Source organism: Salinisphaera sp. T5B8 (genome assembly GCF_040361255.1).
In the GTDB taxonomy this organism is placed as follows: Bacteria; Pseudomonadota; Gammaproteobacteria; order Nevskiales; family Salinisphaeraceae; genus Salinisphaera.
On the sequence record NZ_APNG01000002.1, the window covers coordinates 170,028 to 226,959 of the forward strand.

Consider the following 56,932-nt stretch of genomic DNA (forward strand, 5'->3'; position numbering starts at 1 on the left):
ATTACCCAGCGAGCCGGGATACACACCCAGCCGGTGCAGGTTCAGGCTGCCCATCTTGCGCGGGGCGGGGAAATCGCCGTCGTAGTCGAGCACGCCATAAGGCGCATGCATCGAAATAATGACATCCGGCTTGAACTGCTTGATCTGCTCGGCGAGCCACTTGTTCTCGGGCTCGCTGCCGGCGCTTTCACCCGGGAAACGGCGTTTTTCGAAGCCAACACGACGCCAGTAATCGCGCGATTCCTTGGCCCAGCCCGCAGTCGGCAGATTGCGGTTGAGATCCACGCCATTGGCATTGACACGGGTCGGCGGCTCGTGGAATAGACCATCCGGGTTGAGCACGGGCGCGACCTGCCATTCGTAGGGTGTGCCCTTGTCGGCGATGATGTTCATCCAGTCGAACACCGTGCCCACGGAACTGAGTTCGTCGCCGTGGGTCGCGGCAATCAGCAACACACGGCCCGAGCCGGCGGCGTTACGCGAAGGCTCGATACGGCGCACGATCAGCGGCCGGCCATTGACCGACTTGTGGCCGGAATCGGCGAATGCGCCGGACATGCAGTCCGACGGCTCGACTCCGCTGACGCGCTGGGCCAGATCGCGACACCAGCTGGCCACCGTCTCGCTGGGCGGCAGGTTTACGCCGGCAAGTTGGACGATCCCGCGCGGGCCGACGAGCTTGAGCCCGGGCATGAACGGCGGCTCGGCGGGTTCCGGCGCCGGTTCGGGTTCGTTCGCGGCGACCTGGGAATCGGGCGCGGCGCCTTCGTTTTCGATCTGCGTATCCGGCGAGGATTTCTCCACCGCGCGCTCGTCGCCGCTGCTCGCGACCTGGCTGCTATCGCCCGGCTGCGACTGATCGCCCTCTTCGGAGAACTGATAGGTCACGAACACGGTGATGAGCGCAACCAGCACCATGCTGCCGATCCAGCCGGCGACCAGCACCTTGGGATTCGGATTGGCGCCACCCTGGGCGCTGCCCTTCTTCTTGAACGATCCGTTAGCCATGACAGTCAGCCGTGCCGGCTTTGTGCGGTCACCGTGTCCTGCGCAAGCGCACCGGTGAGAAAATCAAATGCGTCATCGACCGAGTCTGCCCGATGGAACAGGTCGATGTCGCGCTCTCCTATCAGCCCCATTTCGACGAACACGTCGAAATTGATGAGTCGGTCCCAGAAGTTCTTACCATAAAGTACGACCGGAATGGGCGGCTGTTTGCCCGTTTGTATCAGCGTAAGCATCTCGAACAGTTCGTCCATGGTGCCAAAGCCGCCCGGGAAGATGATCAGCGCCTTCGCCACGTTCATGAACCAGAACTTGCGCATGAAGAAATACTTGAACTCGAAATTCAGCGCGTCGCTGATATACGCGTTCGCCCCCTGCTCATGCGGCAGTTCGATATTGTAGCCCATCGACAATTCGCGGTTGACGTCCGCAGCCCCGCGATTGGCGGCCTCCATAATGCCCGGACCGCCGCCCGTACACACATGGTAATGCGTATCGGCGTCGTGTGTCTCCATAGTCCAGCGCGTCATGCGGGCAGCCAGTTCCCGCGCCTCGGCATAGAAATCCACCGCATCATCGACCGGATCGGGGCCGATCGGCCGCAGACGCGCCGACCCCCAGAAAATCAAGGCACGATGCACGTTGAGTTTTTTCAACCGTTCTCTGGGTTCGAGATATTCGGACAACAGGCGCAGCGAACGCGCCTCGTCGCTGAGCATGAACTCAGCGTCTTCATAGGCCTTGGTCATTCAAACCCCGGTGAGATCAAATCGTCGTGTGCCTGATTCGGCGCTCGCGCGAGTATATCAGCGTCAAAACGGCTTACGACGATACACGCTGATACAGATCAAAACCCGATGTTTCAAACGATGGTTGAATTGTTCGCGACCGCACCTATTAACAGGACATAGCCTAGGCGCAGGCACCCGTAAGGCCGCGCCAGACCAGACGAAAGAGGGATATCGCAACATGCGGATGGACAAACTGACCAGCAAACTCCAGAGCGCGCTCGGCGAGGCCCAGAGCCTGGCCGTGGGCCGAGACCACAACGAAATCCAGCCGGTGCACGTGCTGCTGGCGCTACTCGATACCGAAGGCGGCACGGTACGCCCGTTGCTCGATGGCGCGGGCCTGGACGTGCGCGATCTGCGTAACCGCCTGCTCAAGGCGCTCGACAATCTGCCGACCGTCGGCCAGGCCACCGGCGACGTGGGGGCCAGCCAGGCGCTCGTGCGCGTACTCAACCTGTCCGACAAGCTCGCCCAGAAACGCGGCGACTCGTTCATCTCCAGCGAGCTGTTCGTACTCGCCGCGCTGGAAGACAAGTCCGAGGCCGGCACCATTCTCAAGAATGCCGGCGCAACCCGGGACAAACTCACAGCCCAGATCGACAAGATCCGGGGCGGCGAGAACGTCGACGATGCCAATGCCGAAGAACAGCGCGGCGCTCTCGACAAGTACACCATCGATCTGACCGAACGGGCCGAGCAAGGCAAGCTCGACCCGGTGATCGGTCGTGACGAAGAGATTCGTCGCGTGGTGCAGGTACTTTCGCGCCGAACCAAGAACAACCCCACCCTGGTGGGCGACCCGGGCGTGGGCAAGACCGCAATCGTGGAAGGTCTGGCCCAGCGCATCATCAACGGCGAGGTGCCGGAATCGCTGCGTGACAAGCGCGTACTGGTACTCGATCTCGGCGGCATGATCGCCGGCGCCAAATACCGCGGTGAGTTCGAAGATCGCCTCAAGGGTGTGCTCTCCGACCTGTCCAAGCAGGAAGGCCGCGTGATTCTGTTCATCGACGAGATTCATACGCTCGTCGGCGCCGGCAAGGCCGAAGGCTCGATGGACGCCGGCAACATGCTCAAGCCCGCCCTGGCCCGCGGCGAGCTGCACTGCATCGGCGCGACCACGCTCAACGAATACCGCGAGAACATCGAAAAGGATGCCGCGCTCGAGCGCCGGTTCCAGAAGGTGCTGGTCGACGAGCCGGACCTGGAAGACACCATCGCGATCCTGCGTGGCCTGAAAGAGCGCTACGAGGTCCACCACGGTGTGGATATCACGGATGGCGCGATCATCGCGGCCGCCAAGCTGTCCCAGCGCTATATCACCGACCGCAAACTGCCGGACAAGGCTATCGACCTGATCGACGAGGCCGCCTCCAAGATCCGTATCGAGATCGATTCCAAGCCGGAAGAGCTCGATCGCCTGGACCGGCGCCTGATTCAGCTCAAGATCGAGAAACAGGCGCTGTCCAAGGAGTCCGACGAAGGCTCGAAGGCGCGTCTGGACAAGCTCGACGAGGAAATCGCCGAACTCGAACGCGAGTATTCCGACCTGGAGGAAATCTGGAAGTCGGAGAAGGCGTCGGTGGCGGGTGCCGCCAACAAGCGCGAAGAGCTCGAACAGGCCAAAAAGGAACTGGAAGCCGCCCAGCGTGCCCGCGATTTCGACCGCATGTCGGAACTGCAGTACGGGCGTATTCCCCAGCTCGAGCGCGAACTCACCGAGGCCCAGGCAGCCGAGCAGAAACCGGCGGCCCTGAAGCTGCTGCGCAATAACGTCACCGACGAGGAAGTTGCCGAGATCGTATCGCGCTGGACCGGTATTCCAGTCTCGCGCATGCTTGAAGCCGAGCGCGACAAGCTGCTGCGCATGGAGGATTCACTCCACGAGCGCGTCATCGGCCAGGACGAAGCGGTTTCGGCGGTATCCGACGCCATCCGGCGTTCCCGCTCGGGCCTGTCGGACCCGAACCGGCCGATCGGCTCGTTCTTGTTCCTCGGCCCCACCGGTGTGGGCAAGACCGAGTTGTGCAAGTCGATTGCCACCTTCCTGTTCGACAGCGAATCGGCAATGGTGCGTATCGACATGTCCGAGTTCATGGAAAAACACTCGGTCGCACGTCTGATCGGCGCGCCGCCCGGCTATGTCGGCTATGAACAGGGCGGCTATCTCACCGAGGCGGTGCGCCGTAAGCCCTATTCCGTGATCCTGCTCGACGAAGTCGAAAAAGCCCATAACGATGTGTTCAACATCCTGTTGCAGGTGCTCGACGACGGACGGCTCACCGACGGTCAGGGCCGTACGGTGGACTTTCGCAATACCGTGATCGTGATGACCTCGAATCTGGGCAGTCAGCTCATCCAGGAGCTGTCCGATACCAGCTACGAGACCATGCGCGAATCGGTAATGGAAGTCGTCGCCCAGCATTTCCGGCCCGAGTTCATCAACCGTATCGACGAATCGGTGGTCTTCCATCCGCTGGGCCAGTCCCAGATCCGCGAGATTGCCCGGATTCAGATGCGCGAACTGCATCAGCGTCTGGCCGAACGCGAGCTTACGCTGGATATCAGCGATGCGGCGCTCGACAAGCTCGCCGAAGCCGGTTTCGATCCGGTCTATGGCGCGCGCCCGCTCAAGCGCTCGATCCAGACGCTGGTGGAAAACCCGCTCGCCAAACGGATCCTGTCCGGCGAGTTCGTGGCTGGCGATACGGTCAAGGTCGATCTCGGCGCGGATACCGAGCTGCATTTCGACAAGGCCGCCTAAGGCCTGCCCAGGGCGGCGCCACCCGGCGCCGCCTGCGGTTTCGTCGCAGAAATCTGTCGGTATCAGGCCGTCCGGCCCTCACCCACCCTCGTTTGTTAAAACCTTCGCAACCGGCCACCGGCGTCTTGACCACGTATGAAGCGCGGTTGGCTGCCCTCAGCCAGGTAGCTTGTCCGCGAAAAACGCAAAGACACGGTAATAAGGCGAAAGACAGATCGCGTAGCCCAGGTGGTCTGCTGGCGTGGTTGTGGGCATGTCGGCGAGCGCGTTTCGAAAAACGCCGCGTCTAGGCGATGGCCAACCCGCTCCGGGCAGTCACCGTTCGCACGATATGTCGCTCATGCGAGCCGCGTAACCGCCGCAGCGGGGCAGTAAGGTGTTCAATCCGCGAATGAACGCAAACGGCGCGAATCGCGAAACGCATTCGACAACTCGGCGACTACGGGCAACCACGGGCGACGGCCGGGCGGGTCGCGCAAGGCGCTGAACACGCACGCTTGCACCGATCTGCATGGCAGACAAAATGCGTGCTTACGCACAGCCGACAGAGTGCCGACCTACTAGGGTCAGTGTTTTGCAACAGCAGCGAAGGCTACGCGGTATCGCCCTGCTGACGGCGTGCCAATAACGCCGGCGCATCCTGCGCTAGCGTTCGCAGGCACGCGGCAACTGCTGCTCACAGCGCGCCAGCATCTGCTCGTTGAATGCTGTTTTATAGTCGAAATATGCGTCGATAAAGTCGCGCCAGGCCTGGCCGCTGTAGTGCGACTCGGCGTGCTCATCCTGCACGGCGTCCGGCGCCATCAATTGCATCAGCTCCACAGCCAACGGATCGGCCGCGATCTTGTCGGCGTTGCGTTCATGATCCACATCCGCCCAGCGATCGTGTGCCAGTCCCGGATAAACAACGCCACCCGGCGTCGACGGCAGCAGCACATGCACGCCGCGGTCTGCCAATTGGTTAGCGTCCGCTTTCGGTGCCCGGGCGCGGATGCGACGCGTGCGCTCAGCGTAAATCGGGGCGAAATGCGCGGCGAGTGCGCGCCTTTTCGCGCGCCGCTTCTCGTCGGTGTTGTTAATCCAATCGTAGGTTTCGACAAACGGAATGAGCGGCAGTGCAACCATCAAGGCAGAGACAGTCGCCAGGCCCGCCAGAGCGCCGCCGCCGCCATGCTCGACGTCTCTACTTTCGCGTGGTGCGTTCGAGGCACACGACACATGCCCAAACGTTGCGACCAGCAAACACAGGATTTGGGCTTTCTTCCCGGCGTTCATCCGCCACCTTGCGACTTGGGCGTGATTACGAACGATCCACACGAGGCTTGAACAAAGTTCGCGCGACCGACTTTCGCGCGTAAAGACACGGCCTGATCCGTATTTGCCGCGCCCCACGCCTGATCGCAACTTCGCGTATTCATCTTGGCTGGCGTTCGAGCCAGGCTGACGTAGATTTCATCAATAGCCGGTCATGTATTAACAATTGGGCCAACGCGATGCCTGCACTGAAGGAAATTCTTCCGTGCGATCCGAACGATCTGAATAAGCCTCGATTCATGGACAAATCACACTTTCCAACGTGACCGCGAATATCCAAACGACGCGGCTGCGATGATCTAGCCTATAAAAGACGAACGGCCTAACTATAGGTATTTAAATAACGAAAAAGAAGTAACGGCCATTCGCGATGCGATTGTACGCGCCTGTATAGCGCGCAACCGATTATCGAACCACTTTGAATCTTTGGTTAGCCTTGGCCCGCGCGATACAAACAGCCTTGTAACCGGCCATCTGCAAGCCGCATCGCATGGTCGGCAAGGCCATAGCTCATTTCAGCGTCGACAAAGGTATGCCATGAAACGAATCATCTTGCTCTCGGCCGCCGCCGCGGTTTTCTCGACCTCGGCGTGGTCCGCAGGACACGTCAAGCCGGGGGAATATACCGTCACATCGACGGCGTACAACGAGACCGAGCCCACAAAGGAATCAAGCTTTTGCTTTACGGCAGAAGAAGCCGAGGATTTGGAAAAGGCGCTGCGAGAACAACTCGACATCTGGCCCGAGAACGACAACGAAGCGCTGGACGTCAAGATCTACAACGACGAGCATTTTTCGACCGATATCACGTTCGCCGCCAACAGCCAGGAACCACTGACAATGATCTGGGAAGGCCGCTGGGTCGGCGAATGCCCGTCCTAGTATCGCCGCAGGCCCGTACTCGCCCCGTTACGGGATAGAGGCGCCCGCCCGGGCACGGCTGTGCCCATGCCATGCCTGCCGCGGCGATCGAGCGCGGCACGCCCGCCCCTTTTTACAGACTCTGCATGGTCTGTCGCATCCGTTTGCGCAACTCGGCGTCGGGCAGTTTGCCGTAGCCGGCGTGCATGTTGTCGCGCAAATGCTCCGGGTCGCTGGTTGCGGGAATGACGGCGGTGACGGTTTCGTTGGCCAGCACGTATTTGAGTGCGAACTGAGCCCAGGAAAAACAATCGAATTCGCGCGCATAGTCAGGCAGTTGCTTGCCCCGTGTTTCAGCGAAGATGCGACCGTCGTTAAAGGCGCGATTAACGAGCACGGCGATGCCGTGATCGGCGGCCAGCGGTAGTAGCCGTTTTTCGGCATCCGGGGTCATGATCGAGTAGTTGAACTGCACGAAATCCAGATCCTTGGTGGCCATCTGGTGTTCGAGCTCTTCGAAGGCACGGGTCAGATAATGGGTGATGCCGATATAGCGCACCCGCCCTTCGTCCTTGAGCTGTTTGAGCGTTGCCCACTGATTGTCGAGCCCGATGAAGTTGTGGATCTGAAGCAGATCGATTGGCTCGCCGAGTTCATCGATGGATGCACGAAACTGGTCCAGCGTCTGCTCGCGGCTGCGCTTGCGCACCTTGGTGGCCATGAACAACTGATCGCGCACGCCGGTATCGCGTGCAATGTTGCCGATATTGGTCTCGGCGTTGCCGTATGACGGGGAGGTATCCACGACCGTGCCGCCCAGCTCCACGAACGTCTTCATGACCGTGCGCAGATCAGCGAGCGTGGCTTCGTCACGGGTGGCAAAGGAGCCGGACGAGCCCATACCGATGACCGGAATCTGCTCGCCCGTGGCGGGAATGGCGCGTTTGCGCATCGCCTGTTCGGCCGCCCCCGCATCGATCTGCGCGGCCAGCGACAGCTGCCAGGGCAATGCGGCCAGCGTGGCGCCGGCCGCGCCGTAGCCCAGCACGCGGCGCCGCGTGTACGACTTGTCGAGTATCGAATCGTCTCGGCTCATAAACCACCTCGGAGCGTTGGTGATGTGGTGTCGTGATGATCGTGTTGTGCGCGTGCGTTTCGCGCCCGTCCGAGCAGGATGCCGCATACCGCCCAGAGCGTGGCAAGCGGCACGGCCGCAAAGGCCAGCGCCGCAAGCCCGAGCCCGAGCGCAGACAAGCCCGTGAACAACCAGCCGCTGGCGGCATCGCCGCCGCGATAGACCACGGTATCGATAAAGTTCTTGGCCTTGTATTTGTCTTCGGTACTGACCACGGAGAACAGCATCTCACGTGCGGGTTTGGTGATGGCGTAGTTACCGGCACGCCGTACCACCTGAAATACCACCAGCACCGCGAGCGTGGGGACGATGCCCAGCGCGCCGAAGCCAGCCGCCACGGCCAGAGGAATCATCGCCAGCGCGACCGGCAACCCGAGCCATGCGACCAGACGCGCGGTCGCAAAAAACTGCAACGCCAGCGTAAGGGTGTTGGTGGCCAGATCCATGGCCGCGAACACCTGGGTGCGCTGGGCGCTGTCGGAAAACGCGTTTTCGACGATGCGTGCCTGCTCGAAATACAGAAAGGTCGACAGCGCCGAATAGAACACGATGAATACACAAATGCCGAGCAGGTACGGCGAACGCGCGACATGCGTGGCCCCGGCCCAGACACTTTCGCGACGACCTCGCGCATCGGGCGACGCATGGCTCGGGTCATCAGCGCTCGGCATGACCTGCAACGCACACACGATCGCGGCCAATAGCAATACCGCCGATAGCGGCAGGAGGTTGACCGGCCGCAGATATTCGACCAGCAGCGTCGTCAGCCCGGGGCCCACGATCGCGCCAAGACTGCCGCCAGCGGCAATCAGCCCGAACAGTCGCAGCGCCTGCGCCTGATTGAACCGGTCGTTCATCACGCTCCAGAACAGCGATATGACGAACAGATTGAACACGCTCACCCAGACGAAAAACGCCCGAGCCGTCCAGGCGGGTGCGATACCAGCGCGCAGCAGCACGAAGAACACGAGCAGGTTGACGACGAAAAAGCCGTAACTGACCACCACGACACCTCGACGCGAGAAACGCGCCACCGCCCAGCCGAATGCCGGCACGACTGCCAGCATGAGGATGAACGTAGCCGAAAACACCCAGGCCAACGCATCCACCCCACCCTGGATACCCATTTCGTCGCGCAACGGGCGCAGGATGTAGTAGCCGCACAGCAAACAGAAGAAATACGCGAACGACCATGCCACCGGACCGAACTCGCCCGTTTGCAGCTTGAACAGGCCTGCCAGACGGCCGGTCATGTTTTTGCTCGTAGCGACAAGGTGTTGTGCATGCCGACCGTTTCGATTGAAAGCACGAGTAACAGACCTTACCTAAGGTGGCGACACGAAACAGGAGTCACGTATGCAATACATCAACGCAAACGGCGCAAAAATCCCGGCGATCGGGTTTGGCACGTTCGAACTCGAGCCGGCAGACGCCGAATCGATGGTCGCCCATGCCCTCGAGGTGGGGTACCGGCATATCGATACCGCGCAGATGTACAAAAACGAGGAAGCCGTCGGCCGCGGGCTCAAGCAGTCCGGTCTGGATCGCGAAGACATCTTCCTGACCACCAAGGTATGGACCGACCAGTTCGCCGATGGCGATCTGCAGGCCTCGGTACGCGAAAGCCTGCAAAAGCTGGATACCGACTATGTCGACCTGTTGCTATTGCACTGGCCGAACCCGGATATTTCGCTCAAGGAAACGCTGGGCGCGCTCAACGAGGTGCGTGAACAGGGTCTGGCCCGCAATATCGGGGTCAGCAACTTCACCACTACCCTCATCGAGGAAGCGGTCGGTCAATCCACCGCCCCGCTGGCGACCAATCAGGTCGAATTTCATCCCTACATCAGCCAGAAGCCGGTGCTGGACAAACTCGCCGAGCACGGCATGGCGCTGACCGCCTATTGCCCGCTCGCCCAGGGCCGTGTGTTCAAGGAACCCACGCTCGAGCGTATCGGCAAGGCCCACGGCAAGAATGGCGGCCAGGTGGCGCTGCGCTGGCTGATCCAGCATGGCGACGTCGTGGCCATCCCTCGCTCCTCGAACAAGGAACACGTGACCAACAACTTCGAGATCTTCGATTTCGAGCTCACCGAGGAAGAAATGCGTGAAATCGAAGCGCTGCATTCCGAGGACGGCCGTATCATCAATCCTTCCTTCGCCCCGGATTGGGATAACGCTGCCTGAGAATCGGCACAACATCGCCGATGACGACAAAGGCCGCGTCCGTATTCGGGCGCGGCCTTTGTCGTTCTAAGTGTCTGCGGTCGCGATAGCGGCGAGCGCTAGCGTGCGCCGGCCGCGATCCGGCGCTTGGCCATGTCCAGGGCAACCGCCTCCGGCGGACGCCGCTCGGCACGAGCCTGTTCGAAGATTTCGTCGAGCGTGGTTTCGATCGACGCCACACGAAAACGCACGCGCTCGGCGTTGTAGCCTTCGCTATCGAGCTCGTCGCTGACGTTGATCAGCCCGCCGGCATTGATGACATAGTCCGGCGCATAGACGATACCGCGCTCGGCCAGACGCATGCCGTCTTCCGGCGTGGCCAGCTGGTTGTTGGCGGCGCCGGCCACGATCGCGCACTGCAGCTCGGCGATCCGGGTTTCGTCGAGAATCGCGCCGACCCCGCTGGGCGCAAAGATATCTACGGCTTCGGCATGGATGCGATCGTTATCCACGATCGTCGCGCCGGCCTGGGCGGCACGTTCGCAGGCCTGGTCGTCGATATCGGAGGCGCGCACCTGGGCACCCATGCCAATCAGGCGTTCGATAATCGCCAGGCCCACATGGCCACAGCCCTGAACGGCGACCTGCAGGCCGTCGAATTCGACGGGGCGCTGGCCAGCCCGCAGCGCGGCGCGCATACCGGCAATGACGCCGTCAGCGGTATGCGGTGAGGGATCGCCCGAGCCGCCCGCTTCCAGACTGCGTCCGACTGCATGCGGGGTCACTTCGTTGAGCAGCGCGATATCGGATTCGCTCATGCCCATATCCTCGGTGGCGACATAGCGCCCGGCCAGGCCGTCGATCGCGCGGCCCAGCGCATGCATGCCCGCCTCGCGATCACGCGGGAACGGCGCCATCACCACGGCCTTGGCGCCGCCACAGCGCAGGCCCGCACAGGCCGCCTTGTAACTCATGGCCTCCGACAGACGCAGCACATCGACCAGCGCGGCCTGCTCGTCGTCGTAGGCACGGATACGCACCCCGCCCAGGCCCGGGCCGAGCACACTCGAATGCATGGCCACAATCGCACGCAGGCCGGTGGCTGCGTCGTGAATATGACAAACCTGTTCGTGACCGGCCGCGTCCATCTGCGAAAAAACGCTCAACACTCGCTCCTGCTCAATGACTGCATCAGCCAGCAGTCTGCCGTGCTGCCCGGCCGCTGTCGATGCGCGCCGGCAACGGTTGCGCCCGCGCAGGCCAACAGCAATACTGGCAAGGGTTTAACAGGCTGCCACGCCAACGGGCGTGACATGCGAGCAACATCGCGGCGCACCCTGAAGAGCGCGTGCGCGCAGGGGCCGGGCTTTCGCGCCCGAGATCGTCATTGGGATACAAGGTTATGGTCATACGTGCATTGATCGTCGCGTTTCTTGTCGTAGCGAGCGCGACCGCCTCGGCACAGGCCGGCGGTATCGAAGTCGAGCTCAACAAGCTCGAACCGGTCGACGGGGCCTGTCGGGCCTATCTGGTGACCCAGAACCTCACCGATACCAACTTCCAGGACGTGCAACTGGACGTGGTGATGTTCGACAACGACGGCATCGTCGCCCGCCGGCTGGCGGTTCAGATCGGGCCGATGCCGCAGAACAAGACCAGCATCAAGGTATTCGATATCAAGAACCTGGCTTGTCAGGACATCGGCCAGCTGCTACTCAACGACGTCATCCAGTGCCGCGCCGCCGACGGCGCACGCGATGACTGCCTGTCGCTGCTGTCGGTTTCGCAGCGTGGCAACGTCCCGTTCATCAAGTAATCCGGTAGTGCGATGTCGTCATTCTTGAGCCGAACCCTGTATTCAGCCATGCGAGTGAAACCGTGAACGAGTTCCTGGATACGCTCGGCGGCGCGGTTCAAGTCATCACCCTGGGCGGGCCGGTGGTCGCCCTGCTGTTGTTGATGTCGCTGGTCGCCATCACGATTGTTTTGGCCAAACTGTTTCAGTTTCGGCGCGTACGTATCAACGACCGGCGTAGCGCGCGCAAGGCCCTGGAGCTCTATCGCGACGGTAACGCCAGCGCGGCCATGACCAGCGCGCGGCGCTCGCCCAACCCGGCGGCACGCACGCTGGCCCGGGCCATCGAGCTACGTCAGCGTGCCGATGTGCCCGAAAGCGTACTGCGTGAAGACGTCATGCAATACGGCAGCGATATGCTCGAATCCCTGCGCAGCCATCTGCGCCCGCTCGAAGTGATCGCTGCACTCGCGCCGCTGCTCGGCCTGCTGGGCACGGTGCTGGGCATGATCGAAGCCTTTCGCGATCTCGAACAGGCCGGCAGCCAGGTCGACCCGGCGGTCTTGTCGGGTGGTATCTGGCAGGCGCTGCTGACCACGGCCGTGGGCCTGGCGGTGGCCATGCCGGTGATCGTGGCCCTCAACTGGCTCGAACGGGCCGTCGATCGCTGTGCCCACGAAATGGACAGCGTCGTAACCCGGGTATTCACCGCCAATCTCACGCGTCCCAGCGCGCCGATCTCACACGACGATGACGACGAGCACCGCCGCAACACCCCGTTCGTTTAGCGCCGGGCTGCGTGCGAACCGGCGGCGGCGTTCGCTGATCAGCCTGACGCCGCTGATCGATGTCGTATTCATCCTGCTGCTGTTTTTCATGCTCGCGTCGAGCTTTCTCGATCTGCACTCGATCGTGCTCGACGCGCCGGCGAAAGGCAGCGGCGCGCCGGCGGTCGAAGGTGCGTTGCTGGTGGATGTGCGCCTGGACGGTGTGCGTTTCGCCGGCCAATACGTGGGTATGGACGAGCTTGTCCAGCGCGTGCGTATCGCGCTGGCCGATGCCCCGGACCGGCGCGTTCTGGTACGGCCGGCCGAACGGGTGAAACTGCAGGATACGGTGCGTATCCTCGACGCCCTGTCGGCCGCGGGTGTGACTCGTCTGTCGTTGATGGAAACCGTGCCCGGCGCCAGCCGACGTTAAGCCATGGCCATGCATTTCCCACGCAGCCAACGTTCCCGTGTCAACGGCGATGACTCCATCCTGCCGCTGACCAATGTGGTATTTCTGCTGCTGATCTTTTTCATGCTCGCCGGCCGCCTGGCCTCGCCCGAGGCCTTCGATATCCAGCCGCCGGTCTCCACCAGCGAAGCCCAGGCCCGCCGCGACGGCCTCGAAATCCAGATTGCGGCCAGCGGCGATATCGCTGTCGACGGGCAACCGATCGACCTCGACGCCCTGCAGGAGCGCGTTGCTAACGACCTCAAGGCCGACCCAGCCCTGGCCATCCGCCTGAAGGCCGATGGCGAAGGCGACGCAACCCGTGTGGTGGCCGTGATGCAGGTGCTGCGCGATGCGGGTGCCGAAAAGCTGCGTCTGATCACGCTGGCCCCGGAATAGCCCGCGCGATGGGCATTTCCAACCGCCAATGGTTGCTCGCACTCGCCACCGCCGTGGCTGTACATGGGGTGTTGCTGGCACTGTTGCTGTTCGGCGGCTTCGATCGCAATAATGCGCCCGAATCACCACGCGGCGTCATGGTATCGCTGGATCGTCTCGACCCCGGCCCGCCGCCCGAGGCGATGGCCGCCGAGGCACCCGTGGATGCGCCCACGCCGGAACCTGCCGCGGCCAGCGCGCCACCCGCAGCTGAAACCAGCGCGTCCGATGCCAGTGCCGTAGCGCCCCCCGAAGCCGCCGAGGAAGTCGCCAATATCGGCCCGGTACCGGCCGAAAGCCCGGCCGCGGCCCAGACTGCGTCACCCGATGCCAGCGCCCAGGCGATCGAAGCCGCACCGACCATCGCCCCGGCCGCGGAACCGGCCAATGCGGTTGCGGTAGCGCCGATCAACGCGATCGAGGCGGTGCAGCCCAGCGAGCAGGTCACGGCTCAGGCACCGCAGGTGGAACAGGCCGAAACCCGCGAACTCGACAGCGATGCCAACGGTGCCTTCGGCAACAGCGACGAATCCACCGACGACTATATCGTGCGCCTGCGTGCGTGGATGTCACGGCACAAGGAATATCCGGCGGCTGCCCGGCAGGCCGAGATCGAAGGTACCGTGCGCCTGTATATCGTCGTCGATCAGAACGGACAGATCGTCAGCCGGCGTATTACCCAGAGTTCGGGATCGGCGCTGCTCGATCGCGCGGCCGAACAGATGCTGACCCGTGCCGAGCCATTGCCCCGCATGCCCGCTTCGATGCGCCGCAACCGTCTGGAACTGGTTATTCCGGTCGTCTTTTCGCTGCGCTAGCCGCGAGTCGGTAGCGCGTTACCAGATCACCAGCTCCACACGCCGATTCTGGGCCTTGCCGACATCGCTGTTGTTGCTCGCACGCGGCACCGCATAGCCCACACCCCAGGGCTTGAGCCGGCTGCGCTCCACGCCGTAGCGACTCACCAGGGCGTTCACCACCGCTGCGGCACGCCGCTGCGACAAATCGATGTTGTAGTCGAATGTGCCCCGACTATCCGTATGCCCGACCACCAGCAGTTTCAGATTGGGCCGCTCGGCCATGAGCTTGGCGATTTCCGATAGTGTCGGCCGCGACTCGGCCTTGACCTCGGTGCGATCGGTATTGAAGAAGATGCCATAGAGCGCGACACGTCCCTGCGTATCCAGATCGTTGGCCATCTGGGCGGCATTAACCGAAATCGCGCCGATCTCGCGCGGTTTGACCCGTAGCGTATCCACCTGGGCCACCACGCCGGCACTGCCCGCCGCGATCTGTATCCCCACGTAGATATCACCGTCGCTATCGGGCTTGCGGGCAGCCATGTACTGCTGATTGTCGCCGGCACTGCGAAAGCGGGCGGCATCGACCCGGTAGCCCGGCGACGCACGCAGGAAGGTGGGGCCGCAATTGCTGCCCTCGCATTCGTAAACGATATCGAAGCCCGCGCGCCCGAGACGCTGCGCATACTCGGCGGCCGCCTCGTCGACCTGTGTGTTATCGGCCAGCTCGTAGGTGATCCGCGTCAGCGCCCCCTCGACCGTGCGCGTGGCCGAAATATTGCCATTGATGCCACCGCGCTGGGCGATACGATCGACGATCAGGGGATAGGTCGCGAAGTCCTGGCGTTCGCTGGCGACCATACGGGCGGTGCTCGGCGGCGCAACGGCCGGCGTGGGCGGTGATTGCTGGGCATGGGCGGGCGCCGCGGCCACCAGGCTCACGAACACACATACACAGGCAAACAGGCAAGACGCGCATCTGATCATGTCGCGATAATAACCGCGCCGGCTGATCCTGTCAGGCCTGCAAATGCCGGCGATGTGCGCCCAACCCCGTTAGCCGCCTGGCGCGCCCGCACACAGGCCGGCAATCCGGCCGAAGCCGAGGCAGGCAACGCCCTGCGGATACCGGACTTCGCAACCGCTGCTCGCCGGGATGGCACAAAAAAAGAGCCGGTGTCGCCACCGGCTCTTTTATTCACCCGAGAGGGTGGACGACTAGTTCACGCGTTCGATCACCGTCGCGATGCCCTGGCCCATGCCGATACACATCGTGGCCAGCCCCATGGTCGCATCCTTGTCTTCCAGGATATGCGCCAGTGCGCCGGTGATACGTGCGCCCGAGGTGCCCAGCGGGTGGCCGAGCGCGATCGCGCCGCCACGGATGTTGATTACATCCTGACGGTCTTCGATGCCCAGCTCCTTGAGTACCGCCAGACTTTGCGCGGCGAATGCCTCGTTAAGCTCGAAATAGTCGATATCCGAGAGACTTACGCCTGCTCGTTCGAGTGCTTTCTTGCTCGCCGGGACGGGCCCGCGCCCCATCACCGACGGGTCGCAACCGGCCACGGCCATGCCGCGAATCCGGGCCATCGGCTTCAGGCCGAGTTCCTTGGCCTTGCCGGCCGACATCACCAGCACGGCCGCCGCGCCGTCGGAGATCGCCGACGAGTTGCCGGCCGTGACCGTGCCGCCGCGCGGGTTGAACGCCGGACGCAACGAACCCAGGCCTTCCATGCTCGCATCGGCGCGCACGACCTCGTCGTGCTTGGCCATGAACATATGACCATCCGCGTCGTAGCCCTTGACCGGCACGATTTCGTCGTCGAACTCGCCGTCGACGTTCGCCTTGTGGGCACGCTGATGCGAGTTCAGGGCGAACGTATCCTGGGCCTGCCGATCGATGCTGTGGATATTGGCCAGCATTTCCGCGGTCAGGCCCATCATGGCCGCCGGCTTGGCGACATACTTGGATAGCTGCGGGGCGATGTCGACGTTGTAGTCCATGGGTACATGGCCCATGTGCTCGACGCCGCCGCAGATGAAGATGCCGTCGATACCGGCTGCGATCTGGCCGACCGCGGTATGAATCGACTGCATGGACGAACCGCACAGGCGGTTCACGGTCTGGCCGGCCACTGCATGCGGCAATCCGGCCAGCAACGCGGCGTTACGCCCGATGTTGAGGCCCTGCTCCTTGGTCTGCTGCACGCAGCCCCAGATCACATCTTCCACGGTTTCCGGGTCGATCGCGGAATTGCGCTCGAGCAGCGCTTTCATAAGCGCGGCCGAGAGCTCTTCGGCACGGGTGTTACGAAACATGCCGCCCTTCGAGCGGCCCATCGCGGTACGTACCGCGTCGACTATAACAATGTCTTGTTTATCAAGTTCTTGCATGATTTTCTCTCGAAACGGGTTGAGCCTTACGCCTTACTGTCCGTAGTACGTTTCGCCGTTGGCGGCCATTTCACGCATGCGCTCGGTCGGCTCGTAGAGTTTGCCGAGGTGGCTGTACTGATCGGCCTTCTCACAGACCGTGGCCAGGCCCTGCGCATCGGCGTACTTGAGCGCGCCGCCGCGGAACGGCGGGAAGCCCAGACCCATGATCAGGCCCATATCGACCTCGTTCGGGGTTTCGGCGATCCCTTCCTCGAGCGCGCGTGCGGCTTCGATGATCATCGGGATCATCATGCGGTCGACGATCTCGTCGGCGTCGAAATCCTTCTGGCCGTCCTTCTGCACGCTGGCGACCAGCTCGTAGGCCTTGTCGTCCTGCGTCTTCTTGGGACGACCCTTCTTGTCCTTCTCGTACTTGTAGTAGCCGGCGCCACTCTTCTGCCCCAGACGGTCGTTTTCGACCATGACGTCCAGCGACGACGTGCCCTCGCTGGTCATACGATCCGGGTAACCTTCGGCCAGCACTTCCTCGACGTGCTGCGACGTATCCATGCCGACCACGTCGGACAGATAGGCCGGGCCCATGGGCCAGCCGAACTTCTCCATGACCTTGTCGATCTTGGCGAAATCAGCGCCGTCGGTGATCAGCTGCTGGAAGCCGAAGAAGTACGGGAACAGGATACGGTTGACCAGAAAGCCCGGGCAGTCGTTGACCACGATCGGGGTCTTGCCGAGCCGGTGCGCGTAATCGACGATCGTGGCGATCGCCTCTTCCGAGCTCTTCTCTCCCTTGATGACTTCCACCAGCGGCATCTTGTGCACCGGGTTGAAGAAATGCATGCCGAGGAAGTTCTCGGGACGCTTGAGCGCACCGGCCAGCGTGTCGATGGAAATACTTGAAGTATTGGACGCAAGTATCGTCTTTTCCGATACTTTTTCTTCCGTCTCCGCCAGCACGCTCTTCTTGATCTTCGGATTTTCGACCACCGCTTCGATCACGGCGTCGACGTTGCCGAAATCACCGTAGGTGAGCGTGGGCCGGATACGCGACATGCCTTCGGCCATCTTCGCGGTATCCATCTTGCCGCGTTCGACGCCCTTGGAGAAATGCTTGGCCGCTTCTTCCAGGCCCTGGTCGATAGCCTCTTCCTTGATGTCCTTCATCAGGATCGGCACGCCCTTGTAGGCGCTCTGGTAGGCGATACCGCCGCCCATGATCCCGGCGCCGAGTACCGCGGCCTGCTCGATCGAGTGCGCGATCTTGCCGTACTTCTTGCCTTTCTTCTTGATCAGCTGGTCGTTGAGGAACAGCTGGATCAACGCGGCGGCTTCGCTGGTCTTGGCCAGCTTGATGAAACCTTCGGTTTCTTCCTTGATGGCCGCGTCGCGCTCCATGCCGGCGGCCTTGGCCATACGGTCGATGGCCTCGATCGGCGCCGGATACTGGCCCTTGGTCTGGCCCAGGACATAGCCCTTGGACGTCTGGAACGTCATCGCGGCTTCGGTCTTGTTGAGCTTGAGCGGCGCTTTCTTCTCGGCCTTGCGGGCCTTCCAGTCGAACTCGCCGGCGATGGCGCGATCGAGCAGGTCACGGGCCGCGGCTTCGAGTTCATCCTCGGCGACCACGGCGTCGACCATGCCGGCCTTGAACGCCTTGTCGGCGCGGCGCGGGTTGCCGTCGGCAATCCATTCGATCGCATTATCGGCGCCGATCAGACGCGGGGTGCGAACCGTGCCGCCGAAACCCGGATAGATACCCAGTTTGGTTTCGGGAAAGCCGATCTGGGCCTTTTCGCCCATCACCCGGTAGTCGGTGGACAAACACATTTCCAGACCGCCGCCGAGCGCCATGCCATTGATGGCGGTCACACTCGGAAAATCCAGATCCTCGATGGTCGAGAACATGCGATTGGCATCGGCCATCCATTCACGCATCTCGTCGTCGGAGGCCTTGAAGCGCTCGCCGAACTCCATGATGTCGGCGCCCACGATGAACGCCGGCTTGGCCGACTTGACCAGCAGGCCCTTGACATCATCGGCATGCGCCAAGGCCTTTGCGGCCTCGTTGAGATCGTTGATGGTGGCCTGATCGAACTTGTTGACCGATTCTTCGCGCGCGTCGAAACACAGCACGGCGATCCCATCGGTCACGTCGACCGACAGTTTTGATCCCTCATAAAGCATGGATGCTGACTCCATTGATGATGAACGTTCACCCGTACGCGGGTTGCCTACGGGGCTTGGAACTCGGGCCAATACGGTAGCGTACTGTCGATAGGCTCACAATGCGTTCGCACGCGATGCTCCCAGCGCAGACGCCCCGGTGCCGCAATCTTTTCGTCACATTGCGCAATGTCTTTGACAGACTGTACGGGCCGTGGTTATCTACGTTTTCCCATTACTGCAAGGCGAATTCAGGCCATGGCGAAATCCGACAACCGCATCACCAAACTGCGCAAGGATGTCGACAAACTGCGCAAGAACTACACCGGCGCGTTCACGTCCGCCAATCGCGCGGTCTACGACGGTATCGAACAACTCGCCGAGCATGAGCTGGCCGCCATCAAGACGCATTACGAACAGGCAATCAAGAGCCTGAAGACATTGCGCAAGGGCGGCGCGCCACGCGAACTGGCTGTCGCCCAGCTGCAGCTGATCCAGGACACCATCGACCGGATTCTCAATAACGCCCGCGAGAGCATGGCGATTCTCGACAGCACGCGCGCGAAGATCAACGACGAGATTCGCCGCAATCTGGAAGGCAGCGAACAGATCGCGCACGACGCCGCAGTGCAAACCAAGGCCGAAGCCAAGACCGAGGCCACGCAGGCGAAAAAACGTGCGACGCAGGCCAAGAGTCAGGCCAAGCGCAAGACCCGTCAGGCGGCAAGCACGGCCAAAGCCAAGACGAGTACGGCGGCCGACAAGGCCGAATCCGCAACCGCGGATGCCGCCGCCAAGGCCGAAAGTGCAGCGCCAAGCAAGGCAAAGAGCACGGCCAAGAAACGCAGCAGTTCGACCAAGTCGACGACCAGCGCCAGCAAGAGCCGTTCCAGCACGAGCAAGCGCGCGAGCGCCGGCACCTCGTCGACCGCCAAAAAACGCAGCACGGCGAGCAAGACGGGTAGTACCGCGAAGACCGGCGCGAAGAAATCCACGACGACGCGCAAGCGCCGTAGTGCCTCGTCATCCACTGGCAGCTCCGGTTCCGGCAGCGCGAGCACCAGCAGCTCCAGCACGTCGAGCGGCGCCGATACGTCGACGAGCACGAACAACGACAGCAGCACGAACAGTTCGACCTCGAGCTGAATCGGGTATCCTGTCGCCCGCCGGGCCGCTCTACGGGGCGGCCTTTTTTATTGGCGCTGCGCGAATCGCCCGCTCGACGGCATTCTGGTGAGCGCCGATCCTAGCGTTTTTCTATTCGGTTCGTTGCGCATGCTCGATCTCGCCGACAGTACACAGCTGCTGCGCCTGCTCGCGGAGCCCACGCGGCTGCGGCTGCTGCTGTTGCTGATCGACCAGCCGATGACGGTAGCCGAACTCACCAACGTCACCCAGCTCACCCAGAGCCGGGTGTCCAGCCATCTCGCACGCCTGCGCGAAGCCGAACTGGTTCAGGATCGCGCCGTCGCCAACGCCCGTTTCTATAGCGTGGACGTCAAGCGCTGGCATCACGATATCCGCCCATTGTGGGGCGCATTGCTCGATACGCTCGATGACGCCGTCGTGCATCGTGATCGAGAACATGCCGCGGCGATCGTACGCCAGCGCAGCGCCCGCAGCAGTTGGGTGGAATCGGTCGCCGGCAGCATGGAGCGCCAGTATTCGCCCGGGCGAACCTGGGAAGCGATGAGCCGTGCCCTCATCGAACTGCTCGACCTGGGCGATGTCATCGATATCGCCTCGGGCGACGGCGTACTCGCCGAACTGCTGTGCCGGCGTGCCCGCCATGTCACCTGTATCGACCGCAGCGCAGCGGTCATCGAGGCCGCGCGTTCGCGGCTGAGTCAGCGCGGCAATGTCGGCTTTCGTATCGGCGACATGCATGCCCTGCCTTTCAATGACGCCAGCTTCGATCAGGCCTTTTTGCTGCACGCGTTAAGCTATAGCGAAGACCCGCCGACCGCTCTGAATGAAGCGGCCCGTGTACTGCGCCGCGGCGGGCGCCTGACGCTGGCGACCATCGGCCGCCACGAACACGCGTCGACGGTCGCAGCGTACGACCATGTCAATCTGGGTTTCGAGGTGGGCCAGCTCAGCGATTGGCTGGAAGACGCAGGCCTTCAGGTGCATGACTGTGCCGAGCGCGCCCGCGAACCGCAGCCGCCTTATTTCCGTGTGATCACCGCGAGTGCGAGCAAGCTATGACCGAACAATCCTCGCGTCGCCTGTCGCGCCTGATCGCTGGCGCCATCTGGGGTTCGCTGCTCGCCGCGGCGCTGATCTGGGTCTATGTTCAGGGCCTGTCGATTCGCGAGATCATGCGCCTGGTCTACGAGTACGTGGTCGACAATCCGCTGGCACCGCTGGTCTATATCATCATCTACGGGCTGCGCTCGCTGACCTTCTTCCCCGCCATGTGGCTGACCATCGCCGCGGGTAGCCTGTTCGGCTTCGGCCCGGGGCTGGTCTATGCCCTGATCGGCGAGAACCTGTCGGCGAATATCGCCTATTTCATGGCACGCTTCTTTCGCAGCGAAGCCCATGCCAATGACGACAAGAACCCGCGTATCGCCGCATTTCGCCGCTTACTGGTCGAACAGGCGTTTCCGACCACCGTGGTGCTGCGGGCCTCGTTTCTGCCGTTTGATCTGGTCAACTATGCCTGCGGGCTGCTGCGGGTACCGTGGGTGCCGTACGCGTTGGCCAGTGTCGTGGGCATGCTGCCGCCGATGATTACGTTCGTGAGCTTCGGCGCCACCGTGAACCTGCCCGATCTGCTGTCCAAGCAGGAGTTCTCGCCCGAGCAGCTGATCGACGCCGAACAGCTGATGATCTCTGCCGGCCTGCTGGTGGCCAGCGGCATAATCGCCTTTCTTGCCCACCGCCGCCGCAAGACCCTGGCCGCCCGGGCCGAGCGCAACGCGCAAGCCGATTCCGATTGACGCGGGCATACGCGCTTTGTAGCCTCTGGGGTAATCGATCGTTTTCGGGGACCGCGTGCGTTATCTGCTCGGGCTGATCATCGGCGCTGCCACCCTATGGCTGCTCCTGTCGGGCCATTACTCGCCGTTGCTGTTGGGTCTGGGCGCATTTTCGTGTCTGTTCTGTGCCTACGTATGCCATCGCATGGGCATCGTCGACAGCGAAAGCGTGCCCTTGCACATGCTCCCCCGCCTGCCGGGCTATGCCCTCTGGCTCGGCAGCGAAATCGCCAAATCGAACTGGGACGTAGCCAAGCGCATCGTGCTGCCCGGCCGGCGCATTTCGCCCACCATCGTACGAATTCGGGCCGCTCAGGCCACTGAACTCGGGCAGGTGGTATTTGCGAACTCGATCACCCTGACGCCGGGCACGGTTACCGTGGCGCTACGCCGCGGCGATGCCATCGTGCATGCGATCACGCGCGAGAATGCCCAGGATATGGAAGGCGGCGACATGGATAAGCGCGTGCGCGCACTGGAACGGCCCTTCGCAAGCCCGAAGAACAAGGCGAAACAGCCATGATGTTTCTTGTTGCCATCATCGCCATCGTGGTGACCATGCTGCTCATTCTGGTACGTGCCCTGCTCGGGCCGACCGTCTACGACCGTATTCTCGCCATCAATCTGTTCGGTACCAAGACCGTGTTGTTCGTGGCCGTGCTCGGCTTTCTCAACGGCCGGCCGGAATTTCTCGATCTCGGACTGATCTACGCGCTGATCAATTTCATCGGCACCGTGACCGTGCTCAAGTTCATGCAATACGGCGATCTGGGCTGGGAAGCGGCGAGCGAGGAGCGCCCCGATGTGTAGCCGCGAGCGGCCCGCCGGCGCGAGCGCGAGGGTTTGGCGATGAACGGACTCATCGATACGGCAAGCTGGATACTGCTGGCCGGCGGGGCCCTGTTCAGCGTGATTGGCGGTATCGGCATGTTGCGCATGCCCGATTTCTATACCCGCATGCATGCCGCCTCGATCACCGATACCGCCGGCATGATCCTGATGCTCGCCGGGCTCATGCTGCAGGCCGGGCTCACGCTGGTGACCGCCAAGCTGGTGTTCGTGATGCTGTTTTTGTTGATCACGAGCCCAACCGCCACGCACGCCCTGGCCCGGGCCGCGCTCGAAGACAATATCGAGCCGCAAGTCGATTACGACGAGCGCTGATGCAGCCTGCGATTCGAACCAGTCGGGCGCGACACGATGCCCGGCCGGGCCCACTACGGCCAGGCACTCTGGCAGCGGGAAGCCGGTCGTGTAGCATTGGGCTGTCATCACGCTGGCAGACCCTGGCCGGACGTGCATTGCCGCGGTTCACCGACGACAGGATTGCCCCGTGACCACGGATATCGCACTCAACATCGTTCTGCTGACTTTCATGGCCATTACCGGCCTGGCGATTGCGCGACTGCGTAATCTGTTTCCGGTGGCGATGCTTACCGGCCTCTACAGCCTGCTTTCGGCGAGCCTGTTCACCCTGCTCGATGCCGTGGATGTCGCGCTTACCGAAGCCGCCGTCGGCGCGGGCGTGACCACGGTATTGTTTCTGGCCACCTTCGGGCTGACCCGGGCTCGGGAAAAACCGGTGCCGCGTTCGCGCACGCTCATCGGTCTGGCCGTAACCGTACTCACCGGCGCGGTACTGGTTTATGCAAGCCTGGATATGCCGCATTTCGGCGCTCGTCATACGCCGGTCCAGGATCACCCGCTACGTGATCGCTATCTGGAAACCGTCAGCGAAGAAATCGACGTGCCCAATACGGTCACCGCGGTCCTGGGTAGCTATCGTGGCTACGATACGCTCGGTGAGGTGGTGGTGGTGTTCACTGCCGGCATCGGCGTACTCATGTTGCTTGGCGTGGCCTGGCGGCGTCCTGCCAAGCCTGAAAAGCGAGATCGCTGATGCGTGAACATACCGTTTTACGGGTCGTCACCAAGGTGTTGATCGCCCCCATCCTGCTGTTCGCCCTGTATGTGCAGTTCCACGGCGACTACAGTCCGGGCGGCGGTTTTCAGGCGGGTGTCGTATTTGCTGCGGCGATCATCCTGTATGCGCTGATCTTCGGTCTGGCCGAGGCACGCCGCGCGGTTTCACCCAACCTGCTGCGTATTACCGGCGCGCTCGGGGTACTCATCTTTGCTGGCACCGGCGTCTATGCCCTGCTCAAGGGCGGCAACTTTCTCGATTACGACTACCTCGCCCACGACGCGATTCATGGCCAGCACTACGGGCTGATACTGGTCGAATTCGGCGTCGGCCTGACCGTGGTATCGACGATTACTTCGATCTTCTACGTCTTCGCCGGGCGCGGTCGGCGTAACGACAGCGAGTCAACGCAAGGACGCTCGCAATGAATCTGGGCGCTTTCGTCGACAATTTCTTCGGCCTGTTCAACTACTGGGTCGTCATCGTGCTGATGATGATCGGGTTCTATACCGTCATCTCGCACGACAACCTGGTGAAAAAACTCATCGGCCTGAACCTGTTCCAGACGGCGGTGTTCGTGTTCTATATCAGCATGGGCAAGATCAGCGGTTCGACCGCGCCCATCCTCATGCACGGCGAAGGCAGCGAAGAGGTGCTCTATGCCCATCCACTGCCGCATGTACTGATCCTGACCGCGATCGTGGTCGGGGTCTCCACGACCGCCCTCGGTCTGGCGCTGGTGGTGCGTATCAACGAGGCCTACGGCAGTATCGAGGAAGACGACGTGCTCGAGGCCGACTTCGAAACCCAGGAAGAAGAAACCGAAGAAGAGGCCCAGCGTAGCGCGCGCGCCGAGGCCCGCCAGGAACGAGAAAGCGAAAACCTGGACCACGATGACGGCCGCGAAGAAGATGACGACACGGAGGCGCGTTCGTGATCGAAGCCTTTTTCGCGCAAATGCCGGCGCTGGTCATCGTGGTGCCGCTACTGGCGGCGCCGTTATGCGTATTACTGCATCGTGCCGGCCCGTCCTGGTTCGTGTATTGCCTGGCCAGTTGGATCTGTTTCGGTCTGGCCTTTCTGTTGTTCGTTCAGGTCAAGATCGGCGGCCCGATCAGCTATGAAATGGGCGGATGGCCGCCGCCCTTCGGTATCGAGCTGCGTCTGGATGCGCTCAATACCGTCGTCCTGCTGCTGGTGACCGGTATCGCGGCGATCAGCAGCCTCTACGCCAAGGCCAGCGTCGCGGCCGAGATCGCCAAGGAGCGCGCCTACCTGTTCTATGCCGCGCTGCTGTTGTGCTTTTGCGGGCTGGCGGGGATTACGGTCACCGGCGATGCCTTCAACCTGTTCGTGTTCCTGGAAATCTCATCGCTGTCTTCCTACGGCCTGATCGCGATGGGCAGCAAGCGCCGTGCACTGTTGTCGGCGTTTCAGTACCTGATCATGGGCACGATCGGCGGGACGTTCCTGCTCATCGGTATCGGCTTGCTGTTCATGATGACCGGCAGCCTGAATATGGCCGATATCGCCGCACGCCTGCCGGCCGTGGCCGATACGCGTACCGTCGAGGCGGGCCTGGCCTTTATCGTGGTCGGCGCCAGCCTGAAGTTCGCGCTTTTTCCGCTGCATGTGTGGCTGCCCAACGCCTACACCTATGCGCCCTCGAGCGTGAGTGCATTCATTGCCGCGACCGCGACCAAGGTGGCGCTCTATGCGCTGATGCGGTTCCTCTTTACCGTCTTCGGTGCGGCCTATGCCTTCGGCCATCTGCCGCTGGGCGAAGTGCTGATCGTGCTGTCGGTAGCGGCGATGCTGTCCGGCTCCATGGCGGCGATATTCCAGACCGACGTCAAACGCCTGCTGGCCTGGTCGAGCATCGCCCAGATCGGCTATATCGTGATGGGCGTTGCCCTGGCGAATCCGCAGGGCGTGACGGCTTCCGTGGTGCATATCGTCAACCATGGCCTGATCAAGGGCGCGCTGTTCATGGCCGCCGGGGCCATGTTCTGGCGTCTGCGCACGATCTCGCTCAACGATATCGCCGGTCTCGGGCGTGAGATGCCGATCACCTCGGCGGCGTTCGTGGTGGCCGGGCTGTCGCTGATCGGCGTGCCGGCGACCGGCGGTTTCATTAGCAAATGGGTGCTGCTGGAAGCGGTCATGGCGCCAGGCCACTACTGGCTGGCGATCGCGATTCTGGTGAGTTCGCTCATGGCGCTGATCTATATCGGTCGCGTTGTGGAAGCGTTGTATTTTCGTGAACGTCCCGAGGGTCAGCCGCCGGTCGGCGAGGCGCCCGTACTGATGCTGGGCGCGACCTGGACGCTGGTGCTGGCCAACATCGTGCTCGGGCTGTATGCGACACCGCTGATCGGCGCTGCCCAGCGTGCAGCCGCCGCGGTACTGGGAGACGGCGCATGAGTGCCCAATGGCTCGCCTGGCTGGTCGCATTTCCCGCGCTCATGAGCCTGCTCGTCGCGGCGACCGGGCGCTGGCCCAACCTGCGCGAAAGCGTCAGTGTCGCCACGGCCATCGCGCTGTTCGCGGGCATCGCGTTGTTTGTTGAACCGGTAACCGCTGGCGCGCGTCCGTCACTGACGCTGTTCGAAATTCTGCCCGGCGTGGGCCTGAGTTTTACCCTCGAACCGCTGGGCCTGCTGTTCGCGCTGGTGGCCTCCGGGCTGTGGTCGGTAACCACCGTTTATGCCGCCGGTTACATGCGTGGCAATGAAGAGCATGCCCAGACCCGGTTTTTCGTGTGCTTCGCCCTGGCCATCTCTGCCGCAATCGGCATCGCCTTTTCCGGCAACCTGCTCACGCTGTTCATCTTCTACGAGATGCTCACGCTGTCGACCTATCCGCTGGTTACGCATCACGGCGATGTCGAATCCCGCAACGGTGGGCGTGTGTATCTGGGTATCCTGCTGACGACGTCGATCGGCTTTTTCCTGCCGGCGATCATCATCACCTATTTGCTCACCGGCAGTATCACCTTCGATGAGGCCGGCCTGTTCGGCGACGCCGGGCTCGGCGTGCTCGGCGCCGGCGCGCTTTATGCCCTGTTTCTCTACGGCACCGGCAAGGCCGCGCTCATGCCGTTTCATCGCTGGCTGCCGGCAGCGATGGTGGCGCCCACCCCGGTTTCCGCATTGTTGCACGCGGTGGCCGTGGTCAAGGCCGGCGTGTTCATCGTGCTCAAGCTCACGGTGTATGTCTTTGGCGTTCAGTTTCTTGCCGACACCGGCGCATCCGAACTGATGATGTGGGTCGCCGCGATCACGGTGCTGGGCGCATCGCTGATCGCAATGACGCGCGATAACCTCAAGGCGCGTCTGGCTTATTCCACGGTCAGCCAGCTGTCTTATATCGTGCTGGGTGCGACCATGGCCTCGAGCCTGGGTATTCTCGGCGGCGGCATGCATATCGCCATGCATGCCTTTGCCAAGATCACCCTGTTCTTCTGTGCCGGTGCGATCTATACCGCCACCCATCGCAAATACGTGAGCGAACTGGACGGGCTCGGCTATGCCATGCCGATTACCTTCTCGGCATTTTTCATCGCCTCCGTTTCGTTGATCGGGATTCCGCCGATGGGCGGCATCTGGAGCAAGTGGTATCTCATGGAGGGCGCAGCGGACTCCGGGCATACCGCAATCATTCTGGTGCTGGCACTGAGTTCGCTGCTCAATATCGTGTACCTGCTCGAAATCCCGACCCGGGCGTTCTTCCACAATCCCCGCCCGGATACACCGCGCAACTGGCATGAGGCGCCCTGGGCCTGCGTGATTCCGCTATCGATTACCGCGGCCGGCTGTATCGTGTGGTTCTTCTACCCGCTGCCGTTTCTCAAACTACTGGCGCCATGGGCGCCGTAGCCCGATGAGGTGTGTCTGACATGTTGATCGAACGCAACCCGCAGCAATACCGCCGACCCAGTACGCCGGCACGCACCCGCTGGGCACGGGTGTTGTATGTCGTGTGTGCCCTCACACTCGTGCCCAGTCTGTTCATGCACCCGCATGCCGAATTCGGTTTCGCGGAGCTGCCGGGCTTTCATGCGCTGCTGGCGTTTGTGACCGGTTGTGTACTGGTGCTGGCCGCGATCGTGCTGCGCAAAATCATCATTCGGCCCGAAGACTACTACGAGCACCGCACCTGACATGTTGCCCGTCTGGCTGAACAACCCGGGGATGCTGCTGATCATCGCCGGCTGCGTGATCCCGATACTGCCCTATCGTTTGCGTATGGCCGTGCTGCTGGGCGCGCCCGCGGCAAGCCTGATCTGGCTGTGGCAGATTCCGCTGGGCACGACCACCTCCATGGCGTTGCTCGACTACACGCTCACCCCGCTACGGGTGGACGGTCTGGCCTTTACCTTCGGCGTGATCTTCAACGTCGCCGCGTTTCTGTCCGGGCTGTACATGGTGCATACGCACAGCCGCCTGGAGCCCGCGGCCGCGCTGGTCTATGCCGGCTCGGCATTGGGCGCGGTACTGGCCGGCGATCTGGTCACGCTGTTCATGTTCTGGGAAGTCACGGCCATCGCCTCGGCGTTGTTGCTGGTCATTCGCGGGCTGCGCGATGCCATGATCGTGGCGCGGCGTTATCTGCTCGTGCAGATCGGCTCGGGCCTGTTCCTGATGGGCGGCGCGGCGATCTATATTCATGCCACCGGCGATCTCGCCTTTGGTCATCTGGGCCTGGATGCACCGGGCAGCTGGCTGATTCTGCTCGCGTTCGGGATCAAGGCCGCATTCCCCTTGCTGCATAACTGGCTGCAGGATGCCTATCCCTCGGCGAGTGCGACCGGCACGGTGGTGCTGTCGGCGTTTACCACCAAGATGGCGATCTATGCGCTGGCCCGCGGCTATGCCGGCACGGATCTGCTGATCCCCATTGGCGCGGTGATGACGATCTTTCCGATCGTCTATGCGATGCTCGCCAACGACCTGCGCCGGGTGCTGTCCTACAGCCTGAACGTACAGCTGGGTTTCATGGTGGTGGCCGTGGGCATCGGCACGGAGCTGGCGATCAATGGCGCGGCAGCCCACGCGGTGACCCATATCCTCTACAAGGCACTGCTGTTCATGGCCATCGGCGCCGTGCTGCGCCAGACCGGCCATGTGCGCGCGACCGAACTCGGCGGGCTGGCGCGTCAGATGCCCTGGACGGCGGCCTTCTGTGTGATCGGTGCGGCATCGATCAGCGCATTCCCGCTGATGGCCGGCTTTGTGAGCAAATCCCTGATTCTGGCTGCGGTCGCACACGAACACTGGGCCGGTACCTGGATCACGCTCACCGCTGCCTCGGCCGGCGCGCTGCTGTATGTCGGCATCAAGATTCCGTATTTCGCCTTCTTCGCGCCCAATGACCAGATCGAGTGCGACGAGGCACCGCGCAACATGCAACTCGCGATGGGGCTGACCGCACTGGCCTGTATCGCGCTCGGGCTCATGCCCTCGCTGTTGTATTCGATTCTGCCTTATCCGGTCGATTACAACCCGTACACGGCCAGCCATATCGTCAGTCAGCTGCAGTTGTTGGCGTTTTCCGCGCTGGCCTTCTGGCTGGCCTGGCGCGCGGGCCTCTACCCGCGCCCGAAACGCGCGGTCCATCTGGATACCGACTGGGTCTATCGCATGCTGCTGCCCCGCTTTGGCTACGCGGCCGAACGTGTCTATCACGCAGTAGTGGCCAAATTCGGCGGTGGCATGAACCAGCTGGCCGAACGCGGCATGGGCCGGCTGCGCCTGCGCTATGACGCGCGCGGGGTGATGTCGCGTACCTGGAGCACCGGTTGGATGGTGCTCTGGGTCGCGCTGCTGTTGGTGGTCTATCTGATGCTCTATTACTGATTCGGCGTCAAAACAGCGGACCTGATCCGCTATTTTCAACGCAGCCGCTCAGGCGAGGGAACACGTCTCGCCATGCCCGCTTTCAACCGGAAAACTCGCCGGCAGGAAAGGCGCGCAGATCACCCAAATCGAAGACAGGCTATCGCGGGCGTTCGCTGCCGCCTGGCGCAAGGGCCACGCGCTAGTTCATCTGTGTAATCTGCGGCTCCTGATAAAGAACGAAGCCATCAAACGCGCGATTATTGATCGGAAAGTTATTTATCCACAGATTACGCCGATTACGCAGATTTATTGATTCGGTAGGGGCGAGCAATCGACGGTATTGGCGCCTTGGCTTTGGCGGCAGTCGCGGTAAGGCAGCATCCGCAGATCGACACAGATCACGCAGATCCAAGACAAGCAATCGCTGTCGTGTAACGCATGAGCCACGTGCTTGTTCATCGGTGTAATCTGCGAAATCTGCGGCTCTTCTTGAAGAACGAAACGATCACACGGTTACTTGCCGAAATCCGCACACGTGGTGGTGCGTCTGCGGACTGTCTTTAGCATGCGGCGCGAACATCAGAGCAACGGTCCTCGAACAATCTGACGTCCGTCTTATTCGCGTATCTTCGCGTTCATTTGCGGACACCCTGCCTGCTCGAGACGGGCCGCTGCGTTTCATACTTAACCGAGAAGTTATTTATCCGCAGATGACGCCGATCGAAGACAGGCAATCGCGGTCGCTCCGCGGTCGTCTCGTCTGGCGATGGGCTCGGTGCGCGGCTGCGGCGGCCGGCGTCTAAGCCTCGTCAAGGCTGCGCCACAAGCAGCGATCGCCACTGGCCTTGGCCAGCATGTCGAGATATTGGTCATGGGCGCCGCGTTCGGCATCACTGGCACGCGTCACGCGCGGGCGCCGCCCGGCACGGGCGAGATGATCGGCCAGCCCGGCGGTGGCCAGCGCCCCGCTTTCTTCGGTGTCTTCGCCAGCCAGACCGATATCAATCTGGCCGCCGGTCATGGCCAGATAGACATCGCCCAGCAGCTGGGCGTCCAGCAAGGCGCCATGCAGCTCGCGGTTGGAGTTGTCGATTTCGAAGCGCTTGCACAACGCGTCCAGGCTGTTGCGTTGGCCGGGATAGAGCTGGCGCGCCTCGACCAGCGTATCGATCACGCCCTGGCGCGATTCCAGTGGCTGATGGGCCGGGTCGACAAGTGCGAACTCGTGATTGAGAAAGCCCAGATCGAACGGCGCGTTGTGAATGATCAGTTCCGCGCCTTCCAGATACTCGGCCAGGGTCTGCGCGATTTCCGCAAAGCGCGGCTTGTCCTCGAGAAACTCCAGAGTGATCCCGTGCACATCAATCGCGCCCTGATCGATCTCGCGATCCGGGTGGATATACAGATGCAGATCGTTGCCGGTCAGACGCCGGTTGGCCAGCTCCACACAGCCGACTTCGATAATACGATGCCCCTGGGCGGGTTCCAGGCCCGTGGTTTCGGTATCCAGAACAATCTGTCGCATGCTTATCTCGTCACTTTACGTACGGGTGGTTAACGGCCCATCTCGTCGATGCCGCGGTTGGCCAGCGCATCCGCTGCTTCGTTACCCGGATCGCCGCTATGCCCCTTCACCCAGTGCCATTCGATCTCGTGGCGCTGGGTTGCCGTATCCAGCGCGCGCCAGAGGTCGTCGTTCTTGACCGGCTTTTTGGCGGCCGTTTTCCAGCCGTTGCGTTTCCAGTTGTGCATCCAGCTGGTAATGCCCTGGCGCACGTAATTGGAGTCGGTATGCAGCTCGACACGGCAGCTGCGCTTTAGCGCATTCAGCGCCTCGATCGCCGCGGTCAGCTCCATACGATTGTTCGTCGTATTGGATTCGCCGCCGCATAGCTCGCGTGTATTGTCGCCAAAGCGCAGCAGCGCGCCCCAGCCGCCGGGGCCGGGATTGCCGCGGCAGGCACCGTCGGTATAGATCACTACGGGTTCGCTCATCGGCGGCATCTTACGCGATGCGATGCCCGGTGCGCCAAACCCACGGCGGCGGGTTTACGCGCGCCCGGCAGGGCGTTGCGAATGGGCGTACGCGGCGCAACCTGACGCCGCGCCAGCAGGCCATACGCCTGCGCGCACCAGGCGACCGTGCGCGCGCTACGACGGTCCTCGCCGACGCGGTGATAGCCGCCGAAGAATGGAAAGCCCAGCCCGTAACGAATCAGTCGTTCCGGCTCGAATTCCAGCAGCCGCAACCAGTCGTACAGGCGCGACGCGCTTGGTGGCGCCGAACACGGCCTAAAGGCCGGCGTGCGGCGCATGGGCAGGCCCTGGCGCAGAGCCCAGAGCGACAGCGGGTTGAACGCCAGAATCACAACTTGGCCGCGCGCATTGAGCACGCGCGCACATTCGCGCAACAGCGCATGGGGCTCGGCGACCTGTTCGAGTGCGTGGGTCAGAATCAGCGCGTCGACGCTGCCCGTCGCCAGCGGCAGATGACGCCCATCGAAGCGAACGTCGGCCGAGCACGTCTTGCCATAGCCGAGCTGCCACTGGCACAGGGTGCTCGTACTGCCCAGCAGCGAACGATCGTGCCCCCACTGGCCGATCTGAACGCATCGATAGCCGGTAAGCTGCGGCAGCAGCTGGTCGAGCACGCGACGCTCGTACTGTACGAACAACCGTGCCCGCGACGAGCTCAGCCACTCGGCGCAATCGGTGTACTTGCCAGGCAGGAATCGAAACAATTGATTTTGCCTCAGGCGGTTGGCAACATTCGCAGATGCTCGAGATCACAGCACTTCCGGCTCTGTCCGACAATTATATCTGGGTCGTAAAAAACCCGGGCCAGAATACCGTCGCCATCGTCGACCCGGGCGAAGCAGCGCCCGTGCAGCAATACGTGGCGGAACATGGACTTGCCGTGGGCGCCTATCTGATTACCCACCATCACGGCGATCATGTCGGCGGCCTCGATGCCCTGCTCGCTGAACATCCCGCGCCCGTATACGGCCCGCGCGCCGAAGCGGATCGCATTGCGCAGATTACCGATGCGCTGGCTGGCGGTGATCGTTTTCATCTGGAATTCCTGGGCGTGGATTTCGACGTGATCGACGTGCCCGGCCATACGCTCGGGCATATTGCCTATGTCAGCCCCGGCGTGCTGCTGGCCGGCGACGCACTCTTTCGCGGCGGCTGTGGGCGCGTGTTCGAAGGCACACACGCCCAGATGCAGGCGTCGCTGGCGCGCCTGCGTGACCTGCCCGAGGCGACCGAAGTCTACGGCGGGCATGAGTACACGCAGAAGAATCTCGCGTTCGCGCAGACCGTGGAACCCGACAGCCAGGCGATCGCGACCGTCATTCGCGAAGTCGACCAGCTCCGGGCCAACGGCCAGCCGACACTGCCCGGTACGCTGGCCGAGGAACGCGAAATCAATCCGTTTCTGCGTTGGGACCAACCCGAGGTGATCGCGGCCGCCGAGCGCCGCGCCGGTCGATCGTTGACCGATGCGGGCGAAATTTTTGCCATCTTGCGTGAATGGAAGAATGCCTCTTAAGGCGAGTGGCGCGCTTGCCGCGCTGATCGCCGCGACCGCCCTGCTCTCGAGCGGCTGTGCGACGCAGGTGCCGGCGCCGCCGGCCAAGCCCGCGCCCACGCCGACGGCCAATCCGGCCCCGAGCCCGGCGGATACGGCCCCCGCAGTAAGCTCGGCGGCCGACGATGTGCAAGTCGACGACGACATCGATGAAGACGCCGAAGACGATCTCGAACTGGCCGGCGCGAATGCTGCCGACTGGCCGGACCCGGAAACCGATCTGTGGTCACAGATTCGCAACGGCTTCGAACTAGACGGCAATGGCAAGCGGCGTCGCGTACGCCGCTGGACCCAGCAGTATGCGACCCACCAGCGTCATCTCCAGGCCTCCCTGGATCGCGCGCGGCCGTTTCTCTGGCATATCGTCCAGCGTATTGACGAGCGTGGCATGCCCACCGAGCTGGCGCTGCTGCCGATCGTGGAGAGCGGCTACGATCCGGCGGCGCGCTCGTATATGGGGGCGAGCGGGCTATGGCAGTTCATGCCCGGCACCGCCGACCACATGGGCCTGTCGCGCGACTGGTGGTACGACGCGCGTAACGACGTAATCGCCTCCACCGACGCGGCACTGTCGTATCTGGACGACCTGCACAAACGCTATGGCGGTGACTGGCTGCTGGCACTGGCTGCCTACAATGCCGGGCCCGGTCGCGTGGATGCCGCGCTGGCCCGTGCCCAGCGTGAAGACCCGGATGCCACATACTGGGATCTCGAACTGCCGCTGGAAACTACCGAATACGTACCCAAGCTGCTCGCACTGCGCCGGATCATGTTCGCACCGGAGCGGTTCGGCTTCGACTGGCCGCTGTTGGACAACACGCCGCGCACCCGCGCGGTCGAACTGCCCAGCCAGACCGAAATCGCGGTCGCCGCGCGCATGCTCGACATGTCGGAACCCGAGCTGCGCCGGCTCAATCCGGCATTGCAGCGCTGGGCGAGCGCGCCGGGCAAAGGCTCCCGCCTGCTCGTGCCCGCCGGCAAGGCCGATGCTTTCAAACGGGCGCTGGCCAAGGCCACGCCCGGCATGCTCGTGCAGCGCAGTACGAACAGCTATACCGTGCGTCGTGGCGACGTGCTCGGCACGATCGCAGCGAAATATCATATGAGCGTGGCCGCCCTGCGCCAGGCCAACGGTCTGCGCAGCGACCGTATTCGTATTGGCCAGAAACTCACGATTCCGCGGACCGGCGCGCCCGGCGAGCCGGCCCCCGTGGCCGAACCGGCCCAGACCTACGTGGTGCAGAACGGCGATTCACTCTGGGAGATCGCACAACGCTACAACGTCGACGTGGCTGCCATGCGGCGCAGCAATCCGGGTGTGCGCACCAATCTGCGCCCCGGCCAGACACTCACCATTCCGGGCTCGGCGAGCCCGCCGGAACCCAGCACGCACGTCGTGCGCCGTGGCGACTCGCTCTGGGATATCGCCCGCGCCAACGATGTGACCATCGCCGACCTGCGCCGCTGGAACCGGCTCGAGCCCAACACACGGCTCCAGCCCGGCCAGTCGATCGCGGTCGACGGTCCGGCGCCCCTGCCTGATTTCTACGAGGTCGAAACCGGCGATTCGCTGTGGTCGATCGCGGCCCGTTTTTCGATGCAGGTGGCAACCCTGCGCAGCTTGAACGATATGTCGTCCGGGAGCACCATTCGACCAGGGCAACGACTGCGGCTGCAGCCGGTGTCTTCGAGTTGAACCAGCCCGTGCGGCGCGACGCTTAGAGGAGCAAACATGGGATTTCTAGAAGGCAAGAAAGCGCTGATTACGGGCCTGGCCAGCGAGCGCTCGATCGCATATGGCATCGCCCAGGCGATGCGCGAACAGGGCGCGGAAATCGCGCTGACCTATCAGGGCGAAAAGCTCAAGCCGCGGGTGGAAAAGATGGCCGAGGAACTCGGCGCAACCATCACCCTGCCGCTCGACGTGGCCCAGGACGCGCAGATCGAGGCTTTATTTACGTCGCTTGGCGAACACTGGTCGCAGATCGATATTCTCGTACACGCAATCGGCTTTGCGCCGCGCGAGGCACTCAACGGCAGTTATCTGGATACGCTCACGCGTGAAGCCGCCAGTATCAGCCACGATATCAGCGCCTACAGCTTCGGCGCCCTGGCCAAGGCGGGACGGTCGATGCTTTCGGATCGTGCCTCGCTGATCACCCTCACCTATCTCGGCTCGACCCATGTCATGCCCGGCTACAACATCATGGGCCCGGCCAAGGCCAGCCTCGAGTCGAGCATGCGTTTCATGGCTGCAGAACTGGGTGCCGAGGGCATTCGAGTAAACGCGATTTCGGCCGGGCCGATCAAGACGCTGGCTGCAGCCGGCATTCGCGGTTTCCGCGACATGCTCTCGCATGCCCGCGAGGGCGCGCCGCTGCGCCGTAACGTCACCCAGGAAGAAGTCGGCAATGCGGCCGCGTTCCTAGGCTCCGATCTGGCCTCCGGTATTACCGGCGAAGTGCTGTATGTCGATGCCGGTTATCACATCATGGGCGCAACCGCCGGCGCTTGAAACCGCCGCCCGCAATCGCGCTTACAAAAAGCGGCCTTCGGGCCGCTTTTTCGTTTGCGGCGCCCCGTGCTTAAGACCGTCGGCGAACACAGCACAATGTCGGCGGATTTCCGCAATCGACTCTGTGACCGTGTCGTTCTTCAAGAAATCCGCAGAGCCGGGGGCCTGTTCTCAAGCAGGCAGGTTATCCGCAAATGAACACGAAGACACGCGAATAACACGAAAGAGAGATCGCTGGAAAGCTAGGTGGTCTGCGGTTCGTGCCGCTTACTGAAGGCCATCCACATACGGTCGCCGATATGGGCTGATTTCGGTAATCGAGCATGTGATGGCTTCGTTCTTTAACAAAAACCGCAGATTTCGCCGATTACACTGATGAATAAGCGCGCGCGATGCATTACACCACAGGGATTGCTTGTCTTTGATCTGCGTGATCTGTGTCGATCTGCGGACGCTGCCTTACCGCGAATGCCGCCAAAGCCAAGGCACCAATGCCGTCGATTGCTCGCCCCGGCCAAATCAATAAATCCGGGTAATCGCCGTAAAACGCAGCGGGCAGGTCTCGAGCAGGCAGGTTGTCCGCGAATGAACGCCAAGACACGCGAATAAGACGAAACAACGATCACTCCGAAGGCTGGTGGCTCGATGTTCGCGCGGCATGCTGGAGACTGTACGCAGACGCGGCACGATGTAGGCGGATTGCTGCAATCGGCCGTGTGATCGCTTCGTTCTTTAACAAAAACCGCAGATTTTGCCGATTACACCGGTGAACAAGCGCGTGGCTCATGCATTACACGACAGGGATTGCTTGTCTTGGATCTGCGTGATCTGTGTGATCTGTGTCGATCTGCGGACGCTGCCTTACCGCGACTGCCGCCAAAGGCAAGGCGGCCAATGCCGTCGATTGCTCGCCCCGGCCGAATCAATCAATCTGCGTAATCGGCGTAATCTGTGGATCAATAGCTTCTTGACTGAAGAAACGCAGCGGGTTGGCCTCGAGCAGGCAGGTTGTCCGCAAATGAACGCCAAGACACGCGAATAAGACGAAACAACGATCACTCCGAAGGCCGGTGGTTTGATGTTCGCGCGGCATGCTGGAGACTGTACGCAGACGCGGCACGATGTAGGCGGATTTCGGCAATCGAGCGTGTAATGGCTTCGTTCTTCAAGAAGAACCGCAGATTCCGCAGATTACACCGGTGAACAAGCGCGCGGCTCATGCATTACACGACAGCGATTGCTTGTCTTGGATCTGCGTGATCTGTATCGATCTGCGGACGATATTACTTCGCACACAGCCAGCACGCAGGTTGGACGCTGTCTTCTTGCGCCACGCGCGTGGCGTCACGTCGTCCGCCGTCGGTTACGAGTGGCCGCACGACGTCTGAAGCCGACTATCGGGCACAAAAAAGCCGCGGCGTGATCGTGCCGCGGCTCGTTTGGTTGGCGCGACCGCAAGCGAACCTAGTTGATGCGGTCCTCGTTGATTTCGATATCTGTCTGCGTGCGCAGATACTCGCCCAGCACGGCATATTCGAGCCCGGCCATGTACTGGCGCTGCTGGCTGGCAAAGCGCTCGCGCGGCGTGCCCGCCTCGTCGGCCGGCGCCTCACGCATCGCGTCTACCGCGACCAGCGCGATACGTCCGTCCCGCGTCGGCGTGACACGAAAACCCGGACTGTCTTCGCTGGGCTGGGAGATATTGAACGCCGCTTCGAGAATACGCGGGTCGATCTGACGATCGGAGCGCTGAACAAAACCTTTCTGCTCGAGGGTCGCGCCATCGGCGGCCAGCGTTTGTAGCGACGTACCCGCCTTGGCCTTTTCCAACGCGGCATCGGCCGCGTCTTGTGCCTTGGCGCTGGCCTGACGCGCGATCACGCGCTCGCGGATGTCATCCTTGACCTCGGCCAGGGGCTGGCGTGTGGCCGGCTCGTGCTCGCTCACACGCACCACGACCTGACGCTCGGCGCCGAGCTGAATGGGCGTGCTATTAAGCTTGTCCTTGAGCACCGCATCGGTAAACGCAGCCTTGCGCACGGCATCGTACTGACCAATGCCCGCACCCTGCTCGCGGGTGATCCAGTCCGTGGTCTGAATCTCAAGCCCCAGTTCGTCGGCCAGGGTTTTCAGGTCGTTGGGTGCCTCGTAGGCCAGCGATTCGAGCCGATCGCTTTTATCGCTATAGGCCTGCTGTGTCTGCTGGCCCTCGGCAATGGCTTTGAGCTGTGCCTGGACCTTGGGATCGTCGAAATCGGCCTCGCTGGCCGGCGTGATCTTCGACAGGTGCACCAGATACCACGCGTTGCTGCCCTTGACCGGCGACGAGGTTGTATCCGGCTTGAGCTCGAACAGCGTGTTTGCGACCGCCTCCGGCAGATCGGCCGGGGTGGCGCTATCGATCGATTCGTAGTCCACGCCCTGGTCCGCGGCCGCACGGGCTTCGAGATCGCCCTCGGCGGATGCGACTTGCTGGACGGTATCGCGTGCCGTATCGGCATTGTCACCAATCGGCACACGGATGAAGCCGCCGCTGCGACGCTCGGGGTCGCCGAACTGCTGCTTATTCTGGTCGAATAGCGTACGCAGGGTCTGCTCGTCCGGTTCACCGGCGTCCGCTGCGGCATTACCCCGGTCGAGCGAAACATAGCTGAGCTTGACCCGCTCCGGGCGTTTGAACGCGTCAGGATGCTCGTCGTAATAAGTCTGGATATCGGCATCGCTGACTTCGATACCGTCGCGATAATTGGCCGGGTCGAAGGCCAGATAGCGCAAACGGCGCTGCTGGTTGGCCAGACGATAGGCCTGGTCGACCTCTGCCGGCGCCGCAAACGCGCTGTCGGTGATCTCGTTACGCAACTGACGGCTAGTCAGATCCTGACGGAGGCTGGCCTCGTATTGCGCCGGCGCGATACCGGCCTGGGCGAGCAGCGCGCGGTAGCGCTGCGGCGAGAACTCGCCGTTTTGCTGGAACTGGGTGTTGTTGCGGATCGCGCCAAGCAGCGCGGCATCGGTGACACGATAGCCGGCCTGCTGCGCGTACTGATCCATGACTTCGCGATTGATCAGGCCCTCGAGCACGGTTGCGCGCAGGCGCTGCGGATCGAGAATACTGGGGTCGAAGTTCTCCCCCATCATCTGGCGCAGGCGCTGATAACGCTGCTGATAGGCATTCTCGAGCTGGTTACGCGTGATATCGGTGCCACCGACGTTCGCGACCACCGGATCCGCAGACGGGGTGAAATACGAGCCGATCCCCCAGACACCGAACACCAGGGTAATAACGGCAACGACGACATAGGCCAACGGGCCACTGGCGTTGTCGCGAATTCTTTGCAGCATGGATCGCGCTCCGGCGGAAAAACTCTAGCTAAGACGCTGGCCAATGCAGGCTTTGACCGCGCTTTTTTTCGAAGTCGCCATTGTGCCGTATACGCGCCGCCCTTGGGAGGCCCAACGGCCAATATGGCGTGACGGGCGGCCAAGGCCTGTATCGCGCACATAAAAAAGGCCCTCCGTAGAGGGCCTTCGATACGTCCGAGTCGATGCGCACATCGACAAAGACTGGCGGAGCGGACGGGACTCGAACCCGCGACCTCCGGCGTGACAGGCCGGCATTCTAACCAGCTGAACTACCGCTCCGTATACAAGACCGTTCGAACGTTGTGAGCGAATACATCGTGTATTCGATCCAATGCCCGATACGGCCGGGAACAAAAAAAGACCCTCAAGGCGAGGGCCTTTGATTTACCCTAACCGAAGTCACCATCGGTTGAGACTGGCGGAGCGGACGGGACTCGAACCCGCGACCTCCGGCGTGACAGGCCGGCATTCTAACCAGCTGAACTACCGCTCCGAAACTTTATCTTGGTGGGTGCTGACGGATTCGAACCGCCGACATTCGCCGTGTAAAGGCGACGCTCTACCAACTGAGCTAAGCACCCTCTCCGGCGTGTTCGGTGTAACCGTTCACCCAGCGAAGGCGCGCTAGTTTACAGCGTCTTTCAACGCTTTACCAGCCTTGAAACCAGGAGTTTTGCCGGCAGGAATCGTAATCGACTGACCGGTCTTCGGGTTGCGACCCTGGCGTGCAGCGCGCTCGCGCACGGAGAACACACCAAAGCCGACCAGCGACACTTTATCGCCTTTCTTCAGGGCGTCGGTCACGGCGTCGATCATGGCGTCCACGGCGCGGGAAGCGTCGGCCTTGGACAGATCGGCATCATCAGCCACCGCGTCGACTAGTTCGGTTTTGTTCATAGCAAATATCCCCTGAGGAATGAAACGAGAATTCGATAAGGCGCCGGCTAAACCGACGCCCCGCAAATACGCCCGATGGCGAACGCATCGCCGACCATGCGCGTTCGCGAAGGCGCTTTCAAACGCCCGGCCGCGAACAATAAGCCGCTGTTATACCAAGCGGCTCTTTGTACCGTCAACAAAGGGTTACACCTCGTTGCGATCTGTCGCCTGCAGGCGACTAATGGGCCCGCAGACCGGCCGGATCACTCTTGCCCGGATTGTCGGGTGCCGTACCGTCATCGGCCAGCGGCTGCGGCTTGCGGGTGAGCGCGATCTCGAGCACTTCATCGATCTTGCGTACCGGACGGATATCAAGCCGATTCTTGATATTGGCCGGTATCTCCGCGAGATCCTTGGTGTTTTCGTGCGGAATGACGACGATCTTGATACCACCGCGATGCGCGGCCAGGAGTTTCTCCTTGAGCCCGCCAATGGGCAGCACATCGCCTCTGAGCGTGATTTCGCCGGTCATCGCCACGTCCGCGCGTACCGGGATCTGTGTGAGCGCAGAGATCATCGATGTACACATGCCGATGCCCGCGCTCGGCCCGTCCTTGGGCGTTGCGCCTTCCGGTACGTGCACGTGCAGATCCGATTTCTGCATGAAGTCGCGCTCGATCCCCAGCGCCGCTGCGCGCGAGCGGATCACGGTGAGTGCGGCCTGGATGGATTCCTGCATCACGTCGCCCAGCGAGCCGGTATGCAGCGGCTTGCCCTTGCCCGGCACGGCGGCCGACTCAATCGACAAGAGCTCGCCACCGACCTCGGTCCAGGCCAAACCGGTCACCTGGCCCACGCGGTCGTTTTCTTCCGCGCGGCCGTAACGGAACTTGGGCACGCCCAAATACTTGTCGAGGTTGCGCTTGGATACCTGCACCGAGCCGTCTTTTTCGTGGCTGATGAGTTCCTTGACGACCTTGCGACAGATCTTGCTGATATCGCGTTCGAGATTACGCACGCCGGCTTCACGCGTATAGCGACGAATGACGTCGGTCAGCGCGTTGTCGGAAATGGTCAGTTCCTCGTCCTCGAGGCCATTTTCCTTCATCGCCTTGGGCACCAGATAGCGCTCGGCGATATTGACCTTTTCATCCTCGGTATAGCCCGAAAGACGAATGACCTCCATACGATCGAGCAAGGCCGGCGGGATATTGAGCGTATTCGCGGTACACACGAACATCACCTGCGACAGGTCGTAGTCGACCTCGAGATAGTGGTCGCCAAAGGTGTTGTTCTGTTCCGGGTCGAGCACTTCGAGCAACGCGGAAGCCGGGTCGCCGCGGAAGTCCTGGGCCATCTTGTCGACTTCGTCGAGCAGAAACAGCGGGTTGCGCACGCCGACCTTGGCCATGTTCTGGATGATCTTGCCCGGCAGCGAGCCGATATAGGTGCGCCGATGACCGCGGATCTCGGCCTCGTCGCGTACCCCGCCCAGACTCATGCGCACGAATTCGCGATTCGTCGCCTTGGCGATCGAACGGCCCAGCGAGGTCTTGCCCACGCCCGGCGGGCCGACCAGGCACAGAATCGGGCCCTTGATCTTCTTAACGCGGCTCTGCACCGCGAGATTTTCGATGATGCGCTCCTTGACGCGCTCCAGACCGTAGTGGTCCGCGTCGAGCGTTTCCTGCGCGGTCTTGAGGTCGATCTTGGTCTTGGAGCGCTTCTTCCACGGCACATCGACGAGCCAGTCGAGATAGTTGCGCACCACCGTGGCCTCGGCCGACATCGGCGACATGCTCTTGAGCTTGTTGAACTCGGTGGTGGCCTTTTTCTTGACCTCCTTGGGCATGCCGACCTTCTCGATCTTCTCTTCGAGTTCGTCGAGATCGTTCGGCGCGTCGTCGATTTCACCCAGTTCCTTCTGGATGGCCTTCATCTGCTCGTTGAGATAGTACTCGCGCTGGCTGCGCTCCATCTGCTGCTTCACGCGGCCGCGGATCTTCTTTTCGATCTGCAGGACCTCGATCTCGGCATCGGTCTTGGCCACGATGTGCTCGAGACGCGCCTGGGCGTCCGCGATTTCGAGCACGTCCTGGCGCTCCTCGAGTTTGAGGTTGAGATGCGCGGCGATGGTATCGGCCAGCCGCCCGATCGAGTCCATGCTCGACAGCGAGGGCAGCAACTCGGCCGGCACCTTCTTGTTGAGCTTCACATAGGATTCGAACGTCGAAATGGCCGAGCGCATGAGCGCATCGGCTTCGGCGCTGTCGTCGGCATCGTCGTCGATGACGTCCCAGCTGGCCATGAGGCTGCCATCGGCTTCATGCAGATCGTGCAGACGGGCGCGATCTGCGCCCTCGACGAGCACCTTGACCGTGCCGTCGGGCAGTTTGAGCAGCTGCAGGATGGACGCAAGTGTGCCGACTTCGTAAATATCGTCGGCGCCCGGATCGTCGATATCCGCCGAGCGCTGGGCGACCAGCAGGATTTTCTTGTCTTCGGCCATCGCTGCTTCGAGCGCGGTGATCGACTTCTCGCGCCCGACAAACAGCGGAATCGCCATATGAGGAAAGACGACGACGTCCCGTAGCGGCAGAACAGGTACCAGGGTGTTGTCCGTCATTGGACCCTCGCTTAAAAAGCGGCCGGCATGATGCCGGCCACTGTGTATTTAACTATTAAGAATGCGGCTGACCGTACCGTTTTCAATCGGCACGGCGACCAACCGCACAGCCGCCGACGGCGCATTGCACGCCGTGCTCGCAGCTTCAGGCGCCAGCGCGCGTCGCGTCGGCGTTTTCATAGACGATATACGGCTGGGCATCGCCCTTCACCACCGCCTCGTCGACCACGACCTTGGAGACATTCTCCATGGCCGGCAGCTCGTACATGACGTCGAGCAGAATCGACTCGAGAATCGTACGCAGACCACGCGCGCCGGTCTTGCGCTCCATGGCGCGGTGGGCGATGGCCCGCAGTGCGTCTTCGCGCAGTTCCAGCTCGCAGTCTTCCATCTCGAAGAGCTTCGCATACTGCTTGGTCAACGCGTTCTTGGGCTCACGCAGAATCGAGATCAACGCCGTTTCATCCAGCTCTTCGAGCGTGGCGATCACCGGCAGACGGCCGACGAATTCCGGAATCAGGCCGTACTTGACCAGATCCTCGGGTTCGACGGTGGCCAGCATCGCTCCCAGCGAGCGCTGGTCGTCCTGGCCCTTGACCTCGGCCGAGAAACCGATCCCGGAACGGCCTTCGCGCGTCTGAATCGTCTTGTCCAGCCCGGCGAACGCGCCGCCGACGATGAACAGAATGCCGCTTGTGTCGACCTGCAGGAATTCCTGCTGCGGGTGTTTGCGCCCGCCCTGCGGCGGCACCGAAGCCGTGGTGCCCTCGATGAGCTTGAGCAGCGCCTGCTGTACGCCCTCACCCGAGACATCACGCGTGATCGAGGGGTTTTCCGACTTACGCGAAATCTTGTCGATTTCGTCGATATAAACAATGCCGCGCTGAGCCTTGTCGACATCGTAATCGCATTTCTGCAGGAGCTTCTGAATGATGTTTTCCACGTCCTCGCCGACATAGCCGGCTTCGGTAAGCGTGGTGGCATCGGCGATTGCGAACGGTACATCCAGCAGACGCGCGAGCGTTTCGGCCAGCAGCGTCTTGCCGCAGCCAGTCGGGCCAATCATCAGAATATTGGATTTCTGCAGTTCGACTTCGCCCTCGCCGGTTTCGGCATTCAGGCGCTTGTAGTGGTTGTACACCGCTACGGCCAGAATCTTCTTGGCCGACTCCTGGCCAATCACGTAATCGTCGAGCACGCGCTTGATTTCCTGCGGGCTGGGCAGGCCTTTCTTGGCCGGCTTGCTCGCGAGTTCCTCACGCATGATGTCGTTGCACAGATCCACGCACTCGTCGCAGATGAATACCGACGGACCGGCGATCAGCTTGCGGACCTCGTGCTCGCTCTTGCCACAGAACGAGCAATAGAGGGTACGCCCGGAGTTGGAATTCGAGCCGCCGTTGCTGTTGGAGTCTTCCGCCATGTTCTTAGGACCTCTTCAGTCTGGGCCTGCCATACGCCCTGTATGGCACACCGGGTAAACGCTTGTCACGGAATTTACATCCGCGGGCGTGCAAGCGCTTACTTGTTCTTATCGGCAGCCTGGGCCGAAAGTGCTGCACGCGAACTCAGCACATCGTCGATCACACCGTATTCCGTGGCGTCCTTCGCACTCATGAAGAAATCGCGCTCGGTGTCCTGCTTGATCTTGTCCAGCGGCTGACCGGTATGGTGAGCGAGCACCTCATTGAGCCGCTCGCGCGCATGCAGGATCTCGCGGGCATGGATTTCGATATCCGTGGCCTGACCCTGAAAGCCGCCCAGCGGCTGGTGGATCATCACCCGCGAATTCGGCAACGCATAGCGTTTGCCCTGCGCCCCGCCGGCGAGCAATACCGCGCCCATGCTGGCTGCCTGGCCCAGGCACATCGTGGCCACGTCAGGCTTGATGAACTGCATGGTGTCGTAAATCGACATCCCGGCCGTAATCACGCCGCCCGGCGAGTTGATATACAGCTGAATATCCTTATCCGGGTTGTCGGACTCCAGGAACAGCAGCTGGGCGACGATGAGGTTGGCCATATGGTCGTCGACCGGGCCCACGCAGAAAATCACGCGCTCCTTGAGCAAACGCGAGTAGATATCGAACGAGCGCTCGCCGCGGGCGGTCTGTTCGATGACCATCGGAATCAGCCCCAGATTCTGGGGCTGCATGTTGTCGTTATGTTCTGACATAGACTTTGGCTTTCCTTGCCAGGTCAGGGTTGTCGAGGCCCGGCCTCGATCAGCCGTTCTGACGCTGGGCGTTGAGTAGTTCGTCGAGCTCGGTCTCTTTTTCAGTCACAGTCGCGCCTTCGAGCAGCGTATCGACCACCTGCTCTTCCATGACCATTGCCTGCAGGCCCTGCATGAGCTGCGGGTTCTGCTGGTAATAGGCCTTGACCTGTTCGGCCTGATCGCCGTAGCCGGCCGCGACCTCTTCCATCTTCTGGGAGACGCGCTCCTGATCGAGCTCGATCTCTTTTTCGGAGATAATCTCGGCGATCAGCAGACCCAGGGCCACGCGACGTTCGGCATTTTCACGCAGTACTTCGTCGGGCAGCAGCTTCTTGGCCTGTTCTTCGTCACCCTGCATTTCGCGCGGCATGCGCTGCAAGGCTTCCTTGCGCATGCGATCGATTTCCTGGGCCACCATCGACTCGGGCACTTCGATCGGGTTGGCGGCATGTACGCCGTCCATGATCTGGGTCTTCACACTGGTATCGACCGCGTGCTTGGCTTCCTGCTCCAGCGATTCGCGCACCTTGTCCTTGAGCGCATCGACGCCGCCTTCCTCGATGCCCATCTGCTTGAGGAACTCATCGTCGATTTCGGGCAGCTTGGCTTGCTTGACCGCCTTGACGGTGACATCGAAAGTCGCCGTCTTGCCGGCCAGATCCTTGGCGCCGTAGTCCTCGGGGAAGGACACATCCACATCGAACTGCTCGTCGGCCTTGCGGCCCACCAGCGCGCGCTCCAGATCGGGCAGGAACTGCTGCTCGCCGATATTGACTTCGATATCGTTGCCGGTGCCGCCTTCGAAGGCTTCACCGTCGATACGACCGACATAATCGACGACCACCTGGTCGCCGTCCTGCGACTCGCGATCGACCGCTTCGTAGGTCTTGTTCTGTTCGCGAATGCGATCGATGGTCTTGTCGATATCGGCATCGGTGACTTCGACCACCGGCTTTTCGACGGTCAGGCCGTCGAGACCAGTGAGTTCGATTTCCGGATAGACGTCGAAGCTGGCCGTGAACTCGAGCGGGCCGTCTTCGTTGACTTCGCCGAGCTCGATCTGCGGCTGGCCGGCCGGCTTGAGCTCGGCCTTTTCGATCGCTTCGGGATAGACGCTCTGGATCAGCTCCCCGGCGGCTTCCTGACGCGCCTGGGCGCCGTAGCGCTGGTAAAGCACCTTCAACGGCACCTTGCCCGGTCGAAAACCCGGAATCTTGGCGTGCTGACCGACGCGCTTGACCTTGGCGTCGACCGCTTCGCTGACCCGCTCGGCCGGGATCTGAACCTTGAGGCGACGGGCCAGCCCACCGGGATTCTCAACAGAAACGTCCATTAACTACCTCTATCCAATCGTCTGGTATGTACAGCGCCGCCGGATTGCGGGCGCTGCTGCGAATATTGACCCACGAGTATATCAAGGCTGACCAGCCCGCTCGTGAAACCGCGCGTATCCGTTATTTCTCGCGTGCCGGCGGCGCCATGAATTCCGGGCCCACCGGGTCGACCACGTTCCGATCAACGATCTCCTTGATCTGCTGCCGGGCCGTCTCGTCCAGCTGCCAGCCCCAGACGTTATCGACCGCCTCGAGCTGCTCGGGCTTGCGAGCGCCCCAGAGTGCAACGCTGTTCGGATACTGATCAAGAACCCAGCGAATAGCCAGATCAAGCACGTGCTTGCCGTAGTTATCCTGGGCGAACTGCTCCAGCTCATTGACCGCCGCCAGATACTGGTCGAAGCGCGGCTGCTGGAACTTGGGATCGTTATTGCGCAGATCGTCGCCGGGGAATTCGCGGTCGGCATGCATGCGACCGGACAGCAGACCCCGGCAGAGCGCGCCGTAGGCAAGCAGACGCGTGTCGTGCTCACGCGCCCACGGCAGAACGTCCTCGTCGATCTGGCGTTCGAACAGGTTGTAGGGATTCTGTACCACGTCGATCGTGGTCACTTCGCTGAAGGCGTCCAGCTGCTCGGGCGTAAAGTTGGACACACCCACGGCCCGAATCTTGCCCTGCTCGCGCAGGGTGGCCATCGCGCTCGCCGTTTCATACATATCGACGTTCGGATCCGGCCAGTGAATCTGCAGCAGATCGATATAGTCGGTATCCAGACGACGCAGCGAATCGTCGGCCTCCTTGAGGATGCGATTCTTGGTGGCGTTGCGCGCCACCCGCTCTTTCGCATCCCATTCGAGCGCGCATTTGGTGGCCAGCGTCACCTTGTCGCGCAGGCCGCCCTGTTTGACTGCCTTGCCGACAATCTCCTCGGAACGGCCAAAACCGTACACCGGCGCGGTATCGATAAGCGTAATGCCGTGGTCGGGCGCGCTCTGGATGGTGCGGATGGATTCGGCTTCATCGGTGCCGCCCCACATCCAGCCCCCAATAGCCCAGGTGCCCAGACCAATGCGCGATGCGACAACGCCGTTGCCGTTCAGATCGAGTGTTTCCATGGACGCAGCTCTTGTCCTTTCGGATGTACAGCCATGGAAATGGGTGCGCTGGGCCGGCATTCAACAGCCATCGGCGCTCGATATGTACGCGAAGACGATATCGGGTAAGCGGCTCGAGCCATGCGGCGCGAAACAGTGCGGATAAGCACGGCGAAGCCGTCAGGAGAAATTGGTGGGCCGTGAAAGATTCGAACTTTCAACCAATTGATTAAGAGTCAACTGCTCTACCGTTGAGCTAACGGCCCATCCGTGACCCGGCGCTGCCGGCATCCTTTCGCGATCAGGCGATCGCGCGACGCCATGATAAGCGTCGATACTGCCTTCGCCAACCTGCCATGACAGGAATGGGGTGGACGATGGGACTCGAACCCACGACGACCGGAATCACAATCCGGGGCTCTACCAACTGAGCTACGCCCACCATCGAAAGCATCCTGCGCCACACCCCGCCAAAGCGAAGCCTGCTCGGCGCAGGCGGCGTATTCTAGTCATGTTCGGGCCGCGATGCTACCCCTGCATCGCCAATCAACGCATTTGTTACCCAACCGGCCGTTTTTCCCGACCCGGCGCCGAAGCGTTACGGATCTGGAACCCAGTTATTCGCCGGCTGCGCTGCGCGCATCCGTCGAACCATGCCTGTCCATTTGTCGCTGGTTCGAATGGCGAGTCGAATAGGCCATTGGTATAGGCCGCGCTGCAGCGGCCTATACCAATGGCGCGCCCGGCTGGATTATTCGCCGGCTGAAGCCGGCTCACCCTTCGGGCCAGTGCGGCTGGCGCCGCCCCGTTCGGATGCGCTGCGCGCATCCGTCGAACCATGCTTGTTTATTTGTCGCTGGTTCGAATGGCGAGTCGAATAGGCCATTGGTATAGGCCGCGCTGCGGCGGCCTATACCAATGGCGCGCCCGGCTGGATTCGAACCAGCGACCGACGGCTTAGAAGGCCGTTGCTCTATCCCCTGAGCTACGGGCGCAAAAAAGTGACCGTTTGCAAGCGGTGGATCAGGAATGGTCGGGGCAGCAGGATTTGAACCTGCGACCACCTGCTCCCAAAGCAGGTGCGCTACCAGACTGCGCCATACCCCGATTGTCTTTCCAAGCTTTCGCAAAAGCGGCCGACACAATACCGCATTTTCGCACCCGCTCTGCGAGCAGTCTGTTACTGAGCTCAGCTTGCGCTTCGCCAAGTCCCCCCGCCTCGAAACGTTCGTTTCTCGGCGTTGCAAACGCGATGCGCTTGCGGCCGGCGCGGCGAATTCTATCTGGTCGCCGCTCGGCATGCGAGCATCGCCTGCAGATGGCTGGATTCGCCCAGCCAAATTGTGGCCCTTCGCGGAGCGTGCGAAAATCCGCGCACTTTTCCCAACCGCCTTGATGCCCATGGCCGCCCGCCTTATCGACGGCAAGCAGATCGCCCAGGATTTTCGTCATGCCGTACGCGATGCGGTGCAACAGCGCCTTGCGCGCGGACAGCGCGCCCCCGGGCTCGCCGTCATTCTGGTCGGCAGCGATCCCGCCTCGAAGATTTATGTCGGCAAGAAGATCGAAGCCTGCCAGCAGGCGGGACTTGTTTCGCAGGCCGTCTATCCCGACGCCGACATCTCGCAGGCCGAGCTGCTCGAGCTGATCGACCGCTTCAATGACGACGATACGATCGACGGCGTGCTCGTGCAGCTGCCGTTGCCGGCGCATATCGATGCGACCAAGGTCATCGAGCGGGTACGGCCGGACAAGGATGTTGACGGCTTTCACCCCTACAACGTCGGCCGGCTCGCCCAGCGCGTGCCGCAACTGCGTGCCTGCACACCGCTGGGTATCGTACGGCTACTGGAATCCATCGAGGAGCCCTTTCGCGGCCGCCAGGCTGTGGTGGTGGGCGCGTCCAATATCGTGGGCCGACCGATGGCACTCGAATTCCTGCTCAAGGGGGCGACCACCACCGTCTGCCATCGTTTTACCCGTGATCTCGAATACGAAGTCGGTCAGGCCGAGATTCTGGTGGTCGGCGTGGGCAAGCCGGGACTGATCAAGGGCGAATGGGTCCGCGAAGGCGCGACCGTGATCGATGTGGGCATGAACCGCCTGGATTCCGGCAAGCTCGTGGGCGATGTCGAATTCGAAGCCGCCGCCGAGCGCGCGGCGTGGATTACGCCCGTACCCGGCGGCGTCGGCCCCATGACCGTCGCCATGCTCATGAGCAACACCCTGCGCGCGGCCGAGCTGCGTGAGCAGGCTACGGCCGAGGGTTAGCGCGCGGGTTCAACCACGGCGCCAGAGTGTTCCCTCCGGGCCGTCTTCGAGCACGATGCCCTGACCGGTGAGTTCATCACGGATTTCATCGGCGCGGGCAAAGTCCTTGTCCGCGCGGGCCTGGCGCCGCTCTGCGAGCATGGCCTCGATCGCATCCGCGCTCAGCCCGTCGTCGCCGGCCTGGCCCTGCAGAAACGCCTGGGGTGATTGTTCGAGCAGGCCAATACGCGCGGCCAACCCGGCCAGCCGCGCGCTGATCGCGCCGGCAGCCTGCGCGTCTTCGCCTTTCAGGCGCTGGCACTCACGCGCCATTTCGAACAACACCGCAATCGCCGCCGGCGTATTCAGATCATCGGCCATCGCGTCGGTGAAACGTGTTTCGAACGCGTCGGCGGCCGCGTTTGCCCCGTCCACCGGCGCCACATCGCGCAAGGCGGTATAAAGCCGCGACAACGCACTGGTGGCAGCGTCCATGGCATCGGCGTTATAGGCCAGCGGACTCCGATAATGCGTGGCCAGCACGAAATAGCGCACGGTTTCGGCGTCGTACTGGGCGAGCACATCGCGAATGGTCAGGAAGTTGCCGAGCGATTTCGACATCTTTTCGTCGTCGACGGTCACGAAACCGTTATGCATCCAGGTGGTGACATAGCGCTGGCCGGTCGCCGCCTCGCTCTGGGCGATCTCGTTTTCATGGTGCGGGAACTGCAGATCCAGCCCGCCGCCGTGGATATCGAAACTCGCCCCCAGGCAATGCGTGGACATCGCCGAGCATTCGATATGCCAGCCGGGCCGGCCCTGGCCCCAGGGCGAATCCCAGCTCGGCTCGTCGGGTTTGGCTGCCTTCCAGAGCACGAAATCCAGCGGATCGGTCTTGGCTTCGTTGACCGCGATCCGTGCACCGGCACGCAGGTCGGCCATGCGCCGGCCCGATAGCGCGCCATAGTTTTCGAACGTGCTCACGTCGTAATACACATCGCCGTTATCGCTGGCATAAGCCGCGCCGTTTTCGATCAGGCGCTCGATCATGGCGATGATCTGGGCAACGTGGCCGGTCGCGGTGGGCTCCGCGGTGGGCGCGGTCAGCCCCAGCGCGGCTTCGTCTTCGCGCATGGCCTGGGTGAAGCGTGCGGCGATCGCATCGGGCGTATCCCCGGTTTCATTTGCGCGGTTGATGATCTTGTCGTCGATATCGGTGACATTGCGCACGTAAGTCACCCGCCACCCCATCGCGCGCAGATAGCGCACGAACATATCGAACACGATCATTACCCGCGCGTGGCCAAGATGGCAGTAGTCATAGGCCGTTACGCCGCAAACATAAAGTCGTACATGACCCGGTTCGAGGGTTTCGAGAGGCTGGCGCTGACCGCTGAGGCTGTCGTGCAGTTCGATCATGGGGCGAAAACGTCGCTGTTGGGACACGAGGCAAGCGCCACAGTCTACCGACTCGCGCAAGTCATGCCGTATATCAAGGGCGACCGTCGCGCCGCGATCGCCCATTTTCACGATGGGCGAGGCGCGCTCGACGCGCGTTGCGCGCGGTTGAAAAACCACCATCGGGGCTGGCCGCCCGAAGACCGAAAAATGGCGCGAACGTCGCCACTTCGCGACTGGAAATCCGCCTCGTTCTCGGCGTGCCACGACGTCTGTGTCGCCAAACCACGCGTATTCAACGGCCGGCCGGGCCTGTTTGGTTTATCCGCTGCAGGCTCCTACTATAGACGTATGAAAACGGTAATCGCGATCGTGGTGATTGGCGTAGCCGGCGTGCTCGCCGCGCTCGCGCTCGACCCCTATCGCGATATCGGCTGTCTCGCCACGCGCGCGGTGGATGCGGTGCGCGAACAACACGCAGGTTGGCAGTGCCTGCATTATGCCGCTGCCCGCGATGATGTCAGCGCCATTAACGCGGCACTCGACAACGGGCTGTCGGCGAACCTGCGCACCCCGCGCGGCCAGACCCCACTGAATATCGCCGCCGAATATGGCAGCCTCGCCGCCGTGCGTACGCTTATCCGGCACCACGCCGAGCTGGAAGCGCGCGACGGACGCAATGGCTTTACCGCCCTGCATTGGGCCGCCGAGGCCTATCACCCGGCTATTGCCCGCGCCCTGATCGCCGCGGGCGCGAACGCCGATGCCGCCAACAAATGGGAACAAACACCACTCTGGGTATCCGCCTGGCAACCGGAACAGGGCAACACCGAAATTGCGCATATCCTGGTGGCCGCCGGCGCCGATCCCCGGCGCACGGATCACGAGCACAATACGCCGCTGATCATGGCCGCACGTTCCGGTCATCAACCCATGATCGGCTATCTGCTCGATCTGGGCGCGGATATCGAAGCCCGTAACGATCACGGGCGCACCGCCCTGTTCCAGGCCGTGGTCGGTGGCCATAGCGATGCCGTCCGCCTGTTGCTGGCCCGCGGTGCCGACCCTGAGGCGGCTGCCGCGGGCGTTGCACCACTGGCCTACGCGCTGAATCACGACGAGGCGGCTATCGCCGACCTGCTGGTGGCCAACGGCGCGAATGGCTATCAGCGCTATGCAGCCGACGCGGCGATCAAACGCGGGCGGACGGCATTTTCCGAAGCCCGTTTCGATGACGCCATCGACGAATTCAGCGCGGCCATCGCGCTGCGCCCCAAAGCCGCCCAGGCCTACTATCGCCGCGGCCTGGCCCTGGCCGCGCGCGGCCAGCGTGATCAGGCCGAACTCGACTACCGCCAGGCCCATGCGCTGGCCCCCGACTCCGCTGCGATACAGGAAGCCCTGGCCCGTGTTTATGTCGACGACGGGCGCTACCAGCGCGCGATCAACGCGCTCGAGCCCTTGCTCGCAAACCATCCCGACAATCCAAGAGCGCTGTTTCTGCTCGGCGAAAGCCGCAGCGGACTGGGCGAGTCCGACCAGGCCAGCGGCTATTTCGATCGCGCCTGTGCACTGGGTTTTCAGCCCGCCTGCGGCCGCTATTGAACGCGCCCGAAAGCGGCGGTTTTGCGCTGCGCACTTCGACCGCTAGGTCAGGCGTCAAGCCTAGGGAAACTAAGCAAAATGGTCCCAGCCGCGGGTATCTTCGACGGCCCACGGACGTTCCTCGCGATCGACCACACGCAGCCCGGCTTCGGCCTCGACGCGGCCGATCACCGTCAACGGACAATCCAGGGCGGCGCGGGCGCTGTCGAGCGCACTGTCGGCGAGCGTGATGCATAGCTCGTAGTCGTCGCCACCGGCGAATTGCAGCTGGCGCCGCTGATCGCGATCGCATGCACGCGCGAGCGCCGGCGAGGCCGGCAATGCGTCGATATTCACGCAGGCGCCGACACCGCTGGCGTTCAGGATATGGCCGAGATCGGCCGCCAACCCGTCGGAGACATCGATCGCCGCGCTGGCCAGGCCACGCAACGCCCATCCCGTGCGCCAGCTCGGCCGGGTCAGACGCGCGATACATGCCTGCTGATCCGGGCTCGCGCTGGCACGCGCGTCCCAGCACTGCAGACCATAAGCCGCATCGCCGAGCGTACCGGTGACCGCGATCAAATCCCCCACACGCGCACCGCTGCGACGCAGCGCCGCCGATGGCGGCACGCAGCCAATCGCGGTAATCGTAAGTGTGAGTTCACCGCGGGTGGTATCGCCGCCGATAATGTCCACCGAAGCACGGCCAATCGCGGCGAGTGCGCCGTCGAGCAATGCATCGCACCAGTCGGCATCGAGCTCGGGCGCGGCGAGCGCGATCGTTACCCATGCGGGCGCTGCACCCATCGCTGCGAGATCCGACAAGTTGACCGCAAGCGCCTTGTAGCCGATATCGAACGCCGCCGTATCGCTCGGAAAATGGCGCCCGGCAATGAGTGTGTCGGTGGTGATGGCCAGTTCCTGGCCTGGCGGTGGCGCGATCAGCGCGGCGTCGTCGCCGATGCCCAGGCGCGTATCAGCCCGTTGCGGGTTCAGGCGCTGCGCCAGCCGGTCGACAAGCGCGAATTCACGCATGAGGCGTTACTTGCGCGCCTGGATCTCGCTGGCTCGCAGCGAGCGCGCGGTCGCATCCAGCACGCCGTTGATGAAGCGATGCCCATCAGTGGCGCCGAAGGTCTTGGCGAGGTTCGTGGCCTCGTTGATGATGGCCGCGAACGGAATCTCGATACGATCACGCAATTCGAAGGTGGCCAGCAGCAGAATCGCGTATTCCACCGGGTCCAGCTGGACCGCGGGCCGGCTCAGATACGGATCGAACGCGGCCTCGAGCGCACTGACGTCGTAGACCACACCGCGCAGCAGGGTTTCGAAATACTCGCGATCGAGTTCACGCAATCGTCCGGCCTGGGCGAACTGCAGGATCAGCTCACCCAGATCGGTGCCGCTCATGCGCCATTGATAAATCGCCTGCACGGCCGCCATGCGCGCGCGAATACGCGCGCCGCCGGGCACGCGCGCCGGCGTGGGCAACTCGTCCTGATCCGGGCCGTCCGTTTCCTGGGATTCGTATTGAACCTGGTCGTCGCTGATGATCACGTCGGATGCTCTTTTCGCGCTATTCGCCGATCATGCGCAGCAGCGAGGCCATTTCCACCACCGCGCTGGCCGCCTCTGCGCCCTTGTTGTGGTCTTCGTCGGGCTGCGCGCGCGCATCGGCCTGTTCGGCGTTATCGGCGGTGATTACGCCAAAGCCCACCGGCACGCCATATTCAAGCGCGGTCGCCGACAGGCCCTTGGCGCACTCGCCCGCGACGAAATCGAAGTGCGGGGTTTCGCCGCGAATCACCGCGCCGAGGGCGATAATGCCGTCGTAATCCTCGCCGTCGGCAAGCCGATCGACCGCCAACGGCAGCTCGAACGCGCCGGGCACGCGCACGAGCGTGATATCGCCGTCGTCGACGCCGCAGTCATTGAGCACGTCGAGCGCGCCGTCGACCAGACGATCGACGATATCGTCGTTCCAGCGAGTACACACGATGGCGATACGCAAACCGTCGCCGTCGAATTCTCCTTGAATGCTGCGCATGATGGCCGCCCTTTTGATTCCGATCGATATTATCGCACGACGCCCGCAATTTATTGCGTGTCGTGCTTGCCCTGAACGTATTCGACGACTTCGAGGCCGAAGCCGGAAATCCCCTGCAGGCGCATCGGCGCCGACAGCACGCGCATCCGACGCACGCCTAGGTCGGTGAGAATCTGGGCGCCCACGCCGTAAGTGCGCAGGATACGGCTTTCGTCGCCCGCACCGTCCGGCGCGTGCGATGGCGCGTTGCCTTCGACGATGCGAATACGCTCGATCAACTCGCGCGCGGTTTCAGGCTTGCGCAGAATCACCACCACGCCACAGCCCTCTTCGGCAACGCGTGCGAGTGTATCGCGCAACGGCCAGCCGAAATCGCCGTGGCGCACGCCCAGCATGTCGGCGAGCGTATTGCGTACATGCACGCGCACCAGCGTGGGCGTCTCCGCATCGATCTCGCCGCGCACCATCGCGAAATGCAGCACCTTGTCGACTTCGTCTTCGAAGGAATACAGGGTGAACGGGCCGAACTCGGTCTCGACTTGGGACTCGGTCACGCGCACGACGGTGCGTTCGTTTTCGATGCGATACCGAATCAGATCGGCGATCGTACCCAGCTTGATATCGTGCTCGGCGGCGAACTGCTCGAGATCCGGCAGGCGCGCCATGGTGCCGTCTTCGTTGAGAATCTCGACGATCACCGACGCCGGCTCCAAACCCGCCAGCCGGGCGAGATCGCAGCCGGCTTCGGTATGGCCGGCGCGTGCCAGCGTGCCACCGGGCTGCGACATCAACGGAAAGATATGCCCCGGCTGAACCAGATCCGACGGCTGGGCATCGCGTTTGACCGCGGCACGCACGGTCTGGGCGCGGTCGTGCGCGGAAATACCCGTGGTCACGCCTTCGGCGGCTTCGATCGAGAGGGTGAAATTGGTCGACTGGGCTTCGTCGCTGGCCGCCACCATCAACGGCAGATGCAGCTGGCGACAACGCTCGCGGGTAAGTGTGAGACAGATCAGCCCACGGCCGTAGCGCGCCATGAAGTTGATGTCTTCGGGGCGTACGCATTCAGCGGCCATGATCAGGTCGCCTTCATTCTCGCGATTGGCGTCGTCGAGCATGATCACCATGCGACCGTTGCGCATGTCGTCCACGACCTCTTCGATCGGGCTAATGGCCATAGCGGATTCCTTCAAAAACGCGGGATACGAACGCCGTAGCGTGCATGCATGCGCATGCCGCGGCGCAGTCTACCACCGCGGGACAGGGATTCAGTCGGTCGCGATCAGACGCGCGAGATAGCGCGCGATGACATCGATTTCCAGATTCACGCGGTCGCCCACGGCACGTTCGCCGAGCGTGGTATGCGCCATCGTATGCGGCACGATATTCACGCCGAAACGATCGCCTTCGACCTCGTTGACGGTCAGGCTGATGCCGTCCACGCATACCGAGCCCTTGGGCGCAAAAAAGCGTGCGAGATGCGCCGGCACCGAAAACGTCAGTCGCCAGGAGCGTGCATCCTGCTCTCGCGCTTGGAGCACGCCGAAGCCGTCCACATGGCCGGACACCAGATGCCCGCCCAACGGCTCGCCCGCGCGCAGCGCGCCTTCCAGGTTGACCGCGCTACCGACCTCCAGTGCGCCGAGCGTGGTCAGCGACAGGGTTTCCTGCGAGACATCGGCAGCGAAGGAGCGCCCGTCCAGCTCCACCGCGGTCAGGCAAACACCCGACACGGCAATACTGTCGCCGATCGCGACCGTGCCGAGATCGGTATCGCCGGTATCGATGACGATACGCGTATCGCCACCGCGTTCCTCGAGGGCCGCAACACGGCCGAGACCCTTGATGATGCCGGTAAACATGGTCAGTCCTTTTGCGTGGCGGCCGGGCGCGCGGTGATACGCCAGTCCGCGCCGACCGGTTCGACGGTATCGATGGCCAGCTGACGCGCATCGGCGATCGAGCCAATCCCGGGCATGTGCAGCAAGCCGCGCCCGCCATCGCCCAACAGCTTGGGCGCCATATAGATTACATATTCGTCCACCAATCCGGCCTCGGCGAGCGCACCCGCCAGCGCGGGCCCGGATTCGACCAGCACGTCGTTGATCTCGCGTTGACCAAGATCGGCCAGGACCGCGTCCAGATCGACACGATCGTCGTGGGTATCAATGGATACCACCTGCGCGCCGGCCTGTTCCAGCGCATCGATACGCTCGCGATCGCCGCTGGCGGTATAAACGAGTACACCTGCCGCCGTTTCGAACAGCCGGGCGCTGGCCGACATCGCCAGATGGGTATCGAGCACCACCGCCAGTGGCTGTGGCCATTGGCCCTTGAGCCGCACATTCAGCCCCGGGTCGTCGGCCTGCTGGGTGCCCCGCCCGACCATGACCGCGCCGCTTTCCGCGCGTAGCCGATGCACATCGTCGCGGGC

Annotated in this window: 53 protein-coding genes and 7 tRNA genes (2 of these 60 only partly in view); 26 read left to right on the plus strand and 34 right to left on the minus strand. The window is 62.5% G+C overall.

The annotated features are described in order from the left end of the window. Positions 1 to 1,008 carry the 5' portion of a M14 family zinc carboxypeptidase gene (locus T5B8_RS02560; RefSeq protein ID WP_353175967.1) on the minus strand. The gene continues 177 nt to the left of window position 1, outside the view, so only the first 1,008 of its 1,185 coding nucleotides appear in the window; its start codon is at positions 1,006 to 1,008; its stop codon lies off the left edge, out of view. A 5-nt stretch (positions 1,009 to 1,013) separates the two neighbouring features. Beyond that, positions 1,014 to 1,754 (minus strand): LOG family protein, encoded by a 741-nt coding sequence (locus T5B8_RS02565; RefSeq protein ID WP_353175969.1) that lies wholly within the window; start codon positions 1,752 to 1,754, stop codon positions 1,014 to 1,016. Between the two features lie 226 nt (positions 1,755 to 1,980). Here T5B8_RS02565 and clpB point away from each other — a divergent pair, with 226 nt between their 5' ends. Beyond that, entirely contained in the window at positions 1,981 to 4,560 is a 2,580-nt protein-coding gene (gene clpB / locus T5B8_RS02570; protein ID WP_353176191.1) for an ATP-dependent chaperone ClpB, read from the plus strand. Between the two features lie 645 nt (positions 4,561 to 5,205). Here the strand turns inward: clpB and T5B8_RS02575 are convergent. Then, positions 5,206 to 5,835, minus strand: a complete 630-nt coding sequence (locus T5B8_RS02575; RefSeq protein ID WP_353175971.1) for a hypothetical protein — start codon at positions 5,833 to 5,835, stop codon at positions 5,206 to 5,208. Between the two features lie 576 nt (positions 5,836 to 6,411). On the opposite strand from T5B8_RS02575, the gene T5B8_RS02580 reads away from it, so the two are divergent. Beyond that, a complete protein-coding gene (locus tag T5B8_RS02580) occupies positions 6,412 to 6,756 on the plus strand; it encodes a hypothetical protein (RefSeq protein ID WP_353175973.1) in 345 nt (114 codons plus the stop codon). A 112-nt stretch (positions 6,757 to 6,868) separates the two neighbouring features. On the opposite strand, the gene T5B8_RS02585 is transcribed toward T5B8_RS02580, so the two are convergent. Both T5B8_RS02585 and T5B8_RS02590 read right to left on the minus strand, forming a co-directional pair. Further along, the gene (locus tag T5B8_RS02585) at positions 6,869 to 7,831 is read right to left on the minus strand and encodes an aldo/keto reductase (RefSeq protein ID WP_353175975.1); all 963 of its coding nucleotides are present in this window, start codon (positions 7,829 to 7,831) and stop codon (positions 6,869 to 6,871) included. After that, positions 7,828 to 9,123 carry an NTP/NDP exchange transporter gene (locus tag T5B8_RS02590; protein WP_353175976.1) on the minus strand — a complete coding sequence of 432 codons (1,296 nt, stop codon included), beginning with the start codon at positions 9,121 to 9,123 and terminating at the stop codon, positions 7,828 to 7,830. Before T5B8_RS02590 ends, T5B8_RS02585 begins: the two co-directional genes overlap by 4 nt. 103 nt (positions 9,124 to 9,226) lie before the next feature. On the opposite strand from T5B8_RS02590, the gene T5B8_RS02595 reads away from it, so the two are divergent. After that, positions 9,227 to 10,057, plus strand: a complete 831-nt coding sequence (locus T5B8_RS02595; RefSeq protein ID WP_353175978.1) for an aldo/keto reductase — start codon at positions 9,227 to 9,229, stop codon at positions 10,055 to 10,057. Positions 10,058 to 10,155: 98 nt separating this feature from the next. Here the strand turns inward: T5B8_RS02595 and T5B8_RS02600 are convergent, their stop codons facing one another. Continuing rightward, positions 10,156 to 11,202, minus strand: a complete 1,047-nt coding sequence (locus T5B8_RS02600) for a Glu/Leu/Phe/Val dehydrogenase family protein (RefSeq protein ID WP_353175980.1) — start codon at positions 11,200 to 11,202, stop codon at positions 10,156 to 10,158. Positions 11,203 to 11,438: 236 nt separating this feature from the next. Here T5B8_RS02600 and T5B8_RS02605 point away from each other — a divergent pair, with 236 nt between their 5' ends. The 5 genes from T5B8_RS02605 to T5B8_RS02625 all read left to right on the plus strand — a co-directional run bounded on the left by T5B8_RS02605 (position 11,439) and on the right by T5B8_RS02625 (position 14,305). Next, positions 11,439 to 11,852 (plus strand): Tat pathway signal sequence domain protein, encoded by a 414-nt coding sequence (locus T5B8_RS02605; protein WP_353175981.1) that lies wholly within the window; start codon positions 11,439 to 11,441, stop codon positions 11,850 to 11,852. A gap of 62 nt (positions 11,853 to 11,914) precedes the next feature. Next, complete coding sequence (locus T5B8_RS02610) at positions 11,915 to 12,619, plus strand: MotA/TolQ/ExbB proton channel family protein (protein WP_353175983.1); 705 nt, start codon at positions 11,915 to 11,917, stop codon at positions 12,617 to 12,619. Beyond that, a complete protein-coding gene (locus tag T5B8_RS02615; protein WP_353175984.1) occupies positions 12,582 to 13,031 on the plus strand; it encodes an ExbD/TolR family protein in 450 nt (149 codons plus the stop codon). Before T5B8_RS02610 ends, T5B8_RS02615 begins: the two co-directional genes overlap by 38 nt. A gap of 3 nt (positions 13,032 to 13,034) precedes the next feature. Further along, positions 13,035 to 13,448, plus strand: coding sequence for an ExbD/TolR family protein (locus T5B8_RS02620; RefSeq protein ID WP_353175986.1), 414 nt, complete (start codon positions 13,035 to 13,037; stop codon positions 13,446 to 13,448). 8 nt (positions 13,449 to 13,456) lie between these two features. Then, positions 13,457 to 14,305, plus strand: a complete 849-nt coding sequence (locus tag T5B8_RS02625; protein WP_353175987.1) for an energy transducer TonB — start codon at positions 13,457 to 13,459, stop codon at positions 14,303 to 14,305. An 18-nt stretch (positions 14,306 to 14,323) separates the two neighbouring features. Here the strand turns inward: T5B8_RS02625 and T5B8_RS02630 are convergent, their stop codons facing one another. From T5B8_RS02630 to fadB, 3 genes are all read right to left on the minus strand, one after another. Continuing rightward, on the minus strand, positions 14,324 to 15,274 hold the full coding sequence (locus T5B8_RS02630) for an OmpA family protein (RefSeq protein WP_353175988.1): 951 nt from the start codon (positions 15,272 to 15,274) through the stop codon (positions 14,324 to 14,326). Positions 15,275 to 15,505: 231 nt separating this feature from the next. Beyond that, complete coding sequence (gene fadA / locus T5B8_RS02635) at positions 15,506 to 16,684, minus strand: acetyl-CoA C-acyltransferase FadA (RefSeq protein WP_353175989.1); 1,179 nt, start codon at positions 16,682 to 16,684, stop codon at positions 15,506 to 15,508. A gap of 33 nt (positions 16,685 to 16,717) precedes the next feature. Beyond that, positions 16,718 to 18,868 (minus strand): fatty acid oxidation complex subunit alpha FadB, encoded by a 2,151-nt coding sequence (gene fadB, locus T5B8_RS02640; protein WP_353175991.1) that lies wholly within the window; start codon positions 18,866 to 18,868, stop codon positions 16,718 to 16,720. 237 nt (positions 18,869 to 19,105) lie between these two features. On the opposite strand from fadB, the gene T5B8_RS02645 reads away from it, so the two are divergent. The 13 genes from T5B8_RS02645 (at position 19,106) to T5B8_RS02705 (ending at position 29,613) form a co-directional block, all read left to right on the plus strand. Continuing rightward, on the plus strand, positions 19,106 to 19,993 hold the full coding sequence (locus tag T5B8_RS02645; RefSeq protein ID WP_353175993.1) for a phasin family protein: 888 nt from the start codon (positions 19,106 to 19,108) through the stop codon (positions 19,991 to 19,993). 87 nt (positions 19,994 to 20,080) lie between these two features. Then, entirely contained in the window at positions 20,081 to 21,055 is a 975-nt protein-coding gene (locus T5B8_RS02650) for a metalloregulator ArsR/SmtB family transcription factor (protein ID WP_353175995.1), read from the plus strand. Next, positions 21,052 to 21,792 (plus strand): TVP38/TMEM64 family protein, encoded by a 741-nt coding sequence (locus T5B8_RS02655; protein WP_353175997.1) that lies wholly within the window; start codon positions 21,052 to 21,054, stop codon positions 21,790 to 21,792. Before T5B8_RS02650 ends, T5B8_RS02655 begins: the two co-directional genes overlap by 4 nt. 55 nt (positions 21,793 to 21,847) lie before the next feature. After that, positions 21,848 to 22,354 carry a Na+/H+ antiporter subunit E gene (locus tag T5B8_RS02660; protein WP_353175998.1) on the plus strand — a complete coding sequence of 169 codons (507 nt, stop codon included), beginning with the start codon at positions 21,848 to 21,850 and terminating at the stop codon, positions 22,352 to 22,354. Then, positions 22,351 to 22,641, plus strand: a complete 291-nt coding sequence (locus tag T5B8_RS02665) for an MrpF/PhaF family protein (protein WP_353176000.1) — start codon at positions 22,351 to 22,353, stop codon at positions 22,639 to 22,641. Before T5B8_RS02660 ends, T5B8_RS02665 begins: the two co-directional genes overlap by 4 nt. A 39-nt stretch (positions 22,642 to 22,680) precedes the next feature. After that, positions 22,681 to 22,995, plus strand: a complete 315-nt coding sequence (mnhG, locus tag T5B8_RS02670) for a monovalent cation/H(+) antiporter subunit G (RefSeq protein WP_353176001.1) — start codon at positions 22,681 to 22,683, stop codon at positions 22,993 to 22,995. Positions 22,996 to 23,164: 169 nt separating this feature from the next. Then, a complete protein-coding gene (locus T5B8_RS02675; protein ID WP_353176002.1) occupies positions 23,165 to 23,731 on the plus strand; it encodes a DUF4040 domain-containing protein in 567 nt (188 codons plus the stop codon). Further along, positions 23,731 to 24,183 (plus strand): Na(+)/H(+) antiporter subunit B, encoded by a 453-nt coding sequence (locus T5B8_RS02680; RefSeq protein ID WP_353176004.1) that lies wholly within the window; start codon positions 23,731 to 23,733, stop codon positions 24,181 to 24,183. Before T5B8_RS02675 ends, T5B8_RS02680 begins: the two co-directional genes overlap by 1 nt. After that, positions 24,180 to 24,692 (plus strand): cation:proton antiporter subunit C, encoded by a 513-nt coding sequence (locus T5B8_RS02685; RefSeq protein WP_353176006.1) that lies wholly within the window; start codon positions 24,180 to 24,182, stop codon positions 24,690 to 24,692. Before T5B8_RS02680 ends, T5B8_RS02685 begins: the two co-directional genes overlap by 4 nt. Before the next feature lie 20 nt (positions 24,693 to 24,712). Beyond that, positions 24,713 to 26,179 carry a monovalent cation/H+ antiporter subunit D family protein gene (locus T5B8_RS02690; RefSeq protein WP_502950774.1) on the plus strand — a complete coding sequence of 489 codons (1,467 nt, stop codon included), beginning with the start codon at positions 24,713 to 24,715 and terminating at the stop codon, positions 26,177 to 26,179. After that, positions 26,176 to 27,633: a monovalent cation/H+ antiporter subunit D family protein gene (locus T5B8_RS02695; RefSeq protein ID WP_353176010.1), complete on the plus strand. Its 1,458-nt coding sequence runs from the start codon at positions 26,176 to 26,178 to the stop codon at positions 27,631 to 27,633. The genes T5B8_RS02690 and T5B8_RS02695 overlap by 4 nt, the downstream gene beginning before the upstream one ends. Before the next feature lie 20 nt (positions 27,634 to 27,653). Next, positions 27,654 to 27,917: a hypothetical protein gene (locus tag T5B8_RS02700; protein WP_353176012.1), complete on the plus strand. Its 264-nt coding sequence runs from the start codon at positions 27,654 to 27,656 to the stop codon at positions 27,915 to 27,917. 1 nt (position 27,918) lies between these two features. Continuing rightward, a complete protein-coding gene (locus tag T5B8_RS02705) occupies positions 27,919 to 29,613 on the plus strand; it encodes a Na(+)/H(+) antiporter subunit D (protein WP_353176014.1) in 1,695 nt (564 codons plus the stop codon). A 781-nt stretch (positions 29,614 to 30,394) separates the two neighbouring features. Here the strand turns inward: T5B8_RS02705 and dnaQ are convergent. From dnaQ to T5B8_RS02720, 3 genes are read right to left on the minus strand one after another with little or no spacing between them, the layout of a single operon-like run. Continuing rightward, on the minus strand, positions 30,395 to 31,120 hold the full coding sequence (gene dnaQ, locus T5B8_RS02710) for a DNA polymerase III subunit epsilon (RefSeq protein ID WP_353176016.1): 726 nt from the start codon (positions 31,118 to 31,120) through the stop codon (positions 30,395 to 30,397). Positions 31,121 to 31,149: 29 nt separating this feature from the next. Further along, the gene (rnhA, locus tag T5B8_RS02715) at positions 31,150 to 31,590 is read right to left on the minus strand and encodes a ribonuclease HI (protein WP_353176017.1); all 441 of its coding nucleotides are present in this window, start codon (positions 31,588 to 31,590) and stop codon (positions 31,150 to 31,152) included. Continuing rightward, positions 31,587 to 32,336 carry a class I SAM-dependent methyltransferase gene (locus tag T5B8_RS02720; RefSeq protein WP_353176019.1) on the minus strand — a complete coding sequence of 250 codons (750 nt, stop codon included), beginning with the start codon at positions 32,334 to 32,336 and terminating at the stop codon, positions 31,587 to 31,589. Before T5B8_RS02720 ends, rnhA begins: the two co-directional genes overlap by 4 nt. Before the next feature lie 35 nt (positions 32,337 to 32,371). Here T5B8_RS02720 and gloB point away from each other — a divergent pair, with 35 nt between their 5' ends. From gloB to T5B8_RS02735, 3 genes are read left to right on the plus strand one after another with little or no spacing between them, the layout of a single operon-like run. Next, positions 32,372 to 33,148 (plus strand): hydroxyacylglutathione hydrolase, encoded by a 777-nt coding sequence (gene gloB / locus T5B8_RS02725; RefSeq protein ID WP_353176021.1) that lies wholly within the window; start codon positions 32,372 to 32,374, stop codon positions 33,146 to 33,148. Beyond that, positions 33,138 to 34,883, plus strand: a complete 1,746-nt coding sequence (locus tag T5B8_RS02730; RefSeq protein ID WP_353176022.1) for a LysM peptidoglycan-binding domain-containing protein — start codon at positions 33,138 to 33,140, stop codon at positions 34,881 to 34,883. Before gloB ends, T5B8_RS02730 begins: the two co-directional genes overlap by 11 nt. Positions 34,884 to 34,919: 36 nt before the next feature. Further along, positions 34,920 to 35,702, plus strand: a complete 783-nt coding sequence (locus T5B8_RS02735; RefSeq protein WP_353176023.1) for an enoyl-ACP reductase FabI — start codon at positions 34,920 to 34,922, stop codon at positions 35,700 to 35,702. Between the two features lie 397 nt (positions 35,703 to 36,099). Here the strand turns inward: T5B8_RS02735 and T5B8_RS02740 are convergent, their stop codons facing one another. From T5B8_RS02740 to T5B8_RS02810, 15 genes are all read right to left on the minus strand, one after another. Next, positions 36,100 to 36,321 (minus strand): hypothetical protein, encoded by a 222-nt coding sequence (locus T5B8_RS02740; RefSeq protein ID WP_353176025.1) that lies wholly within the window; start codon positions 36,319 to 36,321, stop codon positions 36,100 to 36,102. Between the two features lie 845 nt (positions 36,322 to 37,166). Then, complete coding sequence (locus T5B8_RS02745) at positions 37,167 to 39,044, minus strand: SurA N-terminal domain-containing protein (RefSeq protein WP_353176027.1); 1,878 nt, start codon at positions 39,042 to 39,044, stop codon at positions 37,167 to 37,169. Positions 39,045 to 39,267: 223 nt separating this feature from the next. Then, a tRNA-Asp gene (locus tag T5B8_RS02750) sits at positions 39,268 to 39,344 on the minus strand. A gap of 137 nt (positions 39,345 to 39,481) precedes the next feature. After that, a tRNA-Asp gene (locus T5B8_RS02755) sits at positions 39,482 to 39,558 on the minus strand. Between the two features lie 12 nt (positions 39,559 to 39,570). Next, positions 39,571 to 39,646: transfer RNA gene (locus T5B8_RS02760), tRNA-Val, on the minus strand. A gap of 43 nt (positions 39,647 to 39,689) precedes the next feature. Continuing rightward, complete coding sequence (gene hbs, locus T5B8_RS02765) at positions 39,690 to 39,962, minus strand: non-specific DNA-binding protein Hbs (RefSeq protein ID WP_006915476.1); 273 nt, start codon at positions 39,960 to 39,962, stop codon at positions 39,690 to 39,692. A 220-nt stretch (positions 39,963 to 40,182) separates the two neighbouring features. Next, a complete protein-coding gene (gene lon, locus T5B8_RS02770) occupies positions 40,183 to 42,570 on the minus strand; it encodes an endopeptidase La (protein ID WP_353176029.1) in 2,388 nt (795 codons plus the stop codon). A gap of 145 nt (positions 42,571 to 42,715) precedes the next feature. Then, complete coding sequence (gene clpX, locus T5B8_RS02775; protein WP_353176030.1) at positions 42,716 to 43,993, minus strand: ATP-dependent Clp protease ATP-binding subunit ClpX; 1,278 nt, start codon at positions 43,991 to 43,993, stop codon at positions 42,716 to 42,718. A 98-nt stretch (positions 43,994 to 44,091) separates the two neighbouring features. Then, positions 44,092 to 44,745 (minus strand): ATP-dependent Clp endopeptidase proteolytic subunit ClpP, encoded by a 654-nt coding sequence (gene clpP / locus T5B8_RS02780; RefSeq protein WP_353176032.1) that lies wholly within the window; start codon positions 44,743 to 44,745, stop codon positions 44,092 to 44,094. Positions 44,746 to 44,794: 49 nt separating this feature from the next. Beyond that, on the minus strand, positions 44,795 to 46,120 hold the full coding sequence (gene tig, locus T5B8_RS02785; RefSeq protein ID WP_353176034.1) for a trigger factor: 1,326 nt from the start codon (positions 46,118 to 46,120) through the stop codon (positions 44,795 to 44,797). 121 nt (positions 46,121 to 46,241) lie between these two features. Next, entirely contained in the window at positions 46,242 to 47,237 is a 996-nt protein-coding gene (locus T5B8_RS02790) for an aldo/keto reductase (RefSeq protein ID WP_353176035.1), read from the minus strand. 170 nt (positions 47,238 to 47,407) lie between these two features. Next, positions 47,408 to 47,482, minus strand: a tRNA-Lys gene (locus T5B8_RS02795). Between the two features lie 100 nt (positions 47,483 to 47,582). After that, a tRNA-His gene (locus T5B8_RS02800) sits at positions 47,583 to 47,658 on the minus strand. Between the two features lie 477 nt (positions 47,659 to 48,135). Next, positions 48,136 to 48,211: transfer RNA gene (locus T5B8_RS02805), tRNA-Arg, on the minus strand. 35 nt (positions 48,212 to 48,246) lie between these two features. After that, positions 48,247 to 48,323: transfer RNA gene (locus tag T5B8_RS02810), tRNA-Pro, on the minus strand. Positions 48,324 to 48,617: 294 nt separating this feature from the next. On the opposite strand from T5B8_RS02810, the gene folD reads away from it, so the two are divergent. Beyond that, the gene (gene folD / locus T5B8_RS02815) at positions 48,618 to 49,487 is read left to right on the plus strand and encodes a bifunctional methylenetetrahydrofolate dehydrogenase/methenyltetrahydrofolate cyclohydrolase FolD (RefSeq protein ID WP_353176037.1); all 870 of its coding nucleotides are present in this window, start codon (positions 48,618 to 48,620) and stop codon (positions 49,485 to 49,487) included. Between the two features lie 9 nt (positions 49,488 to 49,496). On the opposite strand, the gene cysS is transcribed toward folD, so the two are convergent. Beyond that, the gene (cysS, locus tag T5B8_RS02820; RefSeq protein ID WP_353176038.1) at positions 49,497 to 50,885 is read right to left on the minus strand and encodes a cysteine--tRNA ligase; all 1,389 of its coding nucleotides are present in this window, start codon (positions 50,883 to 50,885) and stop codon (positions 49,497 to 49,499) included. A gap of 330 nt (positions 50,886 to 51,215) precedes the next feature. Between cysS and T5B8_RS02825 the strand changes: the two genes are divergently transcribed. Then, complete coding sequence (locus T5B8_RS02825) at positions 51,216 to 52,469, plus strand: ankyrin repeat domain-containing protein (protein WP_353176040.1); 1,254 nt, start codon at positions 51,216 to 51,218, stop codon at positions 52,467 to 52,469. A 69-nt stretch (positions 52,470 to 52,538) separates the two neighbouring features. On the opposite strand, the gene thiL is transcribed toward T5B8_RS02825, so the two are convergent. The 6 genes from thiL to ribD form a co-directional block, all read right to left on the minus strand. Beyond that, complete coding sequence (thiL, locus tag T5B8_RS02830; RefSeq protein ID WP_353176042.1) at positions 52,539 to 53,486, minus strand: thiamine-phosphate kinase; 948 nt, start codon at positions 53,484 to 53,486, stop codon at positions 52,539 to 52,541. Between the two features lie 6 nt (positions 53,487 to 53,492). Next, positions 53,493 to 54,008: a transcription antitermination factor NusB gene (nusB, locus tag T5B8_RS02835; RefSeq protein WP_502950771.1), complete on the minus strand. Its 516-nt coding sequence runs from the start codon at positions 54,006 to 54,008 to the stop codon at positions 53,493 to 53,495. Positions 54,009 to 54,027: 19 nt separating this feature from the next. Next, a complete protein-coding gene (ribH, locus tag T5B8_RS02840) occupies positions 54,028 to 54,498 on the minus strand; it encodes a 6,7-dimethyl-8-ribityllumazine synthase (protein ID WP_353176043.1) in 471 nt (156 codons plus the stop codon). 50 nt (positions 54,499 to 54,548) lie between these two features. Beyond that, positions 54,549 to 55,676, minus strand: a complete 1,128-nt coding sequence (gene ribBA / locus T5B8_RS02845) for a bifunctional 3,4-dihydroxy-2-butanone-4-phosphate synthase/GTP cyclohydrolase II (RefSeq protein ID WP_353176044.1) — start codon at positions 55,674 to 55,676, stop codon at positions 54,549 to 54,551. A 90-nt stretch (positions 55,677 to 55,766) separates the two neighbouring features. Next, positions 55,767 to 56,360 (minus strand): riboflavin synthase, encoded by a 594-nt coding sequence (locus tag T5B8_RS02850; protein WP_353176045.1) that lies wholly within the window; start codon positions 56,358 to 56,360, stop codon positions 55,767 to 55,769. Positions 56,361 to 56,362: 2 nt separating this feature from the next. Continuing rightward, positions 56,363 to 56,932 carry the 3' portion of a bifunctional diaminohydroxyphosphoribosylaminopyrimidine deaminase/5-amino-6-(5-phosphoribosylamino)uracil reductase RibD gene (ribD, locus tag T5B8_RS02855; RefSeq protein ID WP_353176047.1) on the minus strand. 558 nt of this gene lie beyond the right edge of the window, so only the last 570 of its 1,128 coding nucleotides appear in the window; the start codon falls outside the window, past its right edge; it ends in the stop codon at positions 56,363 to 56,365.

Coding starts and splice junctions, on each gene's coding strand:
- T5B8_RS02565 (WP_353175969.1), bottom strand. CDS start 1,754: ATGACCAAGGCCTATGAAGACGCTGAGTTCATGCTCAGCGACGAGGCG.
- clpB (WP_353176191.1), top strand. CDS start 1,981: ATGGACAAACTGACCAGCAAACTCCAGAGCGCGCTCGGCGAGGCCCAG.
- T5B8_RS02575 (WP_353175971.1), bottom strand. CDS start 5,835: ATGAACGCCGGGAAGAAAGCCCAAATCCTGTGTTTGCTGGTCGCAACG.
- T5B8_RS02580 (WP_353175973.1), top strand. CDS start 6,412: ATGAAACGAATCATCTTGCTCTCGGCCGCCGCCGCGGTTTTCTCGACC.
- T5B8_RS02585 (WP_353175975.1), bottom strand. CDS start 7,831: ATGAGCCGAGACGATTCGATACTCGACAAGTCGTACACGCGGCGCCGC.
- T5B8_RS02590 (WP_353175976.1), bottom strand. CDS start 9,123: ATGACCGGCCGTCTGGCAGGCCTGTTCAAGCTGCAAACGGGCGAGTTC.
- T5B8_RS02595 (WP_353175978.1), top strand. CDS start 9,227: ATGCAATACATCAACGCAAACGGCGCAAAAATCCCGGCGATCGGGTTT.
- T5B8_RS02605 (WP_353175981.1), top strand. CDS start 11,439: ATGGTCATACGTGCATTGATCGTCGCGTTTCTTGTCGTAGCGAGCGCG.
- T5B8_RS02615 (WP_353175984.1), top strand. CDS start 12,582: ATGACGACGAGCACCGCCGCAACACCCCGTTCGTTTAGCGCCGGGCTG.
- T5B8_RS02620 (WP_353175986.1), top strand. CDS start 13,035: ATGGCCATGCATTTCCCACGCAGCCAACGTTCCCGTGTCAACGGCGAT.
- T5B8_RS02625 (WP_353175987.1), top strand. CDS start 13,457: ATGGGCATTTCCAACCGCCAATGGTTGCTCGCACTCGCCACCGCCGTG.
- T5B8_RS02630 (WP_353175988.1), bottom strand. CDS start 15,274: ATGATCAGATGCGCGTCTTGCCTGTTTGCCTGTGTATGTGTGTTCGTG.
- fadA (WP_353175989.1), bottom strand. CDS start 16,684: ATGCAAGAACTTGATAAACAAGACATTGTTATAGTCGACGCGGTACGT.
- fadB (WP_353175991.1), bottom strand. CDS start 18,868: ATGCTTTATGAGGGATCAAAACTGTCGGTCGACGTGACCGATGGGATC.
- T5B8_RS02645 (WP_353175993.1), top strand. CDS start 19,106: ATGGCGAAATCCGACAACCGCATCACCAAACTGCGCAAGGATGTCGAC.
- T5B8_RS02655 (WP_353175997.1), top strand. CDS start 21,052: ATGACCGAACAATCCTCGCGTCGCCTGTCGCGCCTGATCGCTGGCGCC.
- T5B8_RS02665 (WP_353176000.1), top strand. CDS start 22,351: ATGATGTTTCTTGTTGCCATCATCGCCATCGTGGTGACCATGCTGCTC.
- mnhG (WP_353176001.1), top strand. CDS start 22,681: ATGAACGGACTCATCGATACGGCAAGCTGGATACTGCTGGCCGGCGGG.
- T5B8_RS02680 (WP_353176004.1), top strand. CDS start 23,731: ATGCGTGAACATACCGTTTTACGGGTCGTCACCAAGGTGTTGATCGCC.
- T5B8_RS02685 (WP_353176006.1), top strand. CDS start 24,180: ATGAATCTGGGCGCTTTCGTCGACAATTTCTTCGGCCTGTTCAACTAC.
- T5B8_RS02690 (WP_502950774.1), top strand. CDS start 24,713: ATGCCGGCGCTGGTCATCGTGGTGCCGCTACTGGCGGCGCCGTTATGC.
- T5B8_RS02695 (WP_353176010.1), top strand. CDS start 26,176: ATGAGTGCCCAATGGCTCGCCTGGCTGGTCGCATTTCCCGCGCTCATG.
- T5B8_RS02700 (WP_353176012.1), top strand. CDS start 27,654: ATGTTGATCGAACGCAACCCGCAGCAATACCGCCGACCCAGTACGCCG.
- T5B8_RS02705 (WP_353176014.1), top strand. CDS start 27,919: ATGTTGCCCGTCTGGCTGAACAACCCGGGGATGCTGCTGATCATCGCC.
- dnaQ (WP_353176016.1), bottom strand. CDS start 31,120: ATGCGACAGATTGTTCTGGATACCGAAACCACGGGCCTGGAACCCGCC.
- rnhA (WP_353176017.1), bottom strand. CDS start 31,590: ATGAGCGAACCCGTAGTGATCTATACCGACGGTGCCTGCCGCGGCAAT.
- gloB (WP_353176021.1), top strand. CDS start 32,372: ATGCTCGAGATCACAGCACTTCCGGCTCTGTCCGACAATTATATCTGG.
- T5B8_RS02730 (WP_353176022.1), top strand. CDS start 33,138: ATGCCTCTTAAGGCGAGTGGCGCGCTTGCCGCGCTGATCGCCGCGACC.
- T5B8_RS02735 (WP_353176023.1), top strand. CDS start 34,920: ATGGGATTTCTAGAAGGCAAGAAAGCGCTGATTACGGGCCTGGCCAGC.
- T5B8_RS02745 (WP_353176027.1), bottom strand. CDS start 39,044: ATGCTGCAAAGAATTCGCGACAACGCCAGTGGCCCGTTGGCCTATGTC.
- hbs (WP_006915476.1), bottom strand. CDS start 39,962: ATGAACAAAACCGAACTAGTCGACGCGGTGGCTGATGATGCCGATCTG.
- lon (WP_353176029.1), bottom strand. CDS start 42,570: ATGACGGACAACACCCTGGTACCTGTTCTGCCGCTACGGGACGTCGTC.
- clpX (WP_353176030.1), bottom strand. CDS start 43,993: ATGGCGGAAGACTCCAACAGCAACGGCGGCTCGAATTCCAACTCCGGG.
- clpP (WP_353176032.1), bottom strand. CDS start 44,745: ATGTCAGAACATAACGACAACATGCAGCCCCAGAATCTGGGGCTGATT.
- tig (WP_353176034.1), bottom strand. CDS start 46,120: ATGGACGTTTCTGTTGAGAATCCCGGTGGGCTGGCCCGTCGCCTCAAG.
- T5B8_RS02790 (WP_353176035.1), bottom strand. CDS start 47,237: ATGGAAACACTCGATCTGAACGGCAACGGCGTTGTCGCATCGCGCATT.
- folD (WP_353176037.1), top strand. CDS start 48,618: ATGGCCGCCCGCCTTATCGACGGCAAGCAGATCGCCCAGGATTTTCGT.
- cysS (WP_353176038.1), bottom strand. CDS start 50,885: ATGATCGAACTGCACGACAGCCTCAGCGGTCAGCGCCAGCCTCTCGAA.
- T5B8_RS02825 (WP_353176040.1), top strand. CDS start 51,216: ATGAAAACGGTAATCGCGATCGTGGTGATTGGCGTAGCCGGCGTGCTC.
- thiL (WP_353176042.1), bottom strand. CDS start 53,486: ATGCGTGAATTCGCGCTTGTCGACCGGCTGGCGCAGCGCCTGAACCCG.
- ribH (WP_353176043.1), bottom strand. CDS start 54,498: ATGCGCAGCATTCAAGGAGAATTCGACGGCGACGGTTTGCGTATCGCC.
- ribBA (WP_353176044.1), bottom strand. CDS start 55,676: ATGGCCATTAGCCCGATCGAAGAGGTCGTGGACGACATGCGCAACGGT.
- T5B8_RS02850 (WP_353176045.1), bottom strand. CDS start 56,360: ATGTTTACCGGCATCATCAAGGGTCTCGGCCGTGTTGCGGCCCTCGAG.